The organism is Roseateles sp. (genome assembly GCF_047654785.1).
In the GTDB taxonomy this organism is placed as follows: domain Bacteria; phylum Pseudomonadota; class Gammaproteobacteria; order Burkholderiales; family Burkholderiaceae_C; genus Pelomonas.
The window spans coordinates 1,009,872-1,066,566 of sequence record NZ_JASGKQ010000003.1 but is presented as its reverse complement, the minus strand read 5'-3'; the positions used below and the strand labels follow the sequence as shown (position 1 = coordinate 1,066,566).

Sequence of the window (56,695 nt, the reverse complement as noted above, 5' to 3'; positions counted from 1 at the left end):
CGCCAACGGCTACCCGATGGTCGCGCTGGGCGTGGCGCTGCTGGCGCTGGGCGTGCTGGCCCTGACGCGCGGCGCGCCGCTGGCGGGCGTTCCGCTGCTGCTGGCCGGGGTGCTGATGCTGGCGGGGCTCTACATGCTCAACCCCAACCAGGCCGCGGTGCTGACGCTGTTCGGCGCCTACATCGGCAGCGACCGCGGCACCGGCCTGCGCTGGGCCAACCCGCTGGCGCTGAAGAAGCGCATCTCGCTGCGCGATCGCAACCTCAACGCGCCGGTGCTCAAGGTCAACGACCAGCGCGGCAACCCGATCGAGATCAGCGCCGTCGTCGTCTGGCGGGTGCGCGACACGGTGCAGGCGCTGTTCCAGGTGGACGACTACGAGGCCTATGTCCGCGTGCAGGCCGAGGCCGCGATCCGCCACCTCGCCACCTGCTATGCCTACGACGAGGCCGACGAGATGGAACCCGGCGGCGTGACGCTGCGCGGCGGCCAGGACGCCGTCGCGCTGGCGCTGCGCGCGGAGCTGCAGGCGCGCTTCGCCGACGCGGGCGTGGACGTGCTGGACGCCAAGATCAGCCACCTCGCCTACGCGCCCGAGATCGCGCAGGTGATGCTGCGCCGCCAGCAGGCCGAGGCCATCATCAGCGCGCGCAGCAAGATCGTGCAGGGCGCGGTGGAGATGGTGGAGTCCGCGCTCAAGGGTCTGAGCGAGCGCGAGATCGTCGTGCTGGACGACGAGCGCCGCGCGGCCATGGTCAGCAACCTGCTGGTCGTGCTGTGCTCGGACCGCGAGACCCAGCCGGTCGTCAACGCCGGCTCCCTCTACACCTGAGAGTATGAAGCGCCGCCTCTTCTACATCGCCTGGCCGCTCACGGCGCTGCTGATGCTGGCCACGCTGCCCTGGCTGCCCGCCCAGGTGGGCGACCCGGGCAAGCAGACCTCGCGGGAGGTCTTCGTCGCCATCATGCTGTGCTCGCTGGCCCTGGCCGGGCTGTGCAGCAGCGCCTTCGTGGCCTGGCTGGGCCGCACCCGGCCCGACCTGATCAACCTGCCCCACCGCGCCTACTGGCTGGCGCCCGAGCGGCGCGAGGCCACGCTGGCGAGGCTGGGCGAGCACCTGAGCGGCGTGGGCCTGATGCTGGTGCTGCTGATGGGCGGCATCCACGCCTTCGCGCTGCTGCAGGGCCAGCCGGCCTGGCCGCAGCCGCCGCGCGCCGCCTGGCAGTTGGGCGCGGCTGGCCTGGTCCTGTGGTTTCTGCTGTGGTTCTGGCAGTGCTACCGGCTCTTCCCGGCGCCCCCGGCCCCGGCGGCCCCGGCCCGGCAGCGCCGCCCACGCCGCCCGGGCGATCCCGACTGATCGCATGGCCAGCCCCGACAAGAAATCCTTCCCGCTGCGCGTGGACCCCGCGCTGTGGGCCGAGGTCGAGCGGCTCGCGGCGGCCGAGCTGCGCAGCGCCAACGCCCAGACCGAGCTGCTGCTGCGCGAGGCGCTGGGCCGGCGCGGCATCAAGCTCGCGCCGCCCAGGGGCCGCGCCGCCCGCAGCGAGCCGGAGTCCGGCCGATGACGGCGCCGGTGCTGCAGGCGCGCGGGCTGCGCAAGTCCTACGGCGACGTGGCCGTGTTCGCGGGCGTCGATCTCGACCTCGCGCCGGGCGAGATCGTCGCGCTGCTGGGCGAATCGGGCGCGGGCAAGTCCACGCTGCTGAACTGCCTGGCGGGGCTGGACGAGGCGGACGCCGGCCAGGTCCTGCTCGACGGCGAGGACCTGTGCGCGCTGGACGACGAGGGGCGCTCGGCGCTGCGGCGGCGGGCGCTGGGCTTCGTCTTCCAGGCCTTCCACCTGCTGCCGCACCTGAGCGTGGCGGACAACGTGGCCCTGCCGCTGCGGCTGCTCGGGCGGGAGGACGCCAGCCGCGTCGCGCAGATGCTGGCGGCGGTGGACCTGTCGGCGCTGGCCGCGCGCATGCCGCGCCAGCTCTCCGGCGGGCAGCTGCAGCGGGTCGCCATCGCGCGGGCGCTGGTGCACCGGCCGCGCCTCGTGCTCGCCGACGAGCCCACCGGCAACCTCGATGCGCGGCATGCAGCGGAGGTGCTGGCGCTGCTGCGGCGCTGCACGCAGGAGGCCGGCGCCGCCTGCCTGTTGGTAACACATTCGGACGTGGCGGCGCAGTCTGCCGACCGGCGGCTGCGGCTGGATGTCGGCGGGCTGCATGCGGCGTAGCAGTTCGCAGGTTGGGGGAAGCTTGCGAGCCTCTACGTCATCGGTGCTGTTGGGAGTTGGGGTTCGCGGTACTCACGCCCAGCCTACCGGGCGTCGCCCGCCGCATGCAGGCAACAATTTCAGCATTTCGGCAGAAATCATGCTGCACTTTTCAACAACGACGGAGGATATCGTGACGACGATACAGGTGGGTACCCAGGAATTTTTCTTAAGCGTTATGACGCAAGCCGACACACCGCGCGAACAGCTCAATTCAGAGGCGGCAAATATCTACCATATTTTCGCCGAGCGTGAGCGAGAATTCGGGTTTGGCCCGAATGTCGCTGTCGAGTATCCGCCAATCATAGAACAGCAAACGGACGACTTTCTCACTGACCCCGTCGGCTATATCGCCACGCGCGTGGGCGAGTTCCGGAAGAGCCGTCCGATCTCGCAAATTGTCGTGCTGACAACCTACGGCCAGCAGTTGCTAGGGCCGCTTTCTTCGGCCGGCTACACACCTGTAAAAATCGACATGCCGGCTGGCCCCGACCATACATATGCGTTTACCCTGGCGCGAGATGCTCAAGCGGCGGGCGCCTGCTCGCTTTACCTTGAAGCGGTCGATGAGGCAGATGAAAAGATCCGTCCTACATTCGTGCTCAAACTGGTTGATGGAAATGGCCGACTCTGTGGCGGTGCCTGCGGCTCTGTCCATGAACGCGACGGCAAACGCTTTGCCTATCTGGCAATGCTGTCGCTTGTGCAGGGCCTGCCACCCACAACCGGCACGCGACTGGCTGAGGCAATGTTCGAGGCGCTGCGCGGGCAGGGGGTGAGCGCGATACATCTTGGCACACAGACGGCGGGTCGCTTTTACGAGAAGCTCGGTTTTCGGGTCACGCACCGCCTGGTGAAGGGATTGCGCACACGCTTGTCAGGGAGTGGTGGGGAGCACCTAAGCGACGACTTGGTGATGATGAGTATCGATCTCTCCAACGTGAACACGATGGTGACACCTAACTTTATTGTTGGGTCGTAGCGCGTAGGTTAATGGGATGGACGCCCCCACCTTGAACGGCATCGAAGTGCCAAAGTGGAAGGGCAATGTTCAACCACTGACCGGAAGGGGCGTCCGAGATGGAGATTACGACGATCGGCCTGGATTTGGCCAAGAGCGTGTTCCAGGTGCATGGCGTTGATTCGCAAGGCCGCACAGGCGGCGGACCGGCGGCTGCGGCTGGGCGCGAACGACCTGCGTGCCGACTAGGACCTGGACCCTGGGGCCCGAATCCCGGATCGCGATCATTGATAGCATCCCCACCCCGAAAGCCGCGCATGTCCAGCCTGATCGTCCGCAACGTCGATGACGCCATCGTCAAGGCGCTGAAGTCGCGCGCCGCCCGCCACGGGCGCAGCACCGAGGCCGAGCACCGCGCCGTGCTGGCCGACGCGCTGCTGAAAACCCGCCGCCGTTCGCCGGCCGAGGTGCTGGCCGCCATGCCCGACGTGGGCGAGGATGCCGATTTCGTGCGGGCGCAGGGCGGCGAGGCGGCGCGTGTATTTGATTGACACCCACGTCATCAGCGAAGCGCGCAAGGGAAAAAAGGCCGACGCCGGCGTGTCGGCTTTCCTGCGCCGCTGCGCCGAGCGGGACGAGCCCGCTTTCCTCAGCGTCGTGACGGTGGGCGAACTGCGGCGCGGCGTGGACCTGATCCGCCGCCGTGGCGACACCGTGCAGGCCGACCGGCTGGAACACTGGCTGGCCGGCGTGGTGCAGGATTTTGCGGAGTTCATCCTGCCCTTCGACCTGGATGCCGCCCAGGTCTGGGGCCGGCTGCGCGTGCCGCACCCGGAGAACGCACTGGACAAGCAGATCGCCGCCATCGCGCTGATGCACGGCCTAACGCTGGTCACGCGCAACGTGGCCGGCTTCTCGGGCACCGGCGTGCGCGTGCTGAACCCCTTTTCGTCGTGACCCTCCGCCTCTGGCGCCACCTCTGCTGGCCCGCCTGGCGCGACCAGCCCGGCCGCGTCGTGCTGGCCGTCGTCGCCGTCATGCTCGGCGTGGCGCTGGCCTTCGGCGTGCATCTGCTCAACGGCGCGGCGCTGGCCGAGTTCGCACGCGCGGCGCGCGGCGTCAACGGCCAGCCCGACCTGGTGCTGCGCGCCCGCACCGGTCCGCTCGCCGACGCCGACCTCGCCGAGCTGCTGAGCCGCCCCGGGGTCGCCGCCGCCAACCCCGTCGTCGAGGCCCAGGCGCTGTGGCCCGGCCAGACCGACGCGGCCGGCCACGGCCTGAGCATCCGCCTGATCGGCCTGGACCCGCTGGCGCTGCTGGCCTCGGCCAACGAAGGCCGCCCCATCGCTCCAGAACTAGCGCCGCAGACCGACGGCGGCCTCGGCGCGCTGCTCGCGCCCGACACGGTGCACCTGAACGCCGCCGCGCGCCTGCGCCTGCCGCACGGTGCGGCGCGGCTGCATCTGAGGCTGCCCCAGCCCGACGGCAGCCCGCGCGACGTGGAACTGCGCATCGGCGGCCGCGTCGCCGCCGGCAGCGCGCCGCTGGGCGTGCTCGACATCGCCGACGCGCAAGCGCTGTTCGGCCGCCTCGGCACGCTGGACCGCATCGACCTGCAGCTCGCCTCCGGCGTGGACGCCGCCGCCTGGGTCGCCCGCCTGCCCGCCCGCTGGCGCGCCGCGCCACCCGGCGACGAGGGTGCCCGCCTCGCCGACCTGACCCGCGCCTATCGCGTCAACCTCGGCCTGCTGGCGCTGATGGCGCTGTTCACCGGCAGCTTCCTCGTCTACGCGGTGCTGTCGCTGGCCACCGCGCAGCGCCTGCCGCAGTGGGCGCTGGCCGGCGTGCTGGGCGTGTCGGCGCGCATGCGCTGGCGGCTGCTGGTCATGGAGGGCCTGGTGATCGGCGCCGCCGGCACGGCGCTGGGGCTGGCGCTCGGCCTGGCGCTGGCGGCCGGCGCGCTGGCGCTGCTCGGCAGCGACCTGGGCCTGCACGGCGCCAGCGGCGCGTCGGCCGGGCTGCTGTGGCGCCAGCCGCTGCTGGGGCCGGCGCTGGCCCATGCCGCGCTGGGCCTGGCGGCGACGCTGGCCGCCGCGCTCGCGCCGGCCTGGACGGTGCGGCGCATCGCCCCGGCGCTGGTGCTCAAGGGCCTGGGCCTGCCGGCCGGCCGCGCGGCGCCGGCCTGGGCGGGCGTCGCGCTGCTGGCGCTGGGCGGCGCGCTGGCGGCGCTGCCGCCGTGGTGGCCGGACCTGCCCGTGGCCGCCTACCTCGCCATGCTCTGCCTGCTGCTCGGCGGCCTGGCCCTGGTGCCGGCGCTGGTGCGGGCGCTGGCGGCGGTGCTCGGGCGCGCGGGCGCCGGCCCGCTGCTGCTGCTGGCCCGCGAGCGCAGCCGCGACCAGGCCGCCGATGCGCGCCGCGCGCTGGCCGGCGTGCTGGTCGCGCTGGCGCTGGCCGTCGCGATGACGGTGATGATCGGCAGCTTCCGCCAGTCGCTGCAGCACTGGCTGGACGCCGCGCTGCCCGCCGACCTCTACCTGCGCAGCCCGCTGCGCGACGCCGGCGGCCAGCCCGCGCCGCTGCCGCCCGCGCTGCTCGCGCAGCTGGCGCGCCTGCCCGCCGTGGCCCGCAGCGCGCCGCAGCGCACGACGCGGCTGCGGCTGGCGCTCGGGGCCGAGGCCGTGCCGCTGACCGCCCGCGCGCTGGACGCCGGCGCCCTGCCGCTGCAGGCGCGCTGGGCCGGCCCGGCCGCGCCCGGCGCCGTGCCGGTGTGGGTCAACGAGGCCGGCCGCGACCGCGACGGGCTGGTGCCGGGCCGCGTCGTCCGCGCCGAGCTGGCGGACGGCCGCCCCGCGATGCTGCAGGTGCAGGGCGTGTGGCGCGACTACGCCCGCCAGTCCAGCGCGCTGTGGATGGCGCTGGCGGACTACCGGCGCCTGAGCGGCGATGCCGGCGTCACCGAGCTGGCGCTGTGGCTGGCGCCCGGCGCCGCGCCGGACGCGGCCCGCGCCGCCGTGCAGCGGCTGGCCGGCGACGCCGCGGAGCTGGCCGCGGCCGGCGAGCTGCGCGCGCTGTCGCTGCGCCTGTTCGACCGCAGCTTCGCCATCACCACCGTACTGCAGGCGGTGGCGCTGGCGGTGGGGCTGTTCGGCGTCGCCGCCAGCCAGTCGGCGCAGGCGCTGGCGCGGCGGCGCGAGTTCGGGCTGCTGCGCCACCTGGGGCTGTCGCGGCGCGGCCTGCTGCGCCTGCTGCTGCTCGAAGCCGGCCTCAGCGGCGGCGCGGGCGTGCTCGCCGGCCTCGCGCTCGGGCTGGGGCTGAGCGCGGTGCTGGTGTACGTGGTGAACCCGCAGAGCTTCCACTGGAGCATGGACCTGGCGCTGCCGCCGGGCCGCCTGGCCGCGCTGGCCGGCCTGGCGCTGGCGGCCACCGTGGGTGCCTCGCTGCTGGCCGGCCGCCACGCGCTGGGTGTCGACGCCGTCCACGCCGTGCGGGAGGACGCCTGATGCCGCTCGCCCGCCGCACGCTGCTGCTGGCCGCGCTGCCGCTGCCGGCGCACGCCGATGGTGGCAGTGCGGCAATGGACTTCCCCGCCGACTTCGGCGCCCACCCGGCCCAGGCCATCGAGTGGTGGTACCTCACCGGCCTGCTGGGCGACCGCGACGGCAGCCCGCCACGCTTCGGCTACCAGCTCACCTTCTTCCGGCTGCGCGGCCCGGCCGCGGCCGGCCACCCCAGCGCGCTGGCCGCCCGGCAGCTGCTGCTGGGCCACGTGGCGCTGTCCGACCTGGGCGCGAAGCGCCAGCGCCATGCGCAGCGCCTGTTGCGCGCCACGCCGGGCGCGGTGTTCGCCGCCGAGGGCGACTGCCAGCTCCAGCTGCGCGACTGGCGGCTGCGGCGCGAGCGCGACGGCCACCGCGCAGTGTTCAGCGGGCCGGGCTTCTCGCTGGAGCTGGAGCTGGCCTCGCCCGACGCGCCGCTGCTGCAGGGCGACGGCGGCCGCTCCCGCAAGGGGCCGGACCCGGCGCAGTTCAGCCACTACTACTCCCGCCCGCAGCTGCACACCCAGGCCGCTCTGACGCTGGACGGCGGCCGCCAGAGCCTGGCCGGCCGCAGCTGGCTGGACCACGAATGGAGCGACCGCCTGCTGGGCGGCGCCGTCGGCTGGGACTGGCTGGGCATCAACCTGCACGACGGCCGCGCGTTGACGCTGTTCCAGCTGCGCCGGCCGGACGGCTCGCGCCACTGGGCCGGCGGCAGCCTGCGCCGCCCGGGCGAGCCGGACCGCAGCTTCGCGCCCGGCGAGGTGGTGATGACGCCGCGGCGGCACTGGACCAGCCCCGCCACCGGCGGCCGCTGGCCCGTCGAGTGGCAGCTGCGCAGCCCGGCCGGCGACATGCGCCTGGTGGCCGCGTTCGACGCGCAGGAAATCGACGCCCGCGCCAGCACCGGCCTCGTCTACTGGGAGGGCGCCGCCCGCCTGCTGGACGAGCGCGGCCGCGAGGCCGGCTGGGGCTACCTGGAGCTGACCGGCTACGCCGGCCGGCCGCCGCTGGCCTGAGAACCTGTTCCAATCCGCGGCCGGCGCGCCGCCCCATTTATCGTTGCCTGTTTGCGCCACCCATTTCCCGACGACATGAGTGCCACCACCGAACGCCCCGCGTCCAAACAGGCCCGCTCGCTGAGCGGGCTGCTGCCCTTCCTGCGCCCCTACCGCGGCCGCATCGCACTGGCGCTGCTGGCGCTGGCCGGCGCCGCGCTGGCCACGCTGGCCTTCCCCATCGCGCTGCGCGGCCTGATCGACGCCGGCTTCGGCGCCGCCAATGCCGGCGAGCGGCTGATCGCGCTGCGCGAGCACTTCCTGGCGATGTTCGCCGTCGGCGCGGCGCTCGGGCTGTTCTCGGCCTCGCGCTTCTACATGGTGACCTGGCTGGGCGAGCGCGTCACGGCCGACCTGCGCAACGCCGTCTACACCCACGTGCTGCGCCAGAGCCCGGAGTTCTTCGAGACCACGCAGACCGGCGAGGTCCTCTCGCGCATCACGACCGACACCACGGTCGTGCAGACCGTCGTGGGCTCCAGCCTCTCGATGGGCCTGCGCAACACGGTGATGGCCGTCGGCGCGCTGCTGATGCTCATCGTCACCAACCCCTACGTGATGGGCCAGGTGCTGGGGCTGCTGGTGCTCGTCGTCGCGCCGGCGCTGTATTTCGGCCGGCGCGTGCGCAAGCTCTCGCGCGCCAGCCAGGACCGCGTGGCCGACACCTCCGCCATCGCCGCCGAGGTGCTGAACGCCGTCACCGTGGTGCAGAGCTACACGCAGGAAGGCGCGGAGGGCCGCCGCTTCGCCGCCGCCAGCGAGGCCGCGTTCGACGTGGCCCGCAAGCGCACCCGGGTGCGCAGCTTCCTGGTGGCCTTCATCATCACCGCCGTGTTCGGCGCGATGCTGTGGGGGCTGTACCAGGGCACGCAGGCCGTCATCGCCGGCAAGATCAGCGCCGGCCACCTGGGCCAGACGGTGGTCTACGTGACGCTGCTGGTCAGCTCCGTGGCGGTGCTGGCCGAGGTCTGGGGCGACGTGCTGCGCGCGGCCGGCGCCACCGAGCGGCTGGTGGAGCTGATGGGCGCCCGCTCGCCGGTGGCCGACCCGCCCGCGCCGCAGCCGCTGCCGGCGCCCCGCGGCGGCTCGCGCGTGGCGTTCGAGAACGTCCGCTTCCACTACCCGTCGCGCCCGCAGACCGCCGCGCTGGACGGCGTGCAACTGGCCATCGAGCCCGGCGAGACCGTCGCGCTCGTGGGCCCCAGCGGCGCCGGCAAGACCACGCTGTTCCAGCTGCTGCTGCGCTTCTACGACCCGCAGGCCGGCGAGGTCCGGCTGAACGGCGTGCCGACGCGGCAGCTGGCGCTGGCCGACCTGCGCGCGGCCATCGGCCTGGTGCCGCAGGACAGCGTGATCTTCTCGACCACCGCGATGGAGAACATCCGCTACGGCCGCCCCGGCGCGAGCGACGACGAGGTCGTCGCCGCCGCCCGGGCCGCGTTCGCGGACGACTTCATCCGCGCGCTGCCCGAGGGCTACCAGAGCTTCCTGGGCGAGCGCGGGGTGCGCCTGTCGGGCGGCCAGCGCCAGCGCATCAGCATCGCCCGCGCGATGCTGAAGAACCCGCCGCTGCTGCTGCTCGACGAGGCCACCAGCGCGCTGGACGCCGAGAGCGAGCGCGTCGTGCAGGCCGCGCTGGAAGCCGCGATGCAGCACCGCACGACGCTGGTCATCGCCCACCGGCTGGCGACGATCCAGAAGGCCGACCGCATCGTCGTGCTGGACGCCGGCCGCATCGTCGACATCGGCCGGCACGACGAGCTGGTCGCGCGCGGCGGGCTGTATGCGCGGCTGGCGGCGATGCAGTTCGGGCTGCAGCCGCCGCCCGGCGCCGCCGCCTGACGGCGCCGGCCCGCCGAGGCGGGTGGTTATCCTGCCGGCCCATGTACGCGCCCTTCTTCGGCTTGAAACACGCGCCGTTCTCGATCGCGCCGGACCCGCACTACCTGTTCATGAGCGAGCGCCACCGCGAGGCGCTCGCCCACCTGCTGTACGGGCTGGACGGCGGCGGCGGCTTCGTGCTGCTCACCGGCGAGATCGGCGCCGGCAAGACCACCGTCTGCCGCTGCTTCCTGGAGCAGGTGCCGGCGAACTGCAACGTCGCCTACATCTTCAACCCCAAGCTCACCGTGCCGGAGCTGCTGCGGGCCGTCTGCGACGAGTTCCACCTGCCCGTGCCGGCCGGCGCGCGGACGGTGAAGGACTTCGTCGACCCGCTGAACGCCTTCCTGCTGGCCCAGCACGCGGCCGGGCGCAACAACGTGCTCATCATCGACGAGGCGCAGAACCTCTCGGCCGACGTGCTGGAGCAACTGCGCCTGCTGACCAACCTGGAGACGGCCGAGCGCAAGCTGCTGCAGGTGGTGCTGATCGGCCAGCCCGAGCTGCGCGGCATGCTGGCGCGGCCGGAGCTGGAGCAGCTGGCGCAGCGCGTGATCGCCCGCTTCCACCTGGGCGCGCTGTCGGCCACCGAGACGGCGCAGTACGTCGGCCACCGCCTGACCGTGGCCGGCCTGACCGGCGCCCTGCCCTTCGACCGCGCCGCGCTGCGCCTCATCCACCAGCTCACCCGCGGCGTGCCGCGCCGCATCAACCTGCTGTGCGACCGCGCGCTGCTGGGCGGCTACGCCAGCGGCCAGGCGCAGGTCACGCCGAAGATCGTGCGCCGGGCCGCCGCCGAGGTGTTCGACGCGCAGCCCGCCGCGCCCGCTCCCCGGCGCGGGCGGCGGGACCCGGTCGGCATCGCGCTGGTGGCGCTGGCCGCCGTCGTGGCCAGCGCCGGGCTGGCCTGGGCGCTGCAGAAGCAGCGGCAGGCCGGCAGCGACGGCCCGGCCGCGGCCGCCGCCGCCACGGCGGCCAGCGCCGCATTCGCATCCGGGGCCGCCAGTGCCGCGCCGGCGGCCAGCGCCGCCGCCCAGCCCGTGCCGGCCCCAGCGCCGCTGCAGCTGGCCGACTGGGCGCCGCAGGACGGCGACGCCTGGGCGGCGCTGGCCGGACGCTGGGGCCTGCCGCTGGCCGCCGGCGCCGAGCCCTGCGCCGCCGCCGCGCAGCGCGGCCTGCAGTGCTACCGCAGCGGCACCGGCAGCGCGTCGCTGCTGCGCCTGCTCGACCGCCCCGTGCTGCTGACGCTGCGCCGCCCCGGCCACGCGCCGGCCCTGGCCGCGCTGGTCGGGCTGGACGGCCAGCAGGCCACGCTGTGGGTCGGCGGCCAGCCGCGCCGGATCGCACTGCCCGAATTGGCCGGCGCCTGGCGCGGCGAGTTCACCACCTTCTGGCGCGTGCCGCCGGGCTACACCGGCCGCGCCGGCGGCACCGGCCCGCTGCGCGACTGGCTGGCCGCGCAGCTGGCCCGCGTGCCCGGCATCGCCGCGCCGGCCGGCCCGGCCGCCTCCGCCGCGCCCGGCGGGGCGGCGCTGACCCGCCAGGTGCAGGCCTTCCAGGCCAGCCAGGGCCTGCAGCCGGACGGCCGCGTCGGCCCCGTCACGCTGATGCTGCTCAACCGGGCCAGCGGCGTCGCCGAACCGCGCCTGGACGACGCGCCCGCCCCTCCGGAAGCGAGCGACTGAGAACCGCCATGTCCTACATCCTCGACGCCCTGCGCCGGGCCGAAGCCGACCGCGCCCGCGAACGCGGCCAGGTGCCCGGCCTGCACACCCCGCCGCCGGCCGGCGGCGATGCCCCGCCGGGCGCCGGCCCGCGCCGCTGGCTGCCCTGGGCCGGCGGCGGCCTGCTGTTGCTGGCCGGCGTGGCCGCCGGCAGCTGGTGGGCCGCCGGCCCGCCCGACGCGGGCTCGCCGCCGGCCCCGGCACACCGCGCCGAGCCGCCGGCACCGCCCGCCGCGCCGCCTGCGCCGGTGGCACCGGCGCCGCAGCCCGAGGCGTCCGGCTCGCCCTACCTGGCGCCGCCACCGGCACCCGGCGCCATGGTGGCGACGGCGCCCGCCCCCGCGCCGGTGGCCGAGGCGCGCATCCCGCGGCTGGCCGAGCTGCCCGAGAGCCTGCGCCGCGAGCTGCCGCGGCTGGCGATCAGCGGCACGGTCTATTCGGACGACCCGGCCAGCCGCTTCGTGATGATCAACGGCGAGGTGATGCGCGAGGGCGCCAGCCTGGGCGCCGACCTGGTGCTGGAGCGCATCGGCCCGCGCGAGCTGCTGCTGCGCTTCAAGGGGCAGCGCTACCGGCAGCCGGTCTAGCGGGGGCGCGGTGCGGGCGGCGCGGCCCGCGGTTCGTGCACGGCGTCACGCCAGCGGCTGAATGACCCTTCATTTCTGAATGGTCATTCATGTTTTGCTTGCGCTGGCGCCGCCCGAAAATAGAATGAACAGTCATTCAGAACACAACCCGCCGCGCCCGGCGCGCCGCCCCACCGGGCGGCGCAGGGGTCCGGCCCCTTTTCGACTTCGAGGCTCGCGATGCGCAAGTTCCCCTCCCGTCCCACGCTCGGCATGCCGGCGTTCACGCTGCTGACCGTGGTGGTGGCCGTCGTGGCCGCCTTCACGCTGAGCGCCTGCGGCCAGGCCGCCGACGCCCCCGCCGCCAAGCCGGGCGCCGCCCCGGCCGCGCCGGTCGGCGTGCTGACGCTGCAGCCGCAGCGCGTGGCGCTGACCGCCGAGCTGGCCGGCCGCACCGTGGCCTTCCAGAACGCCGAGGTGCGGCCGCAGGTGACCGGCATCGTCAAGACCCGCGCCTTCACCGAGGGCAGCGACGTCAAGGCCGGCCAGTTGCTCTACCAGATCGACCCCGCCAGCTACCAGGCCGCGCTGGACAGCGCGAAGGCCACGCTGGCCAAGGCCGAGGCCAACGCGGCCACGGCCAAGCTCAAGGCCGGCCGCTATGACGAGCTGGCCGGCATCGACGCCGTCAGCAAGCAGCTGCGCGACGACACGCAGGCCGCGCTGAAGCAGGCGCAGGCCGACGTGGCCGCCGCCGCCGCCGCGGTGCGCGCGGCGCAGATCGACCTGGACCGCACCCGCGTCAGCGCGCCCATTGCCGGCCGCATCGGCCGCTCGGCGGTGACGCCGGGCGCGCTGGTCACGGCCAACCAGGCGACGGCCATGGCCACGCTGCAGCAGCTGGACCCGATCTACGTGGACGTGACGCAGACCAGCGCCGAGCTGCTGCGCCTGCAGCGCGACCTGGCCGAGGGCCGGCTGCAGCGCGACGCCAGCGGCCAGGCGCGCGTGAAGCTGCTGCTGGAAGACGGCAGCACCTACGAGCAGGAAGGCCGGCTGCAGTTCTCCGAGCTGCAGGTGGACCCGGCCAGCGGCGGCGTGACGCTGCGCGCGCAGTTCCCCAACCCGAAGCGGCAGCTGCTGCCGGGCATGTATGTGCGCGCCCAGGTGCAGAGCGGCGTGCAGGCGCAGGCGCTGCTGGCGCCGCAGGCGGCGGTGCAGCGCGACCCGCGCGGCAACGCGACCGCCTTCGTGATCGGCAAGGACGGCAAGGCCGAGGCCCGCCAGCTGCAGACCGGCCCGGTGATCGACGGCCAGTGGCTGGTGACCTCGGGCCTGGCCGCGGGCGACCGGCTGATCGTCGACGGCCTGCAGCGCCTGCGCCCCGGCATGCCGGTGCAGGCCGCGCCCGCCGCCGCCCCGGCCGCCTCGGCCGCGCGCTGATCGGAGGACGCCCCCATGGCTCGCTTCTTCATCGACCGCCCCATCTTCGCGTGGGTGCTGGCCATCGTCATCATGCTGGCCGGCGCGCTGTCCATCCGCACGCTGCCCGTCTCGCAATACCCGGACATCGCGCCGCCGCAGGTGTCCATCAGCGCCACCTACCCGGGCGCCTCCGCCAAGACGCTGGAGGACACGGTCACCCAGGTCATCGAGCAGAAGCTCAAGGGCATCGACGGCATGACCTACATGTCGTCCACGTCGGACTCGCAAGGCCACGCCAGCATCACGCTGACCTTCGCCGCCGGCACCAACCCCGACACCGCCCAGGTGCAGGTGCAGAACAAGCTGCAGTCGGCCACGCCGCTGCTGCCGCAGGAGGTGCAGCGCCAGGGCGTGCAGGTGGTCAAGTCCACCAGCAACTTCCTGATGGTGGTGGGCTTCGTGTCCGAGGACGGCAAGCTGCAGCAGGTGGACCTGTCGGACTACGTGTCCGCCAACGTGCTGGACCCGCTGAGCCGCGTGGAAGGCGTGGGCGAGGTGCAGCTGTTCGGCGCGCAGTACGCGATGCGCATCTGGCTGAACCCCGACCAGCTGGCGCAGTACGGCCTGACGCCGGCCGACGTGTCCGCCGCCGTGCAGGCGCAGAACGCGCAGGTCTCGGCCGGCCAGCTGGGCGCCGCGCCCGCCGACGCGGGCCAGCAGCTCAACGCCACCGTGACGGCGCAGAGCCGGCTGCAGACGCCCGAGCAGTTCCGCAACATCGTGCTGAAGACGGCCGCCGACGGCGCCACCGTCCACCTGCGCGACGTGGCCCGCGTCGAGCTGGGCGCGGAGAACTACGGCACCGTGTCGCGCTACAACGGCAAGCCCGCCGCCGGCATCGCCGTGAAGCTGGCCACCGGCGCGAACGCGCTGTCCACGGCCAAGGCCGTGGAGGCCGAGATCCAGCGGCTGCAGCAGTTCATGCCGCAGGGCATGAAGGCCGTCGTCGCCTACGACAGCACGCCCTTCGTCGAGGTGTCCATCCACGAGGTGGTGAAGACGCTGATCGAGGCCGTGGTGCTGGTGTTCCTGGTGATGTACCTGTTCCTGCAGAACTTCCGCGCCACGCTGATCCCGACGATCGCCGTGCCGGTGGTGCTGCTGGGCACCTTCGGCGTGATGGCCGCGGCCGGCTTCTCGATCAACACGCTGACGATGTTCGGCCTGGTGCTGGCGATCGGCCTGCTGGTGGACGACGCGATCGTCGTCGTCGAGAACGTCGAGCGCGTGATGACCGAGGAGGGCCTGCCGCCCAAGGAGGCCACGCGCAAGTCCATGGGCCAGATCACCGGCGCGCTGATCGGCATCGCGCTGGTGCTGTCGGCCGTGTTCGTGCCGATGGCCTTCTTCGGCGGCTCCACGGGCGTCATCTACCGCCAGTTCTCGATCACCATCGTGTCGGCCATGGTGCTGTCGGTGTTCGTCGCGATGGTGCTGACGCCGGCGCTGTGCGCCACGCTGCTCAAGCCCGACCACGGCGGCCCGGCCACGCGCGGCTTCTTCGGCGCGTTCAACCGCCGCTTCGACAGCGCGACGAACGGCTACCAGGGCGTCGTCGCCCGCATGATCCGCCGCTGGGGCCGCCACCTGGTGGTGTACGGCGCCATCGTCGTCGGCATGGCCTGGCTGTTCATGCGCCTGCCCACGTCCTTCCTGCCGGACGAGGACCAGGGCATCCTGTTCACCCAGGTGCAGCTGCCCTCCGGCGCCACGCAGGGCCGCACGCTGGAGGTGCTCAAGCGCGTGGAGCACCACTTCCACACGCAGGAGAAGGACAACGTCGAGTCCGTGTTCACCGTGATCGGCTTCAGCTTCGCCGGCCAGGGCGAGAACATGGCCATGGGCTTCGTCAAGCTCAAGGACTGGAGCGAGCGCAAGGGCCGGGACCAGCACGTGCAGGCCATCGCCGGCCGCGCGATGGGCAGCTTCATGCAGTACCGCGATGCGTCGGCCTTCGCGTTCGCGCCGCCGTCGGTGCCGGGCCTGGGCACGTCCAGCGGCTTCGACGTCTACCTGCAGGACCAGTCCGGCATCGGCCGCGATGCGCTCATCGCCGCGCGCAACCAGTTCCTGGGTGCGGCCGCGCAGAACCCCAGCCTGTTCGCGGTGCGTCCCAACGGCCTGGAGGACGCCGCCCAGCTGCGCCTGGACGTGGACACCGCCAAGGCGGGCGCCCTGGGCGTCTCGGTGGCCGACATCAACAGCCTGCTGTCCACCGCCTGGGGCGGCAGCTACGTGAACGACTTCCTGGACCGCGGCCGCGTGAAGAAGGTCTACCTGCAGGCCGACGCGCGCTACCGCATGCAGCCCGACGACCTGAACGCCTGGCGCGTGCGCAGCAGCAGCGGCCAGATGGTGCCGTTCTCGGCCTTCGGCACGGCGCACTGGGAGAAAGGGCCGGCGCGCCTGGAGCGCTACAACGGCCTGCCCGCCGTGGAAGTGCTGGGCGCCGCCGCGCCGGGCAAGAGCTCGGGCGTGGCGATGAAGGCGGTGGAGGAGATCGCCGCCACGCTGCCGTCCGGCGTCGGCCTGAGCTGGACCGGCATGTCCTACCAGGAGCGCATGACCGGCGACCAGGCGCCCATGCTGTACGCGATCTCGCTGCTCGTGGTGTTCCTGTGCCTGGCCGCGCTGTACGAGAGCTGGAGCATCCCTTTCTCGGTGATGCTGGTGGTGCCGCTGGGCGTCATCGGCGCGTTGCTGGCCGCCACCACGCGCGGGCTGTCCAACGACGTGTACTTCCAGGTCGGCCTGCTGACCACCATCGGCCTGTCGGCCAAGAACGCGATCCTGATCGTCGAGTTCGCCAAGGAGCAGATGGAGCACGGCCGCGACGCCGTCGGCGCCACGCTGGAGGCGGTGCGCCTGCGGCTGCGGCCCATCCTGATGACCTCGCTGGCCTTCGCTTTAGGCGTGCTGCCGCTGGCCATCGCCACCGGCGCCGGCTCGGGCAGCCAGAATGCCATCGGCACCGGCGTGCTGGGCGGCATGCTGAGCGCGACGGTGCTGGGCATCTTCTTCGTGCCGGTGTTCTTCATCGCCGTGCAGAAGTGGTTCCCCTACCTCGCGGACAAGAAAACCCCGCCGGCTGCCCCGCACGCCGCGCCCCAAGCCCTGGAAGGCCAGTGACATGAATGCCAAGTTCTTGATGCCCACCCTGCTGGCCGCCAGCCTGGCGCTGGCCGGCTGCGTCAGCATGGCGCCCGCCTACGAGCGCCCCGCCACGCCGGTGGCCGCGCAGTGGCCGGTGCCGCAGGCCGCCGCGGCGGCCGACGCCCGGGCCGCCGCCGACCTCGGCTGGCGCGAGTTCTTCACCGACCCCAGGCTGCAGGCGTTGATCGAGCAGGCGCTGGCGAACAACCGCGACCTGCGCGTGGCCGTGCTGAACGTCGAGCGCGCCCAGGCGCAGTACGGCGTGCAGCGCGCCGACCGGCTGCCCACCGTCGCCGCCGCCGGCGGCCAGACTGCGACGCGCGCGCCCGGCGGCGCCATCACGCGCCAGTACAGCGCCACGCTGGGCATCAGCGCCTACGAGCTGGACCTGTTCGGCCGCGTCAAGAGCCTCACCGACGCCGCGCTGCAGCAGTACCTCGCCACCGACGACGCCCGCCGCAGCGCGCAGATCAGCCTGGTCGCCCAGGTGGCCGGCGGCTACCTGGCGCTGGCCGCCGACCAGGAGCGCCTGCGCCTGGCCGAGCAGACGCTGCTGGCCCGCCAGGACGGCCTGCGCCTGACCCAGCGCCTGCAGGGCGCGGGCGTGGCCTCGACGCTGGACCTGCGCCAGGCCGAGATCGCCGCCGAGACCGCGCAGACCGACCTCGCCAGCCTGACCGCCCAGGTCGCGCAGGACCGCCACGCGCTCGCGCTGCTGGTGGGCCGGCCGCTGGACGCCGGGCAGTGGCCGGCGGCCGGCACCGCGCTGGCCGTCACGCAGACCGCCGAGCTGTCGGCCGGCCTGCCCTCCGACGTGCTGCTGGCCCGCCCCGACGTGCAGCGCGCCGAGCGCGCGCTGCAGGCCGCCAACGCCAACATCGGCGCGGCCCGCGCGGCCTTCTTCCCGCGCATCAGCCTCACGGCCAGCGCCGGCACCGCCAGCGGTGAGCTGGACGGCCTGTTCCGCGCCGGCAGCGGCCTGTGGACCTTCATGCCGCAGGTGTCGCTGCCGCTGTTCGACGCCGGCCGCAACCGCGCCGGGCTGAAGATCGCCGAGGTGGACCGCGACATCGCGGTCGCGCAGTACGAAGGCGCCATCCAGGCCGCCTTCCGCGACGTCGCCGACGCGCTGGCACAGCGCGCGACGATCGGCCAGCAGGTCGAATCCCAGCAGCGGCTGGTGGCGCAGACCCGGGACGCGCTGCGCCTGGCCGAGGCCCGCTTCCGCCAGGGGCTGGATGACCGCCTCGCCACGCTGGACGCGCAGCGCACGCTGTACGCCGCCGAGCAGGGCCTGATCGCGGCGCGGCTGGCCCAGCAGCTCAACCGCGTGACGCTGTACAAGGCCCTCGGCGGCGGCCAGGCCGCATCGTGAACGCCGCCGCCGCCGCGCCGTCCGACCGCGCCCTGGCCCGCCGCCAGCAGGTGCTGGACGCCGCCGCCGCCGCCTTCCGGCGGCGCGGCTTCCACGCCGCCAGCATGGCCGAGATCGCCAAGACGGCGGGCATGAGCACGGGCCACATCTACAACCTGTTCGAGAACAAGGACGACATCATCGCGGCCATCGTCGAGCACGACTGCGCGGCCGTCGTGCAGCGCATCGCCGAATTGCAGCGCGAGGACGACGTGCTGCAGACGATGCTGGCCGAGACCCACTGCGCCTTCGACGACTCCACCAAGGTCGCCGACGCCGCGCTGAACCTGGAGATCCTCGCCGAGGCCAGCCGCAACCCGGCGCTGGCCGCCGTCGTGCAGCGCGCGCAGAGCCAGATCCAGGCCAAGGCCGAGGGGCTGATCCGCCAGGTGCTGGGCGCGCGCGCGCTGGAGCTGCCCGCCACCGAGATCACCGCGCGCGCGCTGATGGTGGGCGCCCTCTTCAACGGCCTGACCGCGATGAGCGTGCGCCAGCCCGACCTCGCGGCGATGGCCGGGCAGGTCGCGCCGGTCGTGCGGCGCCTGCTGCACCAGCTGCTGACGCCGTAGCCGACAGACACCGTAGCGGAGAATCGCGGCCATGAGCCCCCGCCCTCCGCAGCCCTACGAAGACTTGATGCGCCACGTGTTCGAGCACGGCGTGCGCAAGAGCGACCGCACCGGCACCGGCACGCGCAGCGTGTTCGGCCACCAGATGCGCTTCGACCTCGCCGCCGGCTTCCCGCTGGTCACGACGAAGAAGGTGCACCTGAAATCCATCATCCTGGAGCTGCTGTGGTTCCTGCGCGGCGACGGCAACGTCAGGTGGCTGCAGGAGCGCGGCGTGACGATCTGGGACGAATGGGCGCGGCCGGACGGCGACCTCGGCCCGGTCTACGGCGTGCAGTGGCGCTGCTGGCCGGCGCCGGACGGCGGCCACATCGACCAGATCGCCGAGCTCGTCACGCAGCTCCGGGCCAACCCGGACAGCCGCCGCCTGATCGTCAGCGCCTGGAACGTGGCCGACCTGCCCCGGATGGCGCTGATGCCCTGCCACGCGCTGTTCCAGTTCTACGTCGCCGACGGCAAGCTCAGCTGCCAGCTCTACCAGCGCAGCGCCGACATCTTCCTCGGCGTGCCCTTCAACATCGCCAGCTACGCGCTGCTGACGATGATGCTGGCCCAGCAGTGCGGCCTCGGACTGGGCGAGTTCATCTGGACCGGCGGCGACTGCCACATCTACGACAACCACGTCGAGCAGGTGCAGACCCAGCTCGCCCGCGAGCCGCGCCCCTGGCCGACGATGACGATCAAGCGCCGGCCGCCGTCGATCTTCGATTACGAGTACGAGGACTTCGAGCTGAGCGGCTACGACCCGCATCCGGCCATCAAGGCGCCGGTGGCCGTATGACCGTCGTCACCCTGGTCGCCGCCGTCGCGCGCGACGGCGCCATCGGCCGCGGCAACGCGCTGCTGTGGCACATCCCGGAGGACATGGCGCACTTCAAGGCGCTGACTGCGGCCAAGCCCGTCGTCATGGGCCGGCGCACCTGGGACTCGCTGCCCGCGAAATTCCGGCCGCTGCCCGGCCGCCGCAACCTCGTCGTCAGCCGCAGCGTCGCCGCGCTGCCCGGCGCCGAGGTGTTCGCCAGCCTGGACGCGGCGCTGGCCGCCTGCCCGGAGCCCGAGGTCTGCGTCATCGGCGGCAGCGAGAATCTATGCGCTGGCGCTGCCGCGCGCCGACCGGCTCGCGCTGACCGAGGTGGACGCCGACTTCCCCGACGCCGACCGGCACTTCCCCGCCTGGCCGCGCGAGGCCTTCGAAGTGCAGCGGCGCGAGTCGCTCACCACCGCCGCCGGCCTGCGCGTGGACTTCGTGGACTACCGGCGCCGCTGAAGCCGGCGCCGCCCCACCCACAGCAGCGCCGCCCAGCTCGCCAGCGCCAGCGCCGCCAGCACCGCCAGCGGGAACAGCGCCGCCTGCACCGGCGCGCCCAGCTGGTTCAGCCGCAGCGAGGCCTGGATGGCGGCCGTGCTCGGCGACAGCCAGCGCAGGCCCTGCAGCAGCGCCGGCAGCGCCTCGGCGGGCCAGCTGAAGCCGCCCATGAAGGCCAGCGGCAGCGACGTGAACAGCACCACCTGCATGGCCCGCTCGCGCTCCGCCAGCCACCAGCCCAGCAGCGCGCCCAGCCCGGCGACCGCGGGCACGAACAACGCCAGCAGCAGCACCGCGCCGCCCGGGTTGCCGCCGCGCGGGAAGTCATGCCAGGCGAACATCCAGCCGAAGTAGTACAGGCCCGACAGCCAGCCCGCCGCGCACAGCGCCAGCAGCCGCGCCAGCCAGGTGCGCGGCGGCGCGGCGGCGCGGCCCTGCTCGCGCCAGGTGCCCACCAGCACGGCCGCGCCCATCAGCAGCGTCTGCTGCAGGATCAGCACCGCCACCGCCGCGACGACGAAGCTGCCGTAGCCCTCGGTCGGGTTGAACAGCGCCTGCATCTGCAGCCCCACCGGCGCGCGGCTGGCGGCCGCCTGCAGCCGGCTCTGCCCGCCGGCCGTGAGGCGGCGCAGCTCGATGCCGGCCGACACGGTGCCGATCGCCTCGGCGAAGCCGTACTGCACCTGCTTGGCCGCCAGCGGGTAGGCGCCGTTGGCGTAGACCGGCACGACGGCGTTCTCGCCGCGCACCACCTGGCGCTTCAGCCCGGCGGGCAGTAGCGCATAGCCCATCACCTCGCCGCGCAGCAGCGCCTGCCGCGCCTCGCCCTCGTCGCCGGTCACCCGCACCACGTCGATGCGCGGGCTGGCCGCGGCGAAACGCTGCATCTGCCGCGCCAGGCCGCTGCCGTCCTGCTGCACCAGCGCCACCGGCACGCGCTGCACCACTTCCCCGGCATAGAACCACGGGTAGAAGAAGCCGTAGAGCAGCGGCGCGCCGACCAGCAGCAACAGCACGCCGGCATCGCCCGCGACGGCGCGCAGCGCGGCGGCGAACTCGCGCAGGAAGCTCACCGCGCGCCCCATTTGTCGGGCCGCCGCAGGCCGCGGCACAGCCCGGCCGTGGCCAGCAGCATCAGCACCAGCGCGGCCAGCGCCAGGCCGCACAGCACCGGCAGGCTCTGCACGACGGGCGTGCCCATCTGGAACTGCTCGATCTGCAGCCGCGCATAGTGGGTGTAGGGCATGGACAGCGCCCAGCCGCGCGCCGAGGCCGGCATGGCCAGCAGCGGGAAGCCCACGCCGCTGAACGCGAACGCCGGCGCCGACAGCAGGCCCGCGCCCGACAGCGCGGTGCGCAGCGACAGCGTCAGCGCCGCCAGCCCCGCGCCGGCCGCCAGGCTGGCCGCCACCAGTGCCGCCAGGCCCAGCGCCACCCAGGCCAGGCTGCCCGGCACGGCCCAGCCGCGCCCCACGGTGAGCCACAGCAGCGCCAGCAGCCCGCTGGCCGTCAGGCTGGCCCAGGGCAGCAGCAGCTTGCCGGCCAGCGCGCCCAGCACGCCGGGCCAGCCGGGCGCGCGGCCGTCCGCGGCCAGCCACTCGCCCAGCGTGCGGTCGCGCAGTTCGCGGCCCACGCTCCAGGCGCCGGCCGTCATGGCCAGGATGTGCAGCAGCGCCGGGATCAGCAGCGCGGCCAGGAACTGCTCGTAGTTGGTCGACACGTTGAACAGCGGCACGAGCTGGGTGCGCACCGGCTCCGTGCGCAGCTGCAGCACCTGGCGCGGCTCGCCGCGCTTGGCGCGGGCCTGCATCTCGATGCCCGCCGACAGCGTGCCCACCACCTGGCGCAGGTCGCGCTGGATCAGGCTGGAATGCGTGGCGAGCTGGGCGTCGTGCAGCAGCACGACCTGGGCGGCCGCGCCGCGCTTCAGGTCCCGCTCGAAGCCGGGCGGCAGCTGCACCACCGCATAGGCCGACATGGCCTGCAGCGCCCACTGCGCCTCGCCGGCGTTGAGCAGTTGCTGCCGCACGGCCAGCCCCGGCGTGGCCTCCAGCATGCGCACCAGCCGGCGCGACAGCGCGCTGTGGTCCTGGTCCCAGACGGCGACCGGCAGCCGCTGCGGCAGCCCGGCCGAGAAGATCCACGCCAGCAGCAGCGCCGCCAGCAGCGGCACCCAGCTGACCATCGCCAGGTCCAGCGGCCGGCCGCGCAGCAGCCGCCACTCGCGGCGCAGGCTGGCGGGCAGCGCGGCGTCCATGGCGGTCAGCGCGCGCCGTCCACCACCACGCTCATGCCCGGCCGCGCGCCCGGGATGGGCGCCGCCGGCCGCGCCCGGACCTCGAAGGTGCGCGCGTCGAAGCCCTGCCCCGCGCGCGTCGCGCGCCAGGTGGCGAAGTCGGGCAGCACGCCCAGGTAGTACACTTGGAACTGCACCTCGCGGCCGTCCAGCGCCGGCAGCCGGCCGGTGAAACGACTGCCCTGGGCGAAGCGGGCGAGCTCGTCCTCGCGCACGTTCAGCACCAGCCACTGGTCGTTCAGGTCCACCACGGTGACGACGGCCACGCCCTGCGGCGACAGCTCGCCCTGCCGGGCCAGCACCTGGCTGACCTCGCCGCCCACCGGGCTGCGCAGCTGCGTCTCGGCGCGCGCGGCCTCCACCTCGGCCATGGCGCCCTGCACCTGGCGCACCTGGGCCTGGGCCGCGGCGCGGTCCTCGCGGCGCGCGCCGGCGTTGGCCAGCTCGTACTGCGCCTGCGCGGCCAGCGCCTGGTCGCGCGCCGCGCGGTGGTTGGCCAGCGCCTCGTCGCGCTTCTGCGCGGCCACCAGGCCCTGGTCGAACAGGCTCTGCACGCGGCGGTAGGAGGTCTCGGCCAGCTCGGCCGCGGCCTGGGCGCGCTGCCAGTTCAGGCGCGCCATGCGCAGCTCCTGCGGGCGGGCGCCGGCCTGGGCCTTGTCGGCCACGGCCTGGGCCGCGTCGCGCGCGGCCTCCACCTGGGCCAGCTTGGCGCGCACCTCGGGGCTGTCCATCTCGACCAGCAACTCGCCCGGCTGGATGCGCTGGCCTTCCTTGACGTGGACCTGGGCGATGCGCGCGCTGACCTTGGGCGCGACGTCGGTCTCGCGCGCCTCCATCTGGCCCTGGAAATAGGCCGGCGCCGGCTGCGCGGCGCGCCAGAAGCCCCAGGCCACCAGCGCGACCACGAGCAGCACCACGGCGAGGGCCACGACGGGGCGGCGGCCGCGCGGGGGCGGCGGCGGGGGAACGGCGGCGGTGTCGGCAGCGGTGGGGGGCGGGGTGTCGGCGGTCATGGTGCGTCGGGGGGAAGCTGGATGTCGGCCTCGGCCATGTAGCGCTCGAAGGCGTCGCCCTGGCCGCTGCTCTCCAGCAGCGCGGCCAGCGCCTGCACGTACTGGTTGGCGCTGGCCGCGCGCGCGGTCAGCACCTTGGCGAGCTGGGTCTGCGCGTCGATCAGGTCCAGCGCGGTGCTGGTGCCTTCCTTCAGCCCGGCCTCGCGCAGCCGCAGCAGCTCGCGCGCCAGGTCTTCCTGGGCCTGCTGGGCGAGGTACTGGCGGCGCGCCTGCGCGACGCCCAGCCAGTGCTTCTCGACCAGCAACGCCAGGTCGCTGCGCACCTGGGCCTGCGTCAGCTCGGCCTGCTCCACCTTGCGCTGCGACGACGCGGCCAGCGCATTGCGGTCCAGGCCGTCCCACAGCGTCCAGCGCACGGCCAGGCCGGCCACCCAGTTGGGCTTGCCGCCGCTGGCCAGTTCGTGCGTGCCGAAGGCCAGCACCTGCGGCCGGCGCAGCGCCTCCTGCGCCTCGTGCAGCGATTCGGCCTGCCGGCGCTTGGCCTGCACCTTGTCCAGCCCGGGATGCAGCCGCTCGGCGGCGGCCACGAACTCCTGCAGCGGCGGCAGCGGCCGGCTGTCGACGAACAGCGGCGAGCTGGGCAGCACCGGCGCCGGGGCCTTGACGGTGCGCGCCAACGCCGCGGCCGCCAGGTCGGCGTCGTCGCGGGCCTGGCGCGCCTGCTGCTCGGCGTCGGCCATCGCGCTGCGCGCCTGCAGGCGCTCCACCTGCGCGATGGCGCCGGCCGCCAGCAGGCTCACCGCGGCCGCGTCGTGGCGGCGCACCGCGTCCAGCGCGCGGGCGCGCAGCCGCGCGGCGCGCTCGGCCAGCTGCGCGCCGAAATAGCGCTGCACCAGCAGCGAGCGCAGCGCCCCGCGGCTGCGGGCGGCGTCGGCCAGCGCCTCGTCGGCCGCGGCGTCCAGGCCGCTGCGGACGGCGCCCGACAGCCCACCCAGGTACAGCGGCCAGACCACGGACAGGCTGGCCGAGGCCTGGCTCTTCTCGCGGTGCAGCGACAGCTGCGACGGCAGCTGCGGCAGGCCGGGTCCGGACGGCCCCAGCTCTGGCGGCAGCATGCCGAGCGCGCCGTCCAGCATGCGCCGCGCCGGGTCCAGGTCGAGGTCCGCGCTGACCGAATAGCGGTAGCCCAGGCCGGTGACCGCCACCGACGGGCCGCCCAGCCCGTCCATGCCCTGCCGGCGCAGCCGCGCGCTGTCCACCGCCCGGCCGTCGGCGGCCAGCTGGTCGGACTGCGCGAGCAGCGCCTGCTGCGCCTCGCCGAAGCTCAGCGCCTGCGGCGGCGTCTGCGCCAGGCCCGACCCGCCGCAGGCCAGCAGGCCCGCCGCCAGCGCCCACCGCCGACACCACGGGAAAGATGCGGCCGAACAAGGGTTCATGCGCGGAATGGTAAGCGGCCACACCGCCTGCCGGGAACAAGGACCGGCGCGGGGACGACACTCAGCGGCCGAGCCAGGCGCTGTCCCGCACCCGTACGGGCCGCGAGATCAGCCCCTGCGCCAGGAAGGCATCGGCCACCCGCTGCTGCTCCTCCAGGATGGTTTCCGTCAGGGCCGATGCGCCGTAGCGCACACGCCGCTGCATGGCAAGCATTACGTCGAGCCTGAGGCCCAGCAGCGGCGAGACCCTGCGTGCAACGGCCTCGGGGTTGGCGGTGGCCCAGGCACCTTCGCGGGCGATGGCCGCCACCAGCAGTTTCAGCAGCGCCGGCTCGGCTTGCACGAACTCGCGTCGCGCCTCGTAGAAGCTCCATGGCGCGTTCACGGCCGGCGCCAGACTGCCGAAGTCGGCCAGCACGCGCAGCGGCCGGGCGGCCTGCGCAATGCTGAGGTAAGGGTCCCACACCACCCAGGCGTCCACCGCGCCGGCCTCAAAGGCGGCGCGGGCATCGGCGGGGCCGAGGTAGACCGGCTGCACGTCCTGCAGCTTCAGACCCTGCGACGCCAGCGCCCCCAGCAGCAGGTAGTGCGAACTGGAGCCCTTGGCCAGGGCGATGCGCTTGCCGCGCAGGTCGCGCACGGTCTTGGCAGGGCTGTCGGCGGGCACCAGCAGCGCCTCGCTGTGCGGCAGGCCGGGCTCGGCGGCCACGAGCAGGAAGTCCCGCCCCGCCGCCTGAGCGAACACCGGCGGCGGGGCGCCGGTCACGCCGAAGTCGATGGCGCCGGCATGCAGGGCCTCCAGCAGCTGCGGCCCGGCCGGAAACTCCTTCCACTCGATGGTCACGCCGGCCAGCTCGCGCTCCAGCGTGCCGCGCAGCTTGACGAGCAGCAGCAAGCCGCCCTTCTGGAAGCCGATGCGCACGCGCTTGGGCGCCGCGCGCACGGCGCCGGCCAGCGCCACGGTACCGGCGGCCGTCAGCCAGTCACGCCGCTTCATGCCGCCGCTCCCCGCCACGCGGGCCGCGCCAGGCCCAGGTGCTCGCGCAGCGTGCGGCCCTCATAGCGCGTGCGAAAGAGCCCGCGCCGCTGCAGCTCCGGTACCACGAGCCGCGCGAAGTCGTCGAGCCCGCCAGGCAGCGTGGGCGGCATGAGGTTGAAGCCGTCCGCCCCGCCCTGCTCGAACCCGTCCTGCAGCACGTCGGCCACATCAGCCGCGCTGCCGACGATGCTCAGATGCCCGCGCCCGCCGGCCACCTTCATGGCCAGTTGGCGCAGCGTGAGCCGGCCGTCGCGGGCCAGGTGGGTCAGCAGCTGCTGGCGGCTGCGCTGGCCGCTGTCGGTCAGCGGCAGCTCGGGCGGGGGCTCGTCGAGCGGGTAGCCGCTGAGGTCGAAGTTGCCGATCATGCGCGACACCAGCCCCACAGCCGCAGCCGGGTCGATCAGGGCCTGCAGCGCGGCCTGCTTGTCCTCGGCCTCGGCGCGACTTTCGCCGACGATGACGTAGGCGCCGGGCAGGATCTTGATCGCCTCGCGCGAGCGGCCGGCCGCTTCGGCCCGGCCCTTCAGGTCCGCATAGAAGGCCTGGGCTGCAGCGAGTGTGGGCTGGGCGGTGAACACCAGCTCGGCACTGCGCGCTGCGAGGCTGCGGCCAGCCTCCGACGCTCCCGCCTGCACGATGACCGGCTGGCCTTGCGGTGAGCGCGCCACGTTCAGCGGGCCGCGCACCTTGAAGTGCCGCCCCTCGTGGGCCAGCACGCGGCGCGCCTCGGGCCGGTAGTACAGGCCGCTGGCACGGTCGTTGACGAAGGCATCGTCGGCCCAGCCGTCCCACAGGCCCTGCACCACCTGCAGGAACTCCTCGGCGCGGGCATAGCGGTAGTCATGTCCGACGTGCTGGTCGCGGCCGAAGTTGCCGGCCTCGGCGGCGTTGTCCGAGGTGACCAGGTTCCAGCCCGCGCGGCCGCCGCTGAGGTGGTCCAGCGACGCGAACTTGCGGGCCACGTGGTAGGGCTCGTTGTAGGTGGCGGTGACGGTGGCGATCAGCCCGATGCGCTCGGTCACCGCGGCCAGGGCCGACAGCAACGTCAGCGGCTCGAAGCGGGCCGAACGCGAGATGCGCTCGGCGCCGGGCCCCTCCTCCACGGCCACGCTGTCGGCCACGAAGACGGCGTCGAACAGCGCACGCTCAGCCGTCTGCGCCACCTGGCGGTAGAGGCCGAAATCCAACCCCGCGCGCTCGGGCACGTCGGGCGAGCGCCAGGCCGCCACATGGTGGCCCGACTCCATCAGGAAGGCGCCCAGGTGCAACTGGCGGGACATCAGAAATCCTTCCGCACGTTGATGCCGAAGTAGCGCTGGTCGTCACGCGGCACCCAGCGGTTGACGTAGGTGCCGCCGCGGCCCAGGAAGGACGCGTAGCTGCGGTCGGCCAGGTTCTTGGCCAGCAGCGCCGCCCGCCAGCCCTGCGCCGGCTGCGACACCGCGAAGCTCGCGTTCCAGATGCCGTAGGCGCCCTGGATGGTGTCGGCGAACTGGCCGATGTCGTACTGCGTCTTGCTCTGCCAGGTGAACTCCAGCCCCGCGTCGGCCTGCCAGCCGCCGGCCAGCGCAAAGCGGTAGTTGGTGTTGACGGCGGTCTTCCAGTCCGGCGCGAAGGGCAGCGGCTTGCCGTTGACCTGGCAACTCACGGCCGCCCCTGCGGGGCAGTTGAACTGGTCGATGCGGGCATGCGTGTAAGCCAGCAGCGCCCCCACGCTCCATTGCGACGTGGCCTTGTACGCCGCATCCACCTCGGCACCGCGCGAGGACACGTCGCCCGCGTTGATCAGGCGCGTGACCACCGAGCCCGACACCAGGTCGAAGAAGTTGGCCTGGTAGTTGCGGTACTGGGTGTCGAACACCGCGAGGTTCACACGCAGGCGACGGTCCAGCCATTCGGACTTGAGGCCCGCCTCCACCGACGTGGAGGTTTCGGACTTCAGGGCCAGCGTGTCCCGCGGCAGCATGTTGAAGAAGACATTGAAGGCCGGGCCCTTGTAGCCGCGCGACCCGGTCAGGTAGGTGCCGGCCGTGGGGCTGATGTCCCACTGAAGGCCCGCGCGACCGGAGCTGCCGGTCTGCCGGGTGCTGCCGGCCTGCGACACGTCCGCGTTCACGCCCGGTACGGCGCCGGCGAACTGGGCATCGGGCTGGCTGCGCGCGCGGGCATGGTGGAAGCCCAGGCGGTCTTCCGTGAAGCGCAGGCCCAGGATGGCACGCAGGCTGGGCGCGAGATGCCAGCGCCCCTCGCCGAAGCCGGCAAAGCTGTCCAGCGTGGCGCCGAAGTCGGCGTGGCCGAAGTCGTCGTAGAGCACGCCGCCGCTGCCGATGCGGCGCACGTCGCGGCGGTAGGTCTCCACGTTACGGGTGTGCAGGCCGTAGACGCCGGCCACGTAGTCCAGCGTCTCGCCCTTGGGTGAGGCGAGGCGGAACTCCTGCGACCACTGGCGGAAATCCACCGTGCCGCGGTCGTGCGACTGCGGCAGGCCGGCGGCCGGCGCGGCCAGGCGGTCGCCGTCCTGCAGCTGGGTGTTGTTCCAGGCGCGCCAGGCGGTGATGCTGGTCAGCGTGTGGTCGCCCAGCTTCGCTTCGCCGGTGAGCGACACGCCGCGGTTGCGGTCGGCCACCTGGGTCTTGAGGTTGGCGTTGATCTGGCGGTTGTCGTCACTCGCCACCACGGGTGCGAGTGCGGCGGCGAACGCCGGGTAGGTGGTGACCGCCTCGCTCGGGTAGGCCACCAGCTGGGTACGGGTGACGACACCGGTCGGGATGTCGTCCTGCGAGTTGACCGTGTCGGCCACCAGCGTGAACTTCAGCGCCGGGTTGGCCTGCCACTCGAGCTTGGCGCGCAGGCCCTTCTTGTCGTAGCCGTTGACCTTGTCGCCGTTGAAGACGTTGGTCACGTTGCCGTCGAAGCGCCCCACCAGCGCATTCACCGAGGCGCGCAGGCCGGGTGCGATCTCGCCACTCACGCCCGCACGCACGCGGTTCTCGTTGCCCGCGGTGAAGTGCGATACATCCAGGTAGCCTTCGGTGACCGACGATGGCGCCCGGGTCACGATGTTGATGACGCCGGCCGACGCGTTCTTGCCGAACAGCGTGCCCTGGCTGCCGCGCAGCACCTCCACGCGGGCAACGTCCAGCAGGTCCAGCGTGGCCTGACCGGGGCGGGCCAGCACGACGCCGTCGATGACGGTGGACACCGTCGGCTCCACGCCCGGCGAGGTGGAAATGGTGCCCACGCCGCGCACGAAGAGCGAGGTGTCCTTGTTGGATGCGCCGGTGCGGAAGTTGACGCTGGGCACTTGCGCGGCCAACGCGCCGAGCGTGTTGCGATTGGCCTGCTCCAGCTGCTCGCCGGAGATGACGCTGACGGCCACCGGCACCTGCTGCAACGACTCCACCCGCCGGGTGGCAGTCACCGTGACGGGGGCGAGCTGCAAGGTCTCGGCGGGTTCTGGCGACGCGGCCTCCTGAGCCTGGGCCGACGCGGCGGCGAGGGCCGCCAGCGCGGCCAGGGAAAGGGCCGACGGGCGACGGGCCGGCACCGCACCGGCAGCACCCTTGTTTTGCTTCATTGCGTGCTCCATGGCTGATTGCAGCGCGGCGGATGCCAGCGCTAACATGGCTCGATGGTGAAGCTCAGCCGCCGCCGGCACAAACGACAAATGCGCCGTTGCTTGCTCGGTTTTCATTGCCGGTGCGGCAAGACATGAGCCGTCGCCGCACCGAGAGGCCGACGCTTGCCGACGTGGCCGCGCTGTGCGGCATGTCCACGATCACGGTGTCGCGCTACTTCCGCGAACCGCAGCGCGTGGCGCCCGACGCGAGCGAGCGCATCCGCACCGCCGTCGAACGGCTCAACTACGTGCCCAATCTGGCAGCCGGCGGCCTGGCCTCGGCCCGCAGCCGCGTGGTGGCCATGGTGGTGCCCAACATCTCCGGACCCATCTTTGCGCCCATGCTGCAAGCGCTGTCGGACGGCCTGGCCGAGCACGGCCTGCAGTTGCTGCTGGCCTCCAGCTACTTCTCGATGGACGCCGAGGAGCGTGCCGTGCGCGCCTTCCTGGGCTGGAACCCCGCGGCCCTGGTGCTGACGAGCCGCTTCCACACTGCCGCCACCGAGCGCCTGATTGCCGGCGCCTCGCAGCCGGTCATCGAGACCTGGGACCTTGACCCTGGTCGCGCGCCCTACCAGGTGGGCTTCTCGCACCGCCAAGTGGGTCGGGACGCCGCGCGCTACCTGCTGGACCGGGGACACCGCCGGATCGGCTTCGTGCACAACAGCGCCGCGGGCGACCTGAGCGCGCAGGAGCGCTTTGCCGGCCATGCCGAAGTCATGCAGGCTGCCGGCCTCCCGGCCTGGGGTTACAACCCGACGGCTGCCGACCCCATGCAGGCCGGCGCCCAGGCGCTGGAGGCGCTGCTGGCCCGCAAGCGACAGCGGCCCGAGGCGCTGGTCTTTGCCAACGACAACCTGGCCTGCGGCGCCATCCTGGCGGCACAGCGCCGCAGCCTGAGCCTGCCGCAGGACGTGGCGATCTTCGGCTTCGGCGACTACGCCTTCGCCGACAAGCTGCTGCCCAGCCTCAGCACCACCCGGCCGCCGGCGCGCGAGATGGGGCAGGCCGTGGTGGACATCGTCGTGCGCCTGCAAGCAGCAGAGGAAGGCATCGCCCGCAGGGTGGAACTGGCGTGCGAGGTCGTGGGCCGGGAGAGCGCCTGAAGCGTCACCGCTCAGGGGCAAAGCCTGCAAGCCAGCGCTGCCGGAAACGAAAAACCCGGCGCAAGAAAACCTTGCACCGGGTTCGTGTCGTGCTGGTGGGCGGTGCAGGGTTCGAACCTGCGACCCCTGCCGTGTGAAGGCAGTGCTCTACCGCTGAGCTAACCGCCCGGCAACTGCGGAAATCCGTGCGTGGTGCATTCAGGTCACCAGAGGCCTGGTGGGCGGTGCAGGGTTCGAACCTGCGACCCCTGCCGTGTGAAGGCAGTGCTCTACCGCTGAGCTAACCGCCCTGAATGCGCCGACGTCTCAAGCCGTCGTCCGGGAAGCCCGCGATTATGCCATGGATTGCGGCGCCGGCTCCAGCTTGCGCCACTGGCAGGCGCCGCCCGAGGCCTTGTCGAGGTCGGCCAGCAGCGTCGCGTGGGCCGCCCGCTCGGCGTCGCTCGCGCGCAGCACGGGCAACTCGATGCGGCTCAGGTCCACGGCCTCGAAGGCGGCCAGCGCATCGCCGCCGCCGGTGTCGCCGTGGTCGTCCATCAGCAGCGCGTCCTGGCCGCGCGTCAGGCGGATGTAGACGTCGGCCAGCAGCTCCGCGTCCAGCAGCGCGCCGTGCAGCACGCGCTTGGTGTTGTCCACCTCGAGCCGGCGGCACAGCGCGTCCAGCGAGTTGGCCTTGCCGGGGAAGAGGTCACGCGCCATCAGCAGCGTGTCGCACACGCCAGCCACGTGGTCGGTCAGCACACCGCGCTTCAGGCGCCGCAGCTCGGCATTGACGAAGCCGATGTCGAACGGCGCGTTGTGGATGACGAGCTCGGCGCCGGCCAGGAAGTCCAGCAGCCGGTCGGCGATCTCGGCGAACTTGGGCTTGTCCGCCAGGAAAGCTTCGGTCAGGCCGTGCACCCGCAGCGCTTCTTCATGGCTGGCGCGCTCGGGGTTGATGTAGAGGTGCAGGTTGTTGCCGGTGAGCTGGCGGTTGACCATCTCCACGCAGCCGATCTCGATGATGCGGTCGCCCTTGTCGGCGTCCAGGCCGGTGGTCTCGGTGTCGAAGAAGACTTGTCTCATCGCGTCAGCCCACCGGCCTTTGGTTGCGCCGGGTGGCCCAGGCGAAGATGGCGGCGCCGGCCAGGATCATGGGCAGGCTCAGCCACTGGCCCTGGCTCCAGTTCAGCGCGCGCAGGCCCAGGAAGTCGTCCGGCTCGCGGAAGTACTCGGCCACGAAGCGGAACACGCCGTAGCCCATCATGAAGAGGCCGCTGATCTGCCCCGTCGCGCGCGGCTTGCGGGCGTACAGCCACAGGATGACGAACAGCAGCAGGCCCTCGCCCGCCGCCTGATAGAGCTGCGAAGGATGGCGGGCGATGCCGCCGTCGCCCGCCTGCGGGAACACCATCGCCCAGGGCAGGCCGGGCGAGGCCTCGCGGCCCCACAGCTCGCCGTTGACGAAATTGCCCAGCCGCACGGCCATGATGCCCGTGGGCACGCAGGGGGCGATCAGGTCCGACACCTCGAAGAAGCCGCGCCCGCGGCGCCGGCCGAACCACCACAGCGCGAACAGCACGCCCAGCAGCCCGCCGTGGAAGGACATGCCGCCCTTCCAGACGGCGAAGACCTCGGCCAGGTGGTGCAGGTAGTAGTCGGGCTTGTAGAACAGGCAGTAGCCCAGCCGGCCGCCGAGCACGACACCCAGCACGCCGTAGAACAGCACGTCGTCCACGTCCTGCCGGGTCCAGCCGACGGCGGCGTGCTGCGGCAGCCGCACGCGGCGGCCGGCCAGCCACAGGAACAGCCCGAAGGCGATCAGGTAGGTGATGCCGTACCAGTGGATGGCCAGCGGGCCGAGGCGGACGGCGATGGGGTCGAACTGGGGATGAACCAGCATGGCTCGGGAGGAAGCGAAGCGGCCGGCATCATAGCCACCGCGCTCCTGCCCGGCCCGCGCCGCCCGCAACGGTCCACAAACCAGAGGATGCCGGCCCGTCTGATCGGGACCAGCATCCGGCCAGCGGCCGCCGCGCATGCTCGAAAGGGGCGCACGCATGCCGCCGACGCCCTCTCTTCTGCAGGCGGAGGTTCCATGAAGACCAGCGACATCCCGGGCCTTGCATTCGCCGCGATGGCCATCGCCGGCACGGCCGTGGCCGGCGACCTGCGCCCCGCCTTCAACCTGCCCAGCCAGCGCGAAGCGCCCCAGAGCCTCGGCCGGCCGGCTCCGCAGCCGGCCGTGCCGGACGCCTACTATCAGCAGTTCGAAAAGCAGGCGCAGAAGCTCTCGCCCCAGGACGCCTCGCGCCTGCGCGCGCGTTTCGTCCAGAGTGCGAAAGCGGCGGAGCTGCGCGGCGCGCTGGCGGAAAAGCAGCACTACGACCGCCTGCTGCGCGTCCTGTCCGCAAACGCAAACCCCCAGTAGCACCGGGAGACGCCCCATGAAGTGCCTGCTTGCCATCGGCGCCCTCGCCTTGGCCTTCTTTGCGCCGCTGCCGGTCCAGGCCGGCAGCGACGATCCCGTGGCGCGCTACGCCGAACAGGCGGCCGAGGTCCTCCAGGTCAGCACCCCAGCCGCCGAGCCGGCCGCGCTGGACCCTCGCGACAAGGCCTATGCCGACTACAAGGCGGCCGAAAGCGACCGCAACTTCAAGATCATGCTGGTCGTCAGCCTGGTCGCCATCCTGTTCCTGATGTTCCTGCTCTACATGACGTCGCACGGCCACCAGCGCCTGACCGACCTGAGCGGCCGGGACATCATGCGCGCCGGGGTGGTCACCTTCGTCGGCTATGGCGGCGTCGTGATGGCCCTGGCCATGCCGCAGTCCGAAACGCTGACCGGCGTGATCGGCCTGCTGAGCGCCATCGTCGGCTATGTGTTCGGCAGGGCCGGCGGCGACGACAGGGAGCGGCTGGCGCTGGCCGTCAGCACCCGCGACACGCCGGCCGGCCCGCACCCGGCGGCCCGGGCCGCCGGCGCCGAAGCCGGCGCGCCGTAGGCTGGCGCCACAACCGCTGCCCCGCTCGCGTCAGCGGCGTTTCCTGGGGCCCGGCCGCGCCTGGCCCAGCGCCTCCATCTGCTGCTCGCGCCGGGCGGCCTTCTTGGCGTCCTGGGCCTCCATCGCGCGCCGCTGGGTGAGGCCGGTCTTGTCCGACCACCACCACCACAGCAGCGCCAGCGGGAACGGCGACAGCACCAGGGACCAGGCCCAGAAATCGTCCTTGTGGAACTGCACCCAGCCCCCAAGTCTCAACACGATGAAGAGCACGCCGATCAACACGAATGCCATGCGGCATCTCCTTCAGGTATCTTTCTGCCCACTGTAGTTGCAACGACCGGAAAGGTTTCAATGAAAGCCCTGATCCTCAGCCTCGCCCTGATCGCCCCCGCCGCCGCCATGGCGAACCAGGAGCTGGCACAGAAGAAGAACTGCATGGCCTGCCACGCCATCGACAAGAAGCTGGTCGGCCCGTCCTACAAGGACGTCTCCGCCAAGTACGCCAAGGACAAGGACGCCGCCAAGAAGCTGGCCGACAAGATCGTCAAGGGCGGCTCCGGTGTCTGGGGCCCGGTGCCGATGCCCGCCAACACGCAGGTGACGCCGGCCGAGGCGCAGACGCTGGCCAAGTGGGTGCTGACGGTCAAGTAAGGCCGTCCCCCCCCTTCTGCACACGACAGGCCCTGACGGGCCTGTTTGTTGTGCGACGCCAAAGGGAAAGGCCGCCTGAGCGGCGGCCTTTCCGCAGGGTGCCCGCGTGCGGGCCGCTGAATCAGTAGGCCTGGCCCAGTTGCTCCAGGATGGCCGGGTTCTCCAGCGTCGAGGTGTCCTGCGTCACCGACTCGCCCTTGGCCACCGAGCGCAGCAGCCGGCGCATGATCTTGCCGGAGCGGGTCTTGGGCAGGTTGTCGCCGAAGCGGATGTCCTTGGGCTTGGCGATCGGGCCGATCTCGCGGGCCACGTGGTCGCGCAGCTGCTTGGCGATGGCCTTGGCCTCCTCGCCGCTGGGGCGCGGGCGCTTGAGCACGACGAAGGCGCAGATGGCCTCGCCGGTGGTGTCGTCCGGGCGGCCCACCACCGCGGCCTCGGCCACCAGCTCGGTGCAGCCGACCAGCGCCGACTCGATCTCCATCGTGCCCATGCGGTGGCCGGAGACGTTCAGCACGTCGTCGATGCGGCCGGTGATCGTGAAGTAGCCCGTCTCGGCGTCGCGGATGGCGCCGTCGCCGGCCAGGTAGTAGCCCTTCAGCTCGGACGGGTAGTAGCTCTTCTTGAAGCGCTCCGGGTCGCCGTAGATGGTGCGGATCATGCTGGGCCAGGGCTTCTTGACGACCAGGATGCCGCCCTGGCCGTTAGGCACGTCGTTGCCGGTCTCGTCGACGATGGCCGCCGTGATGCCCGGGAAGGGCAGCGTGCAGGAGCCGGGCACCAGCGTCGTCACGCCGGGCAGCGGCGTGATCATGTGGCCGCCGGTCTCGGTCTGCCAGAAGGTGTCGACGATGGGGCAGCGGCCGCCGCCGACGTTGGCGTGGTACCACTCCCAGGCGGCCGGGTTGATCGGCTCGCCGACCGAGCCGAGCAGGCGCAGGCTGGACAGGTCGAAGCGCTTCGGATGCACGGCCTCGTTGCTCTCGGCCGCCTTGATCAGCGAGCGGATCGCCGTCGGCGCCGTGTAGAAGATCGTGACCTTGTGCTTCTCGATCATCTGCCAGAAGCGGCCGGCGTCCGGGTAGGTGGGCACGCCCTCGAAGACGATCTCGGTGCCGCCCAGCGCCAGCGGGCCGTAGGTGATGTAGGTGTGGCCGGTGACCCAGCCGATGTCGGCGGTGCACCAGAAGATGTCGCCGTCCTTCAGGTCGAAGGTCCATTTGGTGGTCAGCGCCGCGTGCAGCAGGTAGCCGCCGCTGCTGTGCTGCACGCCCTTGGGCTTGCCGGTGGAGCCCGAGGTGTAGAGCAGGAACAGCGGGTGCTCGGCCTCCACCCACTCGGGCGGGCAGCTGGTGGATTCGGCGGCCATCAGCTCGTGCAGCCACAGGTCGCGGCCCTCGACCCAGCCGATCTTGCCGCCGGTGCGCTGGTAGACGATGACGTCCTTCAGCGTCGGGCAGGCACCGCCGTCCAGCGCCTCGTCGACGATGGCCTTCAGCGGCAGCGCCTTGCCGCCGCGCATCTGCTCGTCGGCGCAGATCAGCGCGACGGCGCCGGCATCCTGCACGCGGTCGCGCAGCGACTGCGCCGAGAAGCCGCCGAACACGACCGAGTGCGTCGCGCCGATGCGCGCGCAGGCCTGCATGGCCACCACGCCCTCGACCGACATCGGCATGTAGATGACGACGCGGTCGCCCTTCTTGATGCCGCGCGCCTTCAGCGCATTGGCGAGTTGGCTGACGCGGGCCAGCAACTCGGCGTAGCTGACCTTCGTGACCGTGCCGTCGTCGGCCTCGAAGATCAGCGCGGTGCGCTCGCCCTTGCCGGCCTCGACGTGGCGGTCCAGGCAGTTGTAGGAGACGTTGAGCTTGCCGTCCTCGAACCACTTGAAGAACGGCGCATCGCTGTCGTTCAGCGTCTTCGTGAACGGCGTCTGCCAGCTCAGCAGCTCGCGGGCCAGGCGGGCCCAGTAGCCGGCGTAATCGGCCTCGGCCTCGGCCACCAGGGCCGCGTAGCCCGCTTCGCCCTTCACGTGGGCGTTGGCAAGCCATTCGGGGCTGGGCGCGTAGGTGTTGGGCGTGCTCATGGGTCGGTCTCCTGGTGTTTTGTTGGCGCGGACTGTGCTGGCGGCGTCTGACGAAGCCCTGACGGCGTGACGTCATTCACGCCACCTAGAATTTCGGGCAATTCTGATCGCTCCGCCACCATGTCCAACGCGCCGCTACGCCCCCTGCCCCGCCTGATCTTCGCCAGCCGCTGGCTGCAGATGCCGCTGTACCTCGGCCTCATCCTGGCCCAGGCCGTCTACGTCTTCCAGTTCTGGACCGAGCTGGTCCATCTCATCGAGGCCGCGTTCGGCGACCAGCACGCGCTGGAAATGCTGGTCAAGAGCATCGGCTACAAGGCCGCCGCCATCAAGGACACGGCCGGCACCATCATCGGCTACGAGCCCATCGCCAAGCTCAACGAGACCATCCTGATGCTGGTGGTGCTCGGCCTGATCGACGTGGTGATGATCTCCAACCTGCTGATCATGGTGATCGTCGGCGGCTACGAGACCTTCGTGTCGCGCATGGACCTGGAAGGCCACCCCGACCAGCCCGAGTGGCTGGGCCACGTGAACGCCTCGGTGCTGAAGGTGAAGCTGGGCCTGTCCATCATCGGCATCAGCTCCATCCACCTGCTGAAGACCTTCATCAACGCCGACAACTACACCGAGAAGACGCTGATGTGGCAGACGCTGATCCACATCGCCTTCCTGCTGTCGGCCATGGCGATCGCCTACACCGACCGCCTGCTGGCCCAGCCGGCCCACCACGGCGGCGACAAGCACTGAGCCGCCGCGGCGGCGGCGGGCGGCGCGCTCAACGCCCGACCATGCGCCCCGGCACCACCCAGGCGTCGAACTGCTCGGCCGTCACATGGCCGAGCGCCAGCGCGGCCTCGCGCAGGCTGCTGCCGTCGTGGTGCGCCTTCTTGGCGATCTGCGCGGCCTTGTCGTAGCCGATGTGGGTGTTCAGCGCGGTGACCAGCATCAGCGAGCGCGCCACCAGTTCCTCGATGCGGGCCTTGTTCGGCTCGATGCCGACGGCGCAGTGCCGGTCGAAGCTGGCCATGCCGTCCGCCAGCAGCCGCACGCTCTGCAGGAAGTTGTGGATGACCATCGGCCGGAACACGTTCAGCTCGAAGTTGCCGGACATGCCGCCGATGTTGATGGCCACGTCGTTGCCCATCACCTGCGCGGCCAGCATGGTCACCGCCTCGCTCTGCGTCGGGTTGACCTTGCCCGGCATGATGGACGAGCCCGGCTCGTTCTCCGGGATGCCGATCTCGCCGATGCCGCTGCGCGGGCCGCTGGCCAGCCAGCGCACGTCGTTGGCGATCTTGTTCAGGCTGGCGGCCAGCGTCTTCAGCGCGCCGTGGGCGTGGACCAGCGCGTCGCAGGAGGCCAGCGCCTCGAACTTGTTCGGCGCCGTCACGAAGGGGTGGCCGGTCAGCCGCGCCAGCTCCGCGGCCACGGCCTCGGCATAGCCCTTGGGCGCGTTCAGCCCGGTGCCGACGGCCGTGCCGCCCAGCGCCAGCTCGTGCAGATGCGGCAGCGCGGCCAGCACGTGGCGCTCGCCGTGCGCCAGCTGCGCGACCCAGCCGGAGATTTCCTGCCCCAGCGTCAGCGGCGTCGCGTCCTGCAGGTGGGTGCGGCCGATCTTGACGATGTGGTCGAAGGCCTCGGCCTTGGCCTGCAGCGTCGCCCGCAGCGCGCGCAGCGGCGGCAGCAGCCGCTCCACCAGCGCCTGCACGGCGGCGACGTGCATCGCGGTCGGGAACACGTCGTTGCTGCTCTGGCTGCGGTTCACGTCGTCGTTGGGATGGACGAGGCGGCCTTCGCCGCGCTCGCCGCCCAGCAGCTCGCTGGCACGGTTGGCCAGCACCTCGTTGACGTTCATGTTGGTCTGCGTGCCCGAGCCGGTCTGCCAGACCACCAGCGGGAACTCGCCCGGGTGCTGCCCGGCGATGACCTCGTCGGCCGCCTTGACGATGGCCTCGGTCTTCGTCGCGTCCTGCAGCCCCAGCGCGTGGTTGACGACGGCCGACGCGCGCTTGACCTGCGCCAGCGCGCGGATCAGCTCGGGCGGCTGGCGCTCGCCGGAGATGTCGAAGTTCTGCAGCGAGCGCTGCGTCTGCGCGCCCCACAGCTTGTCGGCCGGCACGTCGATGGGGCCGAAGGTGTCGCGTTCGATGCGGATGCTCATGGGGTCGTGGCGGGCTGGGAATGGGGCCGCCAGCATAGCCAGATGAGAACCGTTCCCATCGCTAGTCCCTCGATAATTTACGGGTTTGCCCCCTCCGACCTCGCCCACGGGACCGCCCCATGACCACCACCACGATCCGCCAGCAAGACCTCATCGACAGCGTCGCCGCCGCGCTGCAGTACATCAGCTACTACCACCCGGCCGACTACATCGCCCACCTGGCCCGCGCCTACGAGAGCGAGGCCTCGCCGGCGGCCAGGGACGCGATCGCGCAGATCCTGACCAACAGCCGCATGTGCGCGGAAGGCCGCCGGCCGATCTGCCAGGACACCGGCATCGTCAACGTCTTCCTGAAGATCGGCATGGACGTGCGCTGGGAAGGCTTCACCGGCAGCCTCGAGGACGCCATCAACGAAGGCGTGCGCCAGGGCTACAACAACCCCGACAACAAGCTGCGCGCCAGCGTGCTGGACGACCCGATCTTTGCGCGCAAGAACACCAGGGACAACACGCCCGCCGTCGTGCAGATGGAGGTGGTGCCGGGCAACACCGTGGACGTGATCGTCGCGGCCAAGGGCGGCGGCAGCGAGAACAAGAGCAAGGTCTACATGCTCAACCCCAGCGACGACATCGTCGACTGGGTGCTCAAGACCGTGCCGACCATGGGCGCGGGCTGGTGTCCGCCGGGCATGCTGGGCATCGGCGTCGGCGGCACGGCCGAGAAGGCCGCGCTGCTCGCCAAGCAGGCGCTGATGGAAGACATCGACATGTACGAGCTGCTGCAGCGCGGCCCTAGAACCAAGCTCGAAGAGTTGCGCATCGAGCTGTACGAGAAGGTCAACGCGCTGGGCATCGGCGCGCAGGGCCTGGGCGGGCTGACCACCGTGCTGGACGTGAAGATCAAGACCTTCCCGACCCACGCCGCCAGCAAGCCGATCGCGATGATCCCGAACTGCGCGGCCACGCGCCATGCGCACTTCGTGCTGGACGGCAGCGGCCCCAGCTACATCGAGCCGCCGAGCCTGGACCTGTGGCCCGACGTCAACTGGGCGCCCGACTACAACAAGAGCCGCCGCGTCGACCTGAACGCGCTGACGCCGGCCGAGGTGGCCAGCTGGAAGCCCGGCGACACGCTGCTGCTGAACGGCAAGATGCTGACCGGCCGCGACGCCGCGCACAAGCGCATCCAGGACATGCTGGCCAAGGGCGAGCCGCTGCCGGTGGACTTCACGAACCGCGTCATCTACTACGTCGGCCCGGTGGACCCGGTGCGCGACGAAGTCGTCGGCCCGGCCGGCCCGACCACCGCGACGCGCATGGACAAGTTCACCGACATGATGCTGGCCAAGACCGGCCTGATCGCGATGGTCGGCAAGGCCGAGCGCGGCCCGGTCGCCATCGAGTCGATCAGGAAGCACAAGAGCGCCTACCTGATGGCCGTCGGCGGCGCGGCCTACCTGGTCAGCAAGGCGATCAAGGGCGCGCAGGTCGTCGGCTTCGCGGACCTGGGCATGGAGGCCATCTACGAGTTCGACGTGGTGGACATGCCCGTCACCGTGGCCGTGGACGCCAGCGGCACCAGCGCCCACATCACCGGCCCGGCCGAGTGGCAGCAGCGCATCGCGGCCGGCAAGCCGGTGGGCGTTCCGGTCGCGGCGGCGTGACGCCAGCCAGCAGGCGGCGCCCTACCCCGCCGCCTTCGGCTGCCTTTGCACCTGCTGCGGGTACGGGATCTCCACCCCCAACGCCTTCAGCGTGCGCCAGATCGCCAGGTTGACGTCCGACTTGACGCCGCCGCTGCCGTTCTCGGGGTGGGTGATCCAGTACTGCACGGTCAGCTCCAGGCCGTTGTCGGCGAAGCGGGTCAGCTGCACCGCCGGGCCGGGGTCGGCGCGCAGCACGCGCGGCACCTCGGCCACGGCGGCGGTCAGCGCCGCCATGACCTGATCGAGGTCGCAGTCGTAGTCCACCTGCACCAGCGTGGACTGCAGCGCCCGCGGGCCGTCCAGCGAGAAGTTCTCGACGCGCTGCGTGATCAGCATCTCGTTGGGCACGATGGCGTCGCGGCCGCCCGAGCGGATCACGGTGAAGCGCGTCTTGATGTCCGTCACCCGGCCCTCGAAGCCGTCCACCTTGACCATGTCGCCGATGCGCAGGCTGCGCTCGGCCAGGATGACGAAGCCGCTCACATAGTTGGCCGCCAGCTTCTGCAGGCCGAAGCCCAGGCCCACGCCCAGCGCGCCGCCGAGCACGCCCAGCGCCGTCAGGTCGATGCCCGCGGCCGACAGCGCGAACAGCAGGCCGATGAACAGCAGCAGCGCGCGCACCGCGTTGGCGGCGATCTTGCGCATGGACAGGTCCAGCGTCGCCCGCTTCAGCAGCTGCGCCTCCAGCGCCGCCGACAGCCACAGCGCCCCCACCAGCACCAGCACCGAGGTCAGCCCGCCTTCGATGAGGTTGCGCAGCGTCAGCCGCACGGTGCCGAACTTCCAGCCGATGTCGTCCAGCTCGTCCAGCATGACCGGCAGCAGGCCGGTGATCCACAGCACCGCGCCCAGCCACATCAGCCACGAGCCGGCGGTCTGGAACACCTTGATGGCCTGCGAATCGGGCCAGGCCGCCGCCAGCACGCGGGCGACGACGCGGATCAGCGCCAGCGACACCAGCAGCGGCAGCACCAGCTTGAACACCGCCGGCGCGATGCCCCACAGCGGCAGCAGCCGCCGCGCGGCGAAGGCGAAGACCATCGCCAGCAGCGGGAACAGCGCGCCATCGACCACCCACTCGCCGACCAGCACGCTCTGGCGGTGGCGCGGCACCGCGCGCGCCAGCAGGCCGCTGAACAGGCCGGCCAGCAGCAGGCAGCCGAGCAGCAGCAGCCATTCGCTGCCGGCGCTGGCGTCGAAGGCGCGCGCCAGCAGCGCCCGCAGTTCGTCCAGGGTCAGGGGGCGGTGGATGGGCGTCATCGGCCGCCCCGCCCCGCGTCGCGGGCGCGCCTCACAGGTCGGCCAGCACGCGCAGGTGCACGCCCACGCTGCGCGCCAGCGCCTGCAGGTGGTAGCCGCCCTCCAGCACGGAGACGATGCGGCCCTGGGCATGCCGCTCGGCGACGTCCTTGATCTTGAGCGTGATCCATTCGTAGTCCGCCTCCACCAGCCCGAGCTGGCCGAGATCGTCCTCGCGGTGGGCGTCGAAGCCGGCGGAGATGAAGATCATCTGCGGCTTGAAGCGCTCCAGCGCCGGCAGCCACATGGCCTCGACGATCTCGCGCACCTCGCCGCCGCGCGTGTAGGCCGGCAGCGGCACGTTGACCATGTTGGTGCCCTTGGGCACCGCGCCGCTGTACGGGTACAGCGGGTGCTGGAACAGGCTGACCATCAGCACGCGGTCGTCGCCGGCGATGATGTCCTCGGTGCCGTTGCCGTGGTGCACGTCGAAGTCGATGATGGCCACGCGCTGGATGCCGGCGTCCTTGCCGCGCACGTCCAGCGCGTGCCGCGCCGCGATGGCGACGTTGTTGAAGAAGCAAAAGCCCATGCTCTGGTCGCGCGTCGCGTGGTGGCCCGGCGGGCGCACCGCGCAGAACGCGTTGTCGGCGCGGCCATCGATGACCAGGTCGGTGGCCTGCACGGCGGCGCCGGCCGCATGCAGCGCGGCGGCCCAGGTGTGGGCGTTGGCGGAGGTGTCCGGGTCCACGGCGCAGCGCTCGCCCTTCTCGGCGCAGTCGCGCAGCATCGCGCCGATCTCGGCCACGTAGCCGTGCGTGTGCGCCAGTTCGACGTCCTTGAGGTCCACCGGGCGGGCGTCCACGTGTTCCAGCGCCTGGTCCACGCCGGAGGCGATCAGCCAGTCGTTGATGGCGGACAGCCGCTCGGGGCATTCGGGGTGGCCGTCGCCCATGTCGTGGCGGCGGCATTCGGGAGGATTGAAGTAGGCGGTGGGCATCGGCCGTTGTCTCTTGCTATGGTGCCGGGCCATGACGCCATCACAGCCATCACGGACCCTGGCAGCGCAACTGCAGGCGCTGCAAAACCAGATTAGCACGGTCATCAAGGGCAAGCCGGCGCAGATCGCCGACAGCCTGGCCTGCCTGGTGGCCGGCGGGCACCTGCTGATCGAGGACCTGCCCGGCGTCGGCAAGACCACGCTGGCGCATGCGCTGGCGCTGTCGCTGGGGCTGAAGTTCTCGCGCCTGCAGTTCACGGCCGACCTGCTGCCCAGCGACCTGCTCGGCGTCTCCGTCTACGAGCGCGAGCGCCAGGGCTTCGCCTTCCACCCCGGCCCGGTGTTCGCGCAGGTGCTGCTGGCCGACGAGATCAACCGCGCCGGCCCCAAGACGCAGAGCGCGCTGCTGGAGGCGATGGAGGAGCACCAGGTCAGCATCGAGGGCGTCAGCCACCCGCTGCCCCGGCCCTTCTTCGTGATCGCCACGCAGAACCCGAGCGAGCAGCTCGGCACCTTCCCGCTGCCGGAGTCGCAGCTGGACCGTTTCCTGATGTGCATCTCGCTGGGCTACCCGGACGCCGCCGCCGAGCGCGAGCTGCTGATGGGCGGGGACAGCCGCGAGCTGCTGCGCGCGCTGCAGCCGGTGATGACGCCGGCCGGGCTGCTCGACGCGCAGGCCGCCGCGCGCGCCATCCACGCCGCGCCGCCGCTGCTGGACTACCTGCAGGCGCTGCTCGCCGCGACGCGCTCGGGCCAGTGGTTCGCCGAGGGCCTGTCGCCGCGCGCCGGCCTGGCCGTGCTGCGCGCCGCGCGGGCGCGGGCGCTGCTGCAGGGACGCGACTACGTGTCGCCCGACGACGTCCAGGCCATCCTGCCGCAGACCATCGCCCACCGGCTGCAGCCCCGCGCCGGGGCCGGGCGCGGCGCGCGCGAGCAGGTGCGCGCGATGATCGAAGCCCTGCCGCTGCCGTGACCGCCCTGCGCGCCCGCTGGCAGCGCTGGTGGCTGGCCCGCCAGCCGGCGGCCGACACGCACCGCACGACGCAGCGCAACGTCTACATCGTGCCCACGCGCGCCGGCCTGGCGTTCTGCGGCACGCTGGGCGTGCTGCTGCTGGCCTCGATCAACGAGCAGCTGAGCCTGGGCTATGCGCTGACCTTCGCGCTGGCCGGCGCGGGCCTGGCGTCCATGCTCACCACGCACGCCAACCTGCGCGGCCTGCAGCTGGACCTGCGCGCGCCCGACGCGCCGCATGCCGGCGGCGAGTACGCGCTGGAGCTGCGCCTGCACAACCCCGGCCGGGCGCGCTTCGGCATCGCGGTGGCCGCGCTGCTGGACGACGGCGCCACCGAGCCCGCCTGGGTGGACGTGCCGGCGCTGGGCCACGCGCTGCTGTGGCTGCGGCTGCCGGCCGCCCGGCGCGGCCGGCTCGCGCTGCCGCGGCTGGTCATCACGACGCGCTTCCCGCTCGGTTTCTTCCGCGCCTGGAGCCCCTGGCGGCCGGCCGCCGGGGTCTGGGTCTACCCGCAGGCCGAGGTGCCGCCCGCGCCCTTCCCCGCGCAGGCCGAGGCCGGCGCCGGCGAGGCCGCGTCCGCGCGCCCGTCCGGCGGCGGCACGGACTTCTCCGGCGTGCGCGGCTACCGGCGCGGCGACTCGCTGAAGCAGGTTCTGTGGCGCAGGTCCGCGCTCGCGCTGGACCAGGGGCTGCCGCTGTGGGTGCGCGAGACCGAGACGCCGCTGGCCCGGGACCTGTGGCTGGACTGGCGCGACACCGCCGGCCGCGACCAGGAGGCGCGGCTGTCGCGGCTGGCCGCCTGGGTGCTGGCCGCCGAGCGGCAGGGCCGGCCCTACGGCCTGCGGCTGCCCGGCCGCGAGCTGGCGCCGTCGCTGGGCGCGGCGCACCGGCAGGCCTGCCTGGAACTGCTGGCGGGGTTCCCGGCATGAACGCCCTCCAGGCCGCATGGGCGCGGCTGCCGCGCGACGCGCGCGACAGCCTCTTCCTGCTCGGCGTCATCGCCGCCGTCCTGGCGCCGCACGCCGGCCACCTGCCGCCCTGGGCCAGCGGGCTGACGGCGCTGCTGCTGCTGTGGCGCGGCCAGATCGCCTGGCGACAGCGGCCGCTGCCCGGCCGCGGCTGGCTGCTGGCCATCGCCGCGGCCTACGGCGTGATGACCTGGCTGAGCTACCGCACGCTGATCGGCCGCGAGGCCGGCATCACGCTGCTGGTCGTGCTGATGGCGCTGAAGACGCTGGAGCTGCGCGCGCGCCGCGACGCCTTCGTCGTGTTCTTCCTCGGCTTCTTCCTGGTGCTGACGCAGTTCCTGTACTCGCAGTCGCTGCTGACGGCCGCCTGGTCGCTGGGCTGCCTGTGGGGGCTGCTGGCGGCGGTGGTGCTGGCGCAGATGCCGTCTACCGAGGTCCAGGGCGTGCCCAGCATCGCCATCGCCGCGCGCCGCGCCGCCGGCACCACGGCGCTGGGCCTGCCGGTCATGGTGCTGCTGTTCCTGCTGTTCCCGCGCATCGCGCCGCTGTGGGGCGTGCCCACCGAGGCCATCGGCCGGACCGGGCTGTCCGACCAGATGGCATTCGGCGCGATGAGCGAGATCGCCAACGACGACGGCATCGCCATGCGGCTGCGCTTCGACGGCGCCGTGCCGCCGCCCGACCAGCGCTACTTCCGCGGCCCGGTGCTCACCCGCTTCGACGGCCGGACCTGGCGCGCCCCCGACCCGGGCCTCGGCCAGCGCTGGCTGCGCGGCCACGACGACCTCGCCGCCCGCGGCCCCGCGCTGCACTACGAAATGACGCTGGAGCCGCTGCGCATCCCGGTGCTGCCGCTGCTGGAGATGAGCCCCGGCCCCGCCGGCAGCCAGCTCCACCTGCCCGAGCTGACGCTCACCCGCGGGCCGGAGCTGCAATGGCTGTCGCCGCGCCCCATCACCGAGCGGCTGCGCCTGCGCAGCAGCGCCTTCGCCGCCTGGCAGGCCGGCGCGCAGCGCCCGCCGCTGCGCCAGGCGCCGGAGCTGCAGCTGCCGCCCGGCAACCCGCGCAGCATCGGCTGGGCGCGCGCGCTGGCCGCGCAGCCGCGGTTCGCGGCGCTGCCGCCCGGCCCGCGCGCCGAGGCGCTGGCCGAGGCGCTGCTGGCCCACGTGCGCGGCAACGACTTCCTGTACACGCTCTCCCCCGGCCGCTACGGCGAGGCCACGCCGCACCTGATCGACGAGTTCTGGCTGGACCGCCGGCTGGGCTTCTGCGAACACTTCGCGGCCGCCTTCGTCGTGCTGATGCGCGCCATGGACGTGCCGGCCCGCGTCGTCACCGGCTTCCAGGGCTGGGACGCCGAGCCGCAGGACGGCTACCTGGTCGTGCGCAACGCCAACGCCCACGCCTGGGCCGAGTACTGGGTGGCCGGCAAGGGCTGGCTGCGCAGCGACCCCACCGCCGCCGTCGCGCCGCAGCGCGTCAGCCAGGGCCTGGCGCTGCAGCCGCAGCCCGGCGCGTACAACGTGCTGGGCCAGCTCAACCCCACGCTGTGGCGGGCGCTGCGCGGCGGCTGGGAGACGCTGAACAACCGCTGGCAGCAACTGGTGCTGAACTACTCGCGCCACGACCAGTTCGACCTGCTGAAGCGGCTCGGCGTCGCGCACCCCGACTGGGCCGCGCTGGGCCAGGCGCTGGCGGGCGTCATCCTCGCGCTGGCGGCGGCCGGCGTGGCCTGGACACGCTGGAGCAGCCGGCCGCATGACGCCTGGAGCCGCCAGCGGGCGCGCATCCTGGCGCTGCTGGCGGGGGGCACCGGCGCGGACCTGCCCGCCCACGAGAGCCCCGCCGCCTGGGCCCGCGCGCTGCGCCGCCGGCTGGGCGGGCCGGCCGAGCCCGCCGCGCAATGGCTGGAGGCGCTGGAGCGCTCGCGCTACGCGGCGGACGCGCCAGCGCCGGCCTGGCGCGACCTCCGGCGCGCCCTCCGCCGGCTCGGGTAAGGGACACTGCGGCCCCCTGCCCGCAGCCATCGCGCCGTGAAACCTGCCGCCCTGCCCGCCCTGACCCTCGCGCTCGCCGCCGCCCTCGCCACCCCGGCCGCGCACGCCGCCAAGCCCCGCCGCGAACCGCCGCCGAAGCCGCTGGGCACCCGGCCCGCGCTCGTCGCCTTCGCCGACGACCTGGCCGCCGCCGAGGGCTGGGACGCGGCCGCGCTGCGCCGGCAGCTGGCCGCCGCGCGCAACCTGCCGCAGGTGCGCCAGCTCATCCTGCCCGCCACCACGCACACGGCCAAGAACTGGGCGGCCTACCGGGACCGCTTCATCGAACCCCGCCGGCTGGCGGCCGGCGCGGCCTTCTGGGCCGCGCACCGCGAGGCGCTGGCCCGCGCCGAGGCGCAGTACGGCGTGCCCGCGGAGGTCATCGTCGGCATCATGGGCGTCGAGACCTTCTACGGGCGCATCACCGGCGGCTTCCAGGTGCTGGACGCGCTGGCCACGCTGGCCTTCGACTTCCCCGCCGCCCACCCCCGCGCCGCCGAGCGGCAGGCCTTTTTCCGCGCCGAACTGGCCGAGTTCCTGCGGCTCGCGCGCGAGCAGGGGCTGGACGCGGCCGAGCTGCGCGGCAGCTATGCCGGCGCGCTGGGCTGGCCGCAGTTCATGCCCGGCAGTTGGCGCCGGTACGCGGTGGACTTCGACGGCGACGGCCGCATCAACCTGCTGGCCAGCCCGGTGGACGCCATTGGCAGCGTCGCCCACTACCTGGCCGCGTTCGGCTGGAAGCCGGGCCTGCCCACGCACTACGGCGTCACGCTGCCCGCCGATGCCGATGCGCGCGCCCGCCTGCTGGCGCCGGACATCCGGCCCACGTTCACGGCCGCCGAGCTGCAGGCGGCCGGCGCCGGGCTGCCCGCGGCGGCGCAGGCCCACGACGGCCCGCTGGCCGCCATCGAGCTGCACAACGGCGGGCAGCAGCCGCCGACGGTGATCCTCGGCAGCGAGAACTTCTGGGTGGTCACGCGCTACAACTGGTCGGCCTACTACGCGCTGGCCGTCATCGAGCTGGGGCAGGCGGTGAAGGCGCAGCTGGCCACGCCGCCATGACGCCGTCCCGGGCCGCCCGGTCCGGCCTGGCCCTGGCGGTGGCCGGCGCCCTGGCCGCCGCGCCGCCGGCCACCGCGCAGGGCGACCCGGCCGGCCCGCTGCCGCCCGCGCTGGCGCAGGCGGTGGCCGCGCTGCTGCAGCCGGGCACGCTGCCGGGCGCCGCCGTCGTGACGGTGGCGGCGGACGGCCGCGTCCAGGCCGGCTACTTCGGCCATGCCGACGCCGCGCGCAGCCGCCCGGTCGATGCCGGCACCTGCTGGCGCGTCGGCTCGCTGACCAAGACCTTCACCGCACTGCTGGCGCTGCGCACCGAGCAGCGGGCGCCGGGCTTCCTCGACCGGCCGCTCGGGCCGGCGCCGGCCGGCTGCGCGCGCGACGCCACGCCGCGCGAACTGCTGGAACACACCTCCGGCCTGGCGGGCTCGCGCTATGCGGACTACGCCGAGTCCTGGCCCGACGCGCCGCCGGCCGAGGCCGCCCGGCGCGCGGCGGCGCGCCCGCGGCTGGCCTGCCCGGGCCTGCACCACGCCTATGCCAACCCGGGCTATTCGCGCGTGGCCGCCGCCCTCGAAGCGCACTGGCGGGCGCCGCTGGACGCGGTGATGGCGCGCGAGGTGTTCGCGCCGCTGGGCATGCGCAGCGCCACGCTGGCCACCGGCGCGCTGCCGGCTTGCCTGGCGCAGAGCGTGGACGCGCGGGGCCGCCCCGTGCCGCCCTGGCGGCTGGCGGACCGCGCCGCGGGCGCGCTCGTCATCACGGCCACGGACGCCGCGCCGCTGGCGCGGCTGCTGCGCGACGGGCAGATGCCGGCCCCCGGCGGCGCCCCCTGGCCGCAGGCGGCGCTGCGCGACATGGCCTACGGCCGCACCGGCCTGGGCGCGCGCGCGGCCGGCGTGCCGGCGCCGTATGGGCTGGGGCTGTTCCGCTTCGTCGCGGCGGGCCGGCTGTTCGACGGGCACTGGGGCTTCATCGACGGCTTCCAGGCCAGCTTCGGCCTGCACCGCGAGTCGGGGCGGGCGTTCTTCATCGTCGCCAACGGCGCGGACACCGGCGCGATGGGCCGGCTGCGCGAACAGGTGGCGGCCCACGTCGTCGCCGGCCTGCCGGCGCCGGCCGCCCCCGCGCCGGCCGGGCGCATCGAGGCCGGCTGGAGCGGCTGGTACGCCAACGCCAGCCACAACATGCCGCTGCGCGCGCGCCTGTGGACGCTGCTGGACGTGCGCCACCTGCAGGTGGCGCCCGACGGCCTGGGCGCCACGCTGACCGGGCTGGGCGCGCCCCGGCCGCTGGTGGCCCAGGGCGCGCAGGCGCTGCGCGACGCCGGCCTGCCGGTGGCCACCGTGGCGCTGGCCCGCGACGCGCAAGGCCGGCGCCACCTGGTGGACGGCGAGTCCTACCTGCGCACGCCGCTGGCCCTGGGGGCGCTGCGCGGGGCGGCGGCGCTGTTCGGCCTGCTGGCCAGCGCGGCGGCGGTGCTGGCCGGCATCGCCTGGCTGTTCCGGCGGCCCGCCGGCAGCCCGGCGCCCTGGTTCGCGGCGGCGGGCGGCAGCCTGCTGGCGCTGTGCGGCGGCTTTGCCGTCGCCGGGCTGCTCGGCGGGCCGGCCGGCGCCGCCGCGCTCGGCCGGCCGGGGCTGGCGTCCGGCGCGCTGGCCGTGCTGAGCCTCGCGGTGCCGGCGGCCACGCTCGCCGGCGCCTGGCGGGCGCGGGCGCGGCGGCGCTGGTGGCCGATCGCGGCCGGGCTGGCGGGCGCGGTGGGCCTGCAGGCGTGGCTGGGCTGGCTGCCGCTGGTCACCTGGTAAGCCCGGGTGCTGGGCCTCCCCGCCCGCGGCGGCGGCACCCCTAAACTGGCCCGCATGCCTCAGCCCGCCGCCCCGGATGCGCCGCCGGTCACCGTGCGCCACCTGCGCCAGGCCCTGCTGTGGCCGCTGCGCCTGATCCACGACAGCATTGCCGACACGGCCGAGCAGCGCCAGGTGCCCTGGCAGGTCCTGCGCGACGGCGGCGACGCCTGCCCCTGGCGCGAACACGTCGACGAGTTCCACGGCGGCAGCTTCCACCAGCGCCACTACAACGAGTTCGTCAGCTTCCTGCCCTATGTGCAGCGCTTCCTGTACGGCGAGGGGCGCTCGCAGCGCATGGCCGGCGGCGCGGCGCAAGGCTCGCCGATGCGCGTGTTCCGCCGCCGCGACCTGGCCGCGCTGCGCGTGCAGCTGCACCCGGGCGACGCGCCGCTGCTGCTGCAGGTCGTCCACGTGGACCTGTATTTCTTCTACGGCGTGGACGTGGTGCTGCTCAACGTCGAGATCGCCGCCGACGACCTGCCGCTGCCCCAGGCGGGCGAGCTGATGTACCGCTTCGGCCGCGCCTACCCGGGCGGCTGGGACGCCCACGGCCAGCCGCTGCACTGCCCGGCCGCCGTCGAGTGGCTGGACGCCCACGGCCAGGTCGTCGCGCGCAGCGACGCCGGCCATGCCGAGCCCTTCCTCGCCCACGTCGCCGAGCACCGCGCGCCGCGCATCGCCGCCCACTGGGAGCACGTGATGGCGCCGCTGGTGAGCCACCATTCCGAGCAGCCGGGCCGGCTGCGCTTCCGCCAGATCGAGTACTACCGGATGCCGATGATGGCCTACCTGGCGGTGGACGACCCGCAGCGGCTGACGCGCGCCGACTACCTGCGCCTGGGGCTGGTCACCGGCGACCAGGACGGCGCGGACGACGTGCCGGGCGACTTCGAGCGCCAGTTCTGCTACGACCGTTTCTGGGGCGACCGGGGCGCGGCGCCGCACACCCGCTACCTGTGCTCCGGCCTGTCGCTGGTGGTGGTGGGCGACGCGCGCAGCGCCTTCTTCCGCGACGGCGAGCGCGGCGTGCTGGCGCAGTTCCGCCACCAACATTTCCTGCTGTTCCTGATCGCTCACTTCCAGAAGGCGGCGCTGCTGATGATGTCCGACCAGCTCGCCGAGGCGCTGATGGGGCTGGACGTGGCGCGGCCCGAGACCGTCAAGCGCTTCAAGCGCCAGATCCGGCGCAACTACGTGGCCTTCCTGGGCTTCACGCACCGCTACTGGTTCCACGAGGTCAGCGAGCAGGCGCACGTGAAGGCCCTGTTCCACCTGTGCACGCAGCACCTCGGCACCGACGCCGTGTACGCCGAGGTCAAGGAGCGCATCCACGACATGAACGCCTACCTGGACGCCGACGCGCTGCGCCGCCAGGCCAACACCGTGGTGCGGCTGACCGTGGTGACCATCTTCGGCCTGGTGGGCACCATCACCACCGGCCTGCTGGGCATGAACCTGCTCGACCAGAGCCACAAGCCGCTGCTGGAGCGCGCGCTGCTGTTCACCGGCGTGCTGGCGGTGGCGACGGTGCTGACGCTGTACACCATCGCCAAGTCCAAGCGGCTGTCGGACTTCCTGGACGTGGCCTCCGACGAGCGCGTCGGCGGGCTGGACAAGCTGCGGGCGCTGGCGGCGGTGTGGCGGCGGTGAGGGGCGGGGCTTCGCTTCGCCGCTCAAGCTCTGTCTCTGGGATGCGCGCCATGCCTTGCTCCGGGTAAAAACCTGTCAACACCCTTATAGTGCTTTTTAATTGCTATCCGATAAGATTGCATAAACCAACAGTTTCAGGATGCCGTGAGTACCCTTATGCGCTGTGTCACCCTCCAAGCGTTGCCCAGACGCCTTGCCATGACCTCCGCAGCCACCACGTCCGCCGCACCCGTCTCGCGCTTTGCAGCCCGCCTGATCCAGACTCGCCGCCAAGCGTCGATGACGCAGCAGGCGCTGGCCGATGCCGCCGGGGTCCATGTGAACCAGGTTCGCCGCTACGAGGCCGGCAACGCACAGCCCACGCTCGAAGCCTTGGTCGGCCTGGCGCGGGCGCTGCATGTGAGCCTGGATCAGCTCGTGTTCGACGAGGCCGAGCGCGGCCCGTCCGACGACCTGCGGCTGCAGTTCGAGGCCGTCAGCCACATGGCTGACGAGGACCGGCGCATCGTCAAGGCGCTGCTGGACGGGATGATCGTGAAGTACCAGACCAAGCAGATGGTCGGCAACCTCAGCAGCTAAGGGCGCACGCGATGACCACCGTACAAATCACCTTGCCCGATGAACTGGCCCAGAAGGCTGCCAGCGCCGGTTTGCTGTCGGCCGACGCGATGGAGGCCATGCTGCGCGAGCAGTTGCGCCGCCGCGCAGGCGATGCGCTGCAGGCCCTGTGGCAGCGCCTGCCGGCCGATGAACTCACGCCCGAGATCGAGCAAGAGATCGTCGAGGAAGTGCGCCAGGTGCGCGCTCAAGCGCGGCTGCGCGGGGCCAGTTGATGCCGGGTTCAGCGCAGCCGTTGCGGCTGGTGCTCGACACGAATGTCGTGGTGGCGGGCCTGTTGTGGAGCGGGCCGCCCAGGCGCTTGATGGAGTTGGCCATCAACCCGGGCGCGGGTCAGGCGGTGGCGTTTTTCAGCAGCGCGGTGCTGCTCGATGAGTTGGCCCATACCCTGGCCTACCCGAAGTTCGCCAGCCGCATCGAGGGCTTTGGCACCAGCGTTTCGGCGCTCGTTGCGCACTACACGGCGCTGGTCGATCTGGTGGCGCCGGCCAGCGTGCCGCGCGTGGTGGCGGGTGACGCCGATGACGATCATGTGATCGCCGCCGCCGTGGCCGCCCGTGCCGAATGGGTTGTCACCGGCGACCGCAAGCACTTGCTGCCCATCGGCTCGCATCGGGGCATCACCATCATCGAGGCGGCCGAGGCCTTGCGGCGACTCACCGCCTGAACGCTCGCCGGCCGGGGCTCGCCCTGAAGACGGTTTGCAAGGCCCTTCGAGTCGGCAGTTCCGCCGTTCAAGATCGCCCCCCCTGCTAGCAGGCGCTAGCAGCGCCAAGTGGTTGATTTACCCTAAGAACGGCAGTTGCCCCATCCGAAAGGGCTGGGCGGGGCCAACCCTTCAAGACTGCGCCGCCATGCGGCGCCTGGCTGAACCCTCGCGGCCAGTGTGCGCACCACCAGGCTTGCAGCCAGCCCGGACGGCCTGTGCCTTGAAGTCGTCGCTGTGGAATCGCCGCCTGCGGCCCGCTGATGCCTGCTCCATAGTGCCTACGTACCCACCAAGTCCTGATGGATACGAGCATCCTAGGCCGAGCACCGTAAGCGGTCAGCGAACCACGTCCTTGATGCCAGGGAGATGCGGTGACAGGCTACGTGCCCACTAAGAGCGGCTAACACAACCCTGTCATCGTCAGGCGGTTGAAGTGCGTTTGACGGTACATGGGTCGAACCAAGAACAAGGAAATCAGCGCGGCGCTGTTCAAGAAGATTGAGCCACTGCTGCCGGTATTCGTGCCCTCGGTCAAGGGCGGTCGTCCACGGGTGAGCGACGAGATGGCTCTGAACGGCATCCTGTTCGTGCTGCGCACCGGCATCCCCTGGGAAGAGTTGCCCCAGGAACTGGGCTTCGGCAGTGGCATGACCTGCTGGCGGCGACTGCGCCAATGGCAGGATGCCGGTGTGTGGCACCAATTGCATATGCTGTTGTTGGCCGAACTGCGTAGCGCCGGGCGGCTGGACTTCAGCCGAGCCAGCCTGGACGGGGCCAGCGTGCCCAGCCCCCGGGGGGCTCGCACACTGGCCCCAACCCCACGGACAGAGGAAAACTCGGCAGCAAACGTCACATCATCACGGACCGCCAGGGCATCCCGCTGATGTTCTGCGTGACCGGAGCCAACCGCCACGACTCGGTGGTCTTCGAGCAGTTGATCGATGCCTTGCCCGATGTGCGAGGAAAGCGTGGAAAGCCGCGCCGCTGGCCCGACAAGCTGCACGCGGACAAGGGCTACGACTTTGCACGCTGTCGGGAGCACCTCAAGCGCCGAGGCATCCAGGATCGGATCGCCCGCAGGGGTATCGAGCGCAACGACCGACTCGGGTGCCATCGCTGGGTCGTCGAACGCACGCATGCTTGGCTGGCCGCCTTCGGCAAGCTGCGCGTGCGTTTCGAGCGAAGCGTTCATACCCATGTGGCCTTGCTATCCCTGGCGTGCAGCGTCATCTGCGTGCGAGCATTGATTCAGTTTTGTTAGCCGCTCTAAACGACAGAAGTGGGGACGTATGTCTGGAGATCGGGAGGCGCTCAAGGGGCGCCTTGTGCTGCGCCACAAGCCCGGTGGGCGCTGCGTGTACGACAAAGCGGCGAAGGCCGAGTTCGTGGAGCTGTGCTGTAAGCAGCCAGGGAACACATGTTGACCAACGCAGAGCGTTCGGTCAGATGGCCGGTGCCCAGTGATGAGGCAGCAACTCGTCGATGTCGCAGGCACGTTGCGTCGGTAGTCGCTGCAGGATGTCCTTCAGGTATGCATACGGGTCATGCCCGTTGAGCTTGGCTGACTGGATCAAGCTCATGATGGCCGCGGCGCGCTGCCCAGCCAGCAGCGTCCCGGCGAACAACCAATTCTTGCGTCCCGTGGCCCAGGGACGGATTTGCTGTTCGTCATGGTTGTTGTCGATGGGCAGCGCCGGATCGTGCAGGTAGCGCGTGAGCGCCGCCCAGCGGTTGAGGCTGTAGTCGATGGCCTTGGCCGTGGCGGTGCCGTCCGTGATCTTGCCGCGCTGCGCGAAGAGCCAGTCGTGCAGCGCCTTGGCGATGGGCGCCGCGCGTGTTCGGCGCTCTTGCAGCCGCTGCTGCGAGGTGAGCAGCTTGACCTCGCGCTCGATCCCGTACAACTGGCCGATGAGGTCGATGGCCGCCGCCGCGATGGTGCTCTTGTTGGCCTCGTGCAGTTCGACGAACTTGCGCCGTGCATGGGCCATGCAGCCGGCCTCCGTCACGCCCAGCGCGAAGCTGGCCTTGTAGCCGGTGTAGCCGTCGCACACGAGACTGCCGCGCCAGTCGCCGAGGAAGGCCCTGGCGTGTTCACCGGCTCTGGATTCGCTGAAGTCGTAGACGACGGCGCGCAAGGGCTCGAACGCACCGGCGGCATAGGCCCACAGGTAGGCTCGATACGTCTTGCCAGTGCCGGGCGCCAGCATGGCTACCGGCGTCTCGTCCGCATGTACGACCGGGCAGGCCAGCAGGTGCGCCTTCAGGGCATCGACCAGCGGCTGCAGGCGCAGGCCACAGACACCGATCCACGCGCCCAGCGTCGAGCGTGGGAGCGCGACGCCGACGCGGCCGAAGATGGCTTCCTGGCGGTACAGCGGCAGATGGTCGGCGTACTTGGCGACCAGCACCTGCGCCAGCAGCCCGGAGGTGGGAATGCCCTTGTCGATGATCTCGGCCGGGGCCGGCGCCTGGGTCAGCGTGCGGCACTGCGCGCAGGCCCACTTGCCGCGGATGTGGCGCTCGACCGTGAACACGCCTGGCGTGTAGTCCAGCTTCTCGCTGACGTCCTCGCCGATGCGCTTGAGTGCACAGCCGCAGGCGCAGGTGGTGGTCTCGGGCTCGTGGTGGCGATCCACACGCGGCAGGTTCTGCGGCAAGGCAGCACGCTTGGGTCGCTCGCCAGGCGTTGTCGGCGGCTTCTTCTTGCCCAGCAGTTCCTGAAGCGCCGCCTCGGCCGCGGCGATGTCAGCGTCCACGGCCTCGTCGAACAGCGCGCGTTGTTCGGCACCGAGCTGCTCGCTTTTCTTGCCGAACTTCAGGCGCCTCAACTGGGCGATCTCGAACGAGAGCTTCTCCAGCTTCACGTCGCGGCGGTCAATCTCCTGGCGGTCGTGCTCGATGCGGCGCAGCAGCTTGGCACCGACCTCACCAAGACCCGCCGCCTCCAGGGCGGCGAGTTCTTCGGCGGAGATAGGCAGGTCTGCAAGCATTGAGGCCAGTGTGCGCACCACCAGGCGCGCTGACCATCGGCGCACGCACCAATTGCCTTGGGGCTCAGGTCAGGCCGATCACGCCGGCCTCGCCGATGCGATGCCACGGCAGGCCCAGCACCAGGGCATCGAGTTGCTCGCGGGTCGGCGGCGGCATCGGCTGTGGCTCGGGCTCAGCGGCAGCACTCGGCGGTGGTGCCATGATCTTGTGCTCGGCGTCGATGACCCACTTGCGCAGCATGTTGGCGTTCAGGCCGTGCGCCAGCGCGACCGCCGCGATGGACACGCCGGGCCTGAGGCATTCCTCAATGACTGCTGCCTTGAACTCCGCCGTATGCCGCCGCCTGCGACGCCGGCCCATCAGATCGACCCCATAAGTGTTCACGTGTCCGCCTCCTTCTACGCGGACAGATGTTCACTACCAGGGCAACCTCAGATCAATATGTGTTCCCTGGCTGCTTACACATGACTTGCCGGGACGCTTACCTCTCTTGAGCACCGCACTCCCGTTCAAGCTCTTCAAGCTTGGCAAGTCTCCAAGCCCAATTTGTTCAAGCGAGCGGTGCATAAACAGGCGGGTCTTGACAGTTACCCACCCACCACGCCCCGTTCCCAGAATCGTAAGCGCTCAATAAACCACGCCCTTGCCTCGCCCGAGGTTGTCGAGCAGGGCGGAGTCAGGCTTTGCTGAGGTCGATGGCCCAGGGCAGCAGAGCGGCGTAGTCGTCGGCGGTCTTGGCGTTGGGCAGCGCGGTGAAGAGCGCGCGCAAGTAGCGGTAGCCGTCGATGCCGTTGACGCGGCAGGTCTGCAGCAGCGAGTACAGGTTGGCGCTGGCGTTGGCACCGGCCACGGTGTCGGCGAAGAGCCAGTTCCTGCGCCCAATGCAGAACGGCCTGATGGCGTTCTCCTGCACGTTGTTGTCGATGCTGTACCTGCCGTCCTCGACGTAGCGCTTGAGCTTGCTCCACTGCGACGACAGGTAGTGCAGCGCTTGCCCCAGCAGGCTCTTGGGCAGCACGCCGTGCAGGTGGGCCAGCAGCAGTGCCTCGATGTCGGCCAGCACGGGCACGCTCTCCTGCTGACGCCGGCGGCCAAGCTCAGTGGTGTCGACGCCGTCGCGCTTGGCCTGCGCCTCGACGTGGTACAGCTGGCCAATGAGCGCAATGAAGCGTGCAGCCAGTTGGTTGGGCGTGCGTTGGTCCTTGGGCAAGCCCTGCAGCGCTTCCATGAAGTAGCGTCGGCAATGCGTCCAGCAGGCCAGGTGCACGAGCTGGTGCGCCTGCGCTACTTTGTCGTAGGGCTCATAGCCATCGGTCATCAGCACCGCGTCGGGACGGATGCCTGCGTACAGCTCCATCGCCGTCTTGGTGGAGCGACTGGGCGAGTAAGCGAAGAGCCGGATGGGTGGCCCGGTCCCGTCCCTGCCGCTGCCGTCGGTCATCTGCGCCCAGATGAAGCTCTTGGACTGGGCACTGCGCCCCGGCTCCTTGAGCAC

At 72.3% G+C, this 56,695-nt stretch carries 50 protein-coding genes, 2 tRNA genes and 1 pseudogene (2 of these 53 only partly in view); 34 read left to right on the top strand and 19 right to left on the bottom strand.

The window, feature by feature from the left end:
* The 18 genes and pseudogenes from QM788_RS14045 to QM788_RS13960 all read left to right on the top strand — a co-directional run.
* Positions 1–832 carry the 3' portion of an SPFH domain-containing protein gene (locus QM788_RS14045; protein ID WP_415662085.1) on the top strand. The gene continues 56 nt to the left of window position 1, outside the view, so 832 of the gene's 888 nt are visible here — the last part of the coding sequence; its start codon lies beyond the left edge, outside the window; the stop codon is at positions 830–832.
* Between the two features lie 4 nt (positions 833–836).
* The gene (locus QM788_RS14040) at positions 837–1,358 is read left to right on the top strand and encodes a hypothetical protein (protein ID WP_415662084.1); all 522 of its coding nucleotides are present in this window, start codon (positions 837–839) and stop codon (positions 1,356–1,358) included.
* A gap of 4 nt (positions 1,359–1,362) precedes the next feature.
* Positions 1,363–1,566 (top strand): hypothetical protein, encoded by a 204-nt coding sequence (locus QM788_RS14035; RefSeq protein WP_415662083.1) that lies wholly within the window; start codon positions 1,363–1,365, stop codon positions 1,564–1,566.
* Positions 1,563–2,222: an ABC transporter ATP-binding protein gene (locus QM788_RS14030; RefSeq protein ID WP_415662082.1), complete on the top strand. Its 660-nt coding sequence runs from the start codon at positions 1,563–1,565 to the stop codon at positions 2,220–2,222. The genes QM788_RS14035 and QM788_RS14030 overlap by 4 nt, the downstream gene beginning before the upstream one ends.
* A gap of 139 nt (positions 2,223–2,361) precedes the next feature.
* Positions 2,362–3,243, top strand: a complete 882-nt coding sequence (locus tag QM788_RS14025; RefSeq protein WP_415662081.1) for a GNAT family N-acetyltransferase — start codon at positions 2,362–2,364, stop codon at positions 3,241–3,243.
* A 296-nt stretch (positions 3,244–3,539) separates the two neighbouring features.
* On the top strand, positions 3,540–3,773 hold the full coding sequence (locus QM788_RS14020) for a FitA-like ribbon-helix-helix domain-containing protein (protein WP_415662991.1): 234 nt from the start codon (positions 3,540–3,542) through the stop codon (positions 3,771–3,773).
* On the top strand, positions 3,760–4,179 hold the full coding sequence (locus tag QM788_RS14015) for a type II toxin-antitoxin system VapC family toxin (RefSeq protein ID WP_415662080.1): 420 nt from the start codon (positions 3,760–3,762) through the stop codon (positions 4,177–4,179). Before QM788_RS14020 ends, QM788_RS14015 begins: the two co-directional genes overlap by 14 nt.
* On the top strand, positions 4,176–6,722 hold the full coding sequence (locus tag QM788_RS14010) for an FtsX-like permease family protein (protein ID WP_415662079.1): 2,547 nt from the start codon (positions 4,176–4,178) through the stop codon (positions 6,720–6,722). The genes QM788_RS14015 and QM788_RS14010 overlap by 4 nt, the downstream gene beginning before the upstream one ends.
* Complete coding sequence (locus tag QM788_RS14005; RefSeq protein ID WP_415662078.1) at positions 6,722–7,777, top strand: lipocalin-like domain-containing protein; 1,056 nt, start codon at positions 6,722–6,724, stop codon at positions 7,775–7,777. The genes QM788_RS14010 and QM788_RS14005 overlap by 1 nt, the downstream gene beginning before the upstream one ends.
* 75 nt (positions 7,778–7,852) lie before the next feature.
* Positions 7,853–9,658, top strand: a complete 1,806-nt coding sequence (locus tag QM788_RS14000) for an ABC transporter transmembrane domain-containing protein (protein WP_415662077.1) — start codon at positions 7,853–7,855, stop codon at positions 9,656–9,658.
* Between the two features lie 41 nt (positions 9,659–9,699).
* A complete protein-coding gene (locus QM788_RS13995; protein WP_415662076.1) occupies positions 9,700–11,382 on the top strand; it encodes an AAA family ATPase in 1,683 nt (560 codons plus the stop codon).
* Between the two features lie 8 nt (positions 11,383–11,390).
* Positions 11,391–12,008 (top strand): general secretion pathway protein GspB, encoded by a 618-nt coding sequence (locus QM788_RS13990; protein WP_415662075.1) that lies wholly within the window; start codon positions 11,391–11,393, stop codon positions 12,006–12,008.
* A 219-nt stretch (positions 12,009–12,227) separates the two neighbouring features.
* Positions 12,228–13,430: an efflux RND transporter periplasmic adaptor subunit gene (locus tag QM788_RS13985; protein WP_415662074.1), complete on the top strand. Its 1,203-nt coding sequence runs from the start codon at positions 12,228–12,230 to the stop codon at positions 13,428–13,430.
* Between the two features lie 15 nt (positions 13,431–13,445).
* Complete coding sequence (locus QM788_RS13980) at positions 13,446–16,601, top strand: efflux RND transporter permease subunit (protein ID WP_415662073.1); 3,156 nt, start codon at positions 13,446–13,448, stop codon at positions 16,599–16,601.
* A 1-nt stretch (position 16,602) separates the two neighbouring features.
* Positions 16,603–18,000: an efflux transporter outer membrane subunit gene (locus QM788_RS13975; protein ID WP_415662072.1), complete on the top strand. Its 1,398-nt coding sequence runs from the start codon at positions 16,603–16,605 to the stop codon at positions 17,998–18,000.
* Entirely contained in the window at positions 17,997–18,608 is a 612-nt protein-coding gene (locus QM788_RS13970) for a TetR/AcrR family transcriptional regulator (protein WP_415662071.1), read from the top strand. Before QM788_RS13975 ends, QM788_RS13970 begins: the two co-directional genes overlap by 4 nt.
* Before the next feature lie 31 nt (positions 18,609–18,639).
* Positions 18,640–19,449 (top strand): thymidylate synthase, encoded by an 810-nt coding sequence (locus QM788_RS13965; RefSeq protein ID WP_415662070.1) that lies wholly within the window; start codon positions 18,640–18,642, stop codon positions 19,447–19,449.
* A pseudogene (locus QM788_RS13960) lies at positions 19,446–19,935 on the top strand (dihydrofolate reductase). The gene QM788_RS13965 and the pseudogene QM788_RS13960 overlap by 4 nt, the downstream one beginning before the upstream one ends.
* Here QM788_RS13960 and QM788_RS13955 read toward each other — a convergent pair.
* From QM788_RS13955 to QM788_RS13925, 7 genes are all read right to left on the bottom strand, one after another.
* Complete coding sequence (locus tag QM788_RS13955) at positions 19,920–21,047, bottom strand: ABC transporter permease (RefSeq protein WP_415662069.1); 1,128 nt, start codon at positions 21,045–21,047, stop codon at positions 19,920–19,922. The pseudogene QM788_RS13960 and the gene QM788_RS13955 overlap by 16 nt on opposite strands.
* Positions 21,044–22,231 carry an ABC transporter permease gene (locus QM788_RS13950; RefSeq protein ID WP_415662068.1) on the bottom strand — a complete coding sequence of 396 codons (1,188 nt, stop codon included), beginning with the start codon at positions 22,229–22,231 and terminating at the stop codon, positions 21,044–21,046. Before QM788_RS13950 ends, QM788_RS13955 begins: the two co-directional genes overlap by 4 nt.
* 5 nt (positions 22,232–22,236) lie before the next feature.
* Positions 22,237–23,283 (bottom strand): HlyD family secretion protein, encoded by a 1,047-nt coding sequence (locus QM788_RS13945; protein WP_415662067.1) that lies wholly within the window; start codon positions 23,281–23,283, stop codon positions 22,237–22,239.
* Positions 23,280–24,719 carry a TolC family protein gene (locus tag QM788_RS13940; RefSeq protein WP_415662066.1) on the bottom strand — a complete coding sequence of 480 codons (1,440 nt, stop codon included), beginning with the start codon at positions 24,717–24,719 and terminating at the stop codon, positions 23,280–23,282. Before QM788_RS13940 ends, QM788_RS13945 begins: the two co-directional genes overlap by 4 nt.
* A gap of 61 nt (positions 24,720–24,780) precedes the next feature.
* A complete protein-coding gene (locus tag QM788_RS13935; RefSeq protein ID WP_415662065.1) occupies positions 24,781–25,716 on the bottom strand; it encodes an aliphatic sulfonate ABC transporter substrate-binding protein in 936 nt (311 codons plus the stop codon).
* Entirely contained in the window at positions 25,713–27,038 is a 1,326-nt protein-coding gene (locus tag QM788_RS13930) for an LLM class flavin-dependent oxidoreductase (RefSeq protein ID WP_415662064.1), read from the bottom strand. The genes QM788_RS13935 and QM788_RS13930 overlap by 4 nt, the downstream gene beginning before the upstream one ends.
* Positions 27,038–29,335: a TonB-dependent receptor gene (locus QM788_RS13925; protein ID WP_415662063.1), complete on the bottom strand. Its 2,298-nt coding sequence runs from the start codon at positions 29,333–29,335 to the stop codon at positions 27,038–27,040. The genes QM788_RS13930 and QM788_RS13925 overlap by 1 nt, the downstream gene beginning before the upstream one ends.
* A 134-nt stretch (positions 29,336–29,469) precedes the next feature.
* On the opposite strand from QM788_RS13925, the gene QM788_RS13920 reads away from it, so the two are divergent.
* The gene (locus tag QM788_RS13920; protein ID WP_415662062.1) at positions 29,470–30,483 is read left to right on the top strand and encodes a LacI family DNA-binding transcriptional regulator; all 1,014 of its coding nucleotides are present in this window, start codon (positions 29,470–29,472) and stop codon (positions 30,481–30,483) included.
* 93 nt (positions 30,484–30,576) lie between these two features.
* Here QM788_RS13920 and QM788_RS13915 read toward each other — a convergent pair.
* From QM788_RS13915 to lgt, 4 genes are all read right to left on the bottom strand, one after another.
* Positions 30,577–30,651, bottom strand: a tRNA-Val gene (locus tag QM788_RS13915).
* A gap of 47 nt (positions 30,652–30,698) precedes the next feature.
* A tRNA-Val gene (locus tag QM788_RS13910) sits at positions 30,699–30,773 on the bottom strand.
* A 43-nt stretch (positions 30,774–30,816) separates the two neighbouring features.
* The gene (gene dnaQ / locus QM788_RS13905) at positions 30,817–31,548 is read right to left on the bottom strand and encodes a DNA polymerase III subunit epsilon (protein WP_415662061.1); all 732 of its coding nucleotides are present in this window, start codon (positions 31,546–31,548) and stop codon (positions 30,817–30,819) included.
* Between the two features lie 4 nt (positions 31,549–31,552).
* Positions 31,553–32,365, bottom strand: a complete 813-nt coding sequence (gene lgt, locus QM788_RS13900) for a prolipoprotein diacylglyceryl transferase (protein ID WP_415662060.1) — start codon at positions 32,363–32,365, stop codon at positions 31,553–31,555.
* A 195-nt stretch (positions 32,366–32,560) separates the two neighbouring features.
* Between lgt and QM788_RS13895 the strand changes: the two genes are divergently transcribed.
* Both QM788_RS13895 and QM788_RS13890 read left to right on the top strand, forming a co-directional pair.
* Positions 32,561–32,893, top strand: a complete 333-nt coding sequence (locus QM788_RS13895; RefSeq protein WP_415662059.1) for a hypothetical protein — start codon at positions 32,561–32,563, stop codon at positions 32,891–32,893.
* A 16-nt stretch (positions 32,894–32,909) separates the two neighbouring features.
* On the top strand, positions 32,910–33,467 hold the full coding sequence (locus QM788_RS13890) for a hypothetical protein (RefSeq protein WP_415662058.1): 558 nt from the start codon (positions 32,910–32,912) through the stop codon (positions 33,465–33,467).
* Between the two features lie 30 nt (positions 33,468–33,497).
* On the opposite strand, the gene QM788_RS13885 is transcribed toward QM788_RS13890, so the two are convergent.
* Complete coding sequence (locus QM788_RS13885) at positions 33,498–33,758, bottom strand: TIGR04438 family Trp-rich protein (protein WP_415662057.1); 261 nt, start codon at positions 33,756–33,758, stop codon at positions 33,498–33,500.
* A gap of 60 nt (positions 33,759–33,818) precedes the next feature.
* Here QM788_RS13885 and QM788_RS13880 point away from each other — a divergent pair, with 60 nt between their 5' ends.
* Positions 33,819–34,118, top strand: a complete 300-nt coding sequence (locus QM788_RS13880) for a c-type cytochrome (protein ID WP_415662056.1) — start codon at positions 33,819–33,821, stop codon at positions 34,116–34,118.
* 121 nt (positions 34,119–34,239) lie between these two features.
* Here the strand turns inward: QM788_RS13880 and acs are convergent, their stop codons facing one another.
* Positions 34,240–36,201 (bottom strand): acetate--CoA ligase, encoded by a 1,962-nt coding sequence (gene acs / locus QM788_RS13875; RefSeq protein ID WP_415662055.1) that lies wholly within the window; start codon positions 36,199–36,201, stop codon positions 34,240–34,242.
* Between the two features lie 120 nt (positions 36,202–36,321).
* Here acs and QM788_RS13870 point away from each other — a divergent pair, with 120 nt between their 5' ends.
* Positions 36,322–36,951 (top strand): TIGR00645 family protein, encoded by a 630-nt coding sequence (locus QM788_RS13870; RefSeq protein WP_415662054.1) that lies wholly within the window; start codon positions 36,322–36,324, stop codon positions 36,949–36,951.
* Between the two features lie 28 nt (positions 36,952–36,979).
* On the opposite strand, the gene fumC is transcribed toward QM788_RS13870, so the two are convergent.
* The gene (gene fumC / locus QM788_RS13865) at positions 36,980–38,365 is read right to left on the bottom strand and encodes a class II fumarate hydratase (RefSeq protein ID WP_415662053.1); all 1,386 of its coding nucleotides are present in this window, start codon (positions 38,363–38,365) and stop codon (positions 36,980–36,982) included.
* A 119-nt stretch (positions 38,366–38,484) separates the two neighbouring features.
* Between fumC and QM788_RS13860 the strand changes: the two genes are divergently transcribed.
* Positions 38,485–40,029 (top strand): fumarate hydratase, encoded by a 1,545-nt coding sequence (locus tag QM788_RS13860; protein ID WP_415662052.1) that lies wholly within the window; start codon positions 38,485–38,487, stop codon positions 40,027–40,029.
* Between the two features lie 21 nt (positions 40,030–40,050).
* Here the strand turns inward: QM788_RS13860 and QM788_RS13855 are convergent, their stop codons facing one another.
* Both QM788_RS13855 and QM788_RS13850 read right to left on the bottom strand, forming a co-directional pair.
* Complete coding sequence (locus tag QM788_RS13855; RefSeq protein ID WP_415662051.1) at positions 40,051–41,331, bottom strand: mechanosensitive ion channel family protein; 1,281 nt, start codon at positions 41,329–41,331, stop codon at positions 40,051–40,053.
* Positions 41,332–41,362: 31 nt separating this feature from the next.
* Complete coding sequence (locus QM788_RS13850; RefSeq protein ID WP_415662050.1) at positions 41,363–42,310, bottom strand: histone deacetylase family protein; 948 nt, start codon at positions 42,308–42,310, stop codon at positions 41,363–41,365.
* A gap of 31 nt (positions 42,311–42,341) precedes the next feature.
* Here QM788_RS13850 and QM788_RS13845 point away from each other — a divergent pair, with 31 nt between their 5' ends.
* The 10 genes from QM788_RS13845 (at position 42,342) to QM788_RS13800 (ending at position 53,470) form a co-directional block, all read left to right on the top strand.
* A complete protein-coding gene (locus tag QM788_RS13845; protein WP_415662049.1) occupies positions 42,342–43,283 on the top strand; it encodes an AAA family ATPase in 942 nt (313 codons plus the stop codon).
* Complete coding sequence (locus QM788_RS13840) at positions 43,280–44,254, top strand: DUF58 domain-containing protein (RefSeq protein ID WP_415662048.1); 975 nt, start codon at positions 43,280–43,282, stop codon at positions 44,252–44,254. The genes QM788_RS13845 and QM788_RS13840 overlap by 4 nt, the downstream gene beginning before the upstream one ends.
* Complete coding sequence (locus QM788_RS13835; RefSeq protein WP_415662047.1) at positions 44,251–46,290, top strand: transglutaminaseTgpA domain-containing protein; 2,040 nt, start codon at positions 44,251–44,253, stop codon at positions 46,288–46,290. The genes QM788_RS13840 and QM788_RS13835 overlap by 4 nt, the downstream gene beginning before the upstream one ends.
* Positions 46,291–46,326: 36 nt before the next feature.
* Positions 46,327–47,391: a lytic murein transglycosylase B gene (gene mltB, locus QM788_RS13830; RefSeq protein ID WP_415662046.1), complete on the top strand. Its 1,065-nt coding sequence runs from the start codon at positions 46,327–46,329 to the stop codon at positions 47,389–47,391.
* Complete coding sequence (locus tag QM788_RS13825) at positions 47,388–49,190, top strand: serine hydrolase domain-containing protein (RefSeq protein ID WP_415662045.1); 1,803 nt, start codon at positions 47,388–47,390, stop codon at positions 49,188–49,190. Before mltB ends, QM788_RS13825 begins: the two co-directional genes overlap by 4 nt.
* Positions 49,191–49,244: 54 nt before the next feature.
* Entirely contained in the window at positions 49,245–50,882 is a 1,638-nt protein-coding gene (locus QM788_RS13820; RefSeq protein ID WP_415662044.1) for a hypothetical protein, read from the top strand.
* A gap of 198 nt (positions 50,883–51,080) precedes the next feature.
* Positions 51,081–51,461, top strand: coding sequence for a helix-turn-helix domain-containing protein (locus QM788_RS13815; protein WP_415662043.1), 381 nt, complete (start codon positions 51,081–51,083; stop codon positions 51,459–51,461).
* Positions 51,462–51,472: 11 nt separating this feature from the next.
* Entirely contained in the window at positions 51,473–51,715 is a 243-nt protein-coding gene (locus tag QM788_RS13810; protein ID WP_415662042.1) for a hypothetical protein, read from the top strand.
* Between the two features lie 29 nt (positions 51,716–51,744).
* The gene (locus QM788_RS13805) at positions 51,745–52,167 is read left to right on the top strand and encodes a putative toxin-antitoxin system toxin component, PIN family (protein ID WP_415662990.1); all 423 of its coding nucleotides are present in this window, start codon (positions 51,745–51,747) and stop codon (positions 52,165–52,167) included.
* Between the two features lie 491 nt (positions 52,168–52,658).
* Positions 52,659–53,470 (top strand): IS5 family transposase gene (locus tag QM788_RS13800; RefSeq protein ID WP_415659607.1). Its coding sequence is split into 2 segments (ribosomal slippage): positions 52,659–52,989 and positions 52,989–53,470, totalling 813 coding nucleotides; the frame shifts between segments, so codons are not numbered across the junction.
* 181 nt (positions 53,471–53,651) lie between these two features.
* Here the strand turns inward: QM788_RS13800 and tnpC (QM788_RS13795) are convergent.
* The 3 genes from tnpC (QM788_RS13795) to tnpC (QM788_RS13785) form a co-directional block, all read right to left on the bottom strand.
* A complete protein-coding gene (gene tnpC, locus QM788_RS13795; protein ID WP_415662041.1) occupies positions 53,652–55,199 on the bottom strand; it encodes an IS66 family transposase in 1,548 nt (515 codons plus the stop codon).
* Positions 55,200–55,263: 64 nt separating this feature from the next.
* The gene (locus QM788_RS13790; RefSeq protein ID WP_415659922.1) at positions 55,264–55,584 is read right to left on the bottom strand and encodes a transposase; all 321 of its coding nucleotides are present in this window, start codon (positions 55,582–55,584) and stop codon (positions 55,264–55,266) included.
* A 292-nt stretch (positions 55,585–55,876) separates the two neighbouring features.
* Positions 55,877–56,695, bottom strand: the 3' portion of a protein-coding gene (gene tnpC / locus QM788_RS13785; RefSeq protein WP_415659924.1) for an IS66 family transposase. Its footprint extends 765 nt past the window's final position; only the last 819 of its 1,584 coding nucleotides appear in the window; the start codon falls outside the window, past its right edge — the gene reads right to left on this strand; the stop codon is at positions 55,877–55,879.

Coding starts and splice junctions, on each gene's coding strand:
- QM788_RS14040 (WP_415662084.1), top strand. CDS start 837: ATGAAGCGCCGCCTCTTCTACATCGCCTGGCCGCTCACGGCGCTGCTG.
- QM788_RS14035 (WP_415662083.1), top strand. CDS start 1,363: ATGGCCAGCCCCGACAAGAAATCCTTCCCGCTGCGCGTGGACCCCGCG.
- QM788_RS14030 (WP_415662082.1), top strand. CDS start 1,563: ATGACGGCGCCGGTGCTGCAGGCGCGCGGGCTGCGCAAGTCCTACGGC.
- QM788_RS14025 (WP_415662081.1), top strand. CDS start 2,362: ATGCTGCACTTTTCAACAACGACGGAGGATATCGTGACGACGATACAG.
- QM788_RS14020 (WP_415662991.1), top strand. CDS start 3,540: ATGTCCAGCCTGATCGTCCGCAACGTCGATGACGCCATCGTCAAGGCG.
- QM788_RS14005 (WP_415662078.1), top strand. CDS start 6,722: ATGCCGCTCGCCCGCCGCACGCTGCTGCTGGCCGCGCTGCCGCTGCCG.
- QM788_RS14000 (WP_415662077.1), top strand. CDS start 7,853: ATGAGTGCCACCACCGAACGCCCCGCGTCCAAACAGGCCCGCTCGCTG.
- QM788_RS13995 (WP_415662076.1), top strand. CDS start 9,700: ATGTACGCGCCCTTCTTCGGCTTGAAACACGCGCCGTTCTCGATCGCG.
- QM788_RS13990 (WP_415662075.1), top strand. CDS start 11,391: ATGTCCTACATCCTCGACGCCCTGCGCCGGGCCGAAGCCGACCGCGCC.
- QM788_RS13985 (WP_415662074.1), top strand. CDS start 12,228: ATGCGCAAGTTCCCCTCCCGTCCCACGCTCGGCATGCCGGCGTTCACG.
- QM788_RS13980 (WP_415662073.1), top strand. CDS start 13,446: ATGGCTCGCTTCTTCATCGACCGCCCCATCTTCGCGTGGGTGCTGGCC.
- QM788_RS13975 (WP_415662072.1), top strand. CDS start 16,603: ATGAATGCCAAGTTCTTGATGCCCACCCTGCTGGCCGCCAGCCTGGCG.
- QM788_RS13965 (WP_415662070.1), top strand. CDS start 18,640: ATGAGCCCCCGCCCTCCGCAGCCCTACGAAGACTTGATGCGCCACGTG.
- QM788_RS13950 (WP_415662068.1), bottom strand. CDS start 22,231: ATGGACGCCGCGCTGCCCGCCAGCCTGCGCCGCGAGTGGCGGCTGCTG.
- QM788_RS13945 (WP_415662067.1), bottom strand. CDS start 23,283: ATGACCGCCGACACCCCGCCCCCCACCGCTGCCGACACCGCCGCCGTT.
- QM788_RS13940 (WP_415662066.1), bottom strand. CDS start 24,719: ATGAACCCTTGTTCGGCCGCATCTTTCCCGTGGTGTCGGCGGTGGGCG.
- QM788_RS13935 (WP_415662065.1), bottom strand. CDS start 25,716: ATGAAGCGGCGTGACTGGCTGACGGCCGCCGGTACCGTGGCGCTGGCC.
- QM788_RS13930 (WP_415662064.1), bottom strand. CDS start 27,038: ATGTCCCGCCAGTTGCACCTGGGCGCCTTCCTGATGGAGTCGGGCCAC.
- QM788_RS13925 (WP_415662063.1), bottom strand. CDS start 29,335: ATGAAGCAAAACAAGGGTGCTGCCGGTGCGGTGCCGGCCCGTCGCCCG.
- QM788_RS13920 (WP_415662062.1), top strand. CDS start 29,470: ATGAGCCGTCGCCGCACCGAGAGGCCGACGCTTGCCGACGTGGCCGCG.
- dnaQ (WP_415662061.1), bottom strand. CDS start 31,548: ATGAGACAAGTCTTCTTCGACACCGAGACCACCGGCCTGGACGCCGAC.
- lgt (WP_415662060.1), bottom strand. CDS start 32,365: ATGCTGGTTCATCCCCAGTTCGACCCCATCGCCGTCCGCCTCGGCCCG.
- QM788_RS13895 (WP_415662059.1), top strand. CDS start 32,561: ATGAAGACCAGCGACATCCCGGGCCTTGCATTCGCCGCGATGGCCATC.
- QM788_RS13890 (WP_415662058.1), top strand. CDS start 32,910: ATGAAGTGCCTGCTTGCCATCGGCGCCCTCGCCTTGGCCTTCTTTGCG.
- QM788_RS13885 (WP_415662057.1), bottom strand. CDS start 33,758: ATGGCATTCGTGTTGATCGGCGTGCTCTTCATCGTGTTGAGACTTGGG.
- QM788_RS13880 (WP_415662056.1), top strand. CDS start 33,819: ATGAAAGCCCTGATCCTCAGCCTCGCCCTGATCGCCCCCGCCGCCGCC.
- acs (WP_415662055.1), bottom strand. CDS start 36,201: ATGAGCACGCCCAACACCTACGCGCCCAGCCCCGAATGGCTTGCCAAC.
- QM788_RS13870 (WP_415662054.1), top strand. CDS start 36,322: ATGTCCAACGCGCCGCTACGCCCCCTGCCCCGCCTGATCTTCGCCAGC.
- fumC (WP_415662053.1), bottom strand. CDS start 38,365: ATGAGCATCCGCATCGAACGCGACACCTTCGGCCCCATCGACGTGCCG.
- QM788_RS13860 (WP_415662052.1), top strand. CDS start 38,485: ATGACCACCACCACGATCCGCCAGCAAGACCTCATCGACAGCGTCGCC.
- QM788_RS13855 (WP_415662051.1), bottom strand. CDS start 41,331: ATGACGCCCATCCACCGCCCCCTGACCCTGGACGAACTGCGGGCGCTG.
- QM788_RS13850 (WP_415662050.1), bottom strand. CDS start 42,310: ATGCCCACCGCCTACTTCAATCCTCCCGAATGCCGCCGCCACGACATG.
- QM788_RS13845 (WP_415662049.1), top strand. CDS start 42,342: ATGACGCCATCACAGCCATCACGGACCCTGGCAGCGCAACTGCAGGCG.
- QM788_RS13835 (WP_415662047.1), top strand. CDS start 44,251: ATGAACGCCCTCCAGGCCGCATGGGCGCGGCTGCCGCGCGACGCGCGC.
- QM788_RS13825 (WP_415662045.1), top strand. CDS start 47,388: ATGACGCCGTCCCGGGCCGCCCGGTCCGGCCTGGCCCTGGCGGTGGCC.
- QM788_RS13820 (WP_415662044.1), top strand. CDS start 49,245: ATGCCTCAGCCCGCCGCCCCGGATGCGCCGCCGGTCACCGTGCGCCAC.
- QM788_RS13815 (WP_415662043.1), top strand. CDS start 51,081: ATGACCTCCGCAGCCACCACGTCCGCCGCACCCGTCTCGCGCTTTGCA.
- QM788_RS13810 (WP_415662042.1), top strand. CDS start 51,473: ATGACCACCGTACAAATCACCTTGCCCGATGAACTGGCCCAGAAGGCT.
- tnpC (WP_415662041.1), bottom strand. CDS start 55,199: ATGCTTGCAGACCTGCCTATCTCCGCCGAAGAACTCGCCGCCCTGGAG.